At 40.9% G+C, this 57,671-nt stretch carries 54 protein-coding genes and 6 pseudogenes (1 of these 60 running past the window's edge); 25 read left to right on the forward strand and 35 right to left on the reverse strand.

Going from position 1 to position 57,671, the window contains the following annotated elements:
* Nucleotides 1-795 precede the first annotated feature (795 nt).
* Both L2D08_RS19990 and L2D08_RS19995 read right to left on the reverse strand, forming a co-directional pair.
* Entirely contained in the window at nucleotides 796-1,197 is a 402-nt protein-coding gene (locus tag L2D08_RS19990) for a hypothetical protein (RefSeq protein WP_242236527.1), read from the reverse strand.
* A gap of 256 nt (nucleotides 1,198-1,453) precedes the next feature.
* Nucleotides 1,454-1,969, reverse strand: a complete 516-nt coding sequence (locus L2D08_RS19995; protein WP_242236529.1) for a YdhK family protein — start codon at nucleotides 1,967-1,969, stop codon at nucleotides 1,454-1,456.
* 989 nt (nucleotides 1,970-2,958) lie between these two features.
* Between L2D08_RS19995 and L2D08_RS20000 the strand changes: the two genes are divergently transcribed.
* Nucleotides 2,959-3,540, forward strand: coding sequence for a DUF6434 domain-containing protein (locus L2D08_RS20000; protein WP_255822060.1), 582 nt, complete (start codon nucleotides 2,959-2,961; stop codon nucleotides 3,538-3,540).
* A 6-nt stretch (nucleotides 3,541-3,546) separates the two neighbouring features.
* The gene (locus tag L2D08_RS20005) at nucleotides 3,547-3,843 is read left to right on the forward strand and encodes a hypothetical protein (RefSeq protein ID WP_242236533.1); all 297 of its coding nucleotides are present in this window, start codon (nucleotides 3,547-3,549) and stop codon (nucleotides 3,841-3,843) included.
* A gap of 256 nt (nucleotides 3,844-4,099) precedes the next feature.
* On the opposite strand, the gene L2D08_RS24120 is transcribed toward L2D08_RS20005, so the two are convergent.
* A complete protein-coding gene (locus tag L2D08_RS24120) occupies nucleotides 4,100-4,228 on the reverse strand; it encodes a hypothetical protein (protein ID WP_255822058.1) in 129 nt (42 codons plus the stop codon).
* Nucleotides 4,229-4,541: 313 nt separating this feature from the next.
* Here L2D08_RS24120 and L2D08_RS20010 point away from each other — a divergent pair, with 313 nt between their 5' ends.
* Both L2D08_RS20010 and L2D08_RS20015 read left to right on the forward strand, forming a co-directional pair.
* A complete protein-coding gene (locus tag L2D08_RS20010; RefSeq protein WP_242236534.1) occupies nucleotides 4,542-4,874 on the forward strand; it encodes an antibiotic biosynthesis monooxygenase family protein in 333 nt (110 codons plus the stop codon).
* A 156-nt stretch (nucleotides 4,875-5,030) separates the two neighbouring features.
* Nucleotides 5,031-5,252, forward strand: coding sequence for a hypothetical protein (locus L2D08_RS20015; protein ID WP_242236537.1), 222 nt, complete (start codon nucleotides 5,031-5,033; stop codon nucleotides 5,250-5,252).
* A gap of 70 nt (nucleotides 5,253-5,322) precedes the next feature.
* Here L2D08_RS20015 and L2D08_RS20020 read toward each other — a convergent pair whose 3' ends face one another.
* Nucleotides 5,323-5,733: an Lrp/AsnC family transcriptional regulator gene (locus tag L2D08_RS20020; protein ID WP_242236539.1), complete on the reverse strand. Its 411-nt coding sequence runs from the start codon at nucleotides 5,731-5,733 to the stop codon at nucleotides 5,323-5,325.
* Between the two features lie 404 nt (nucleotides 5,734-6,137).
* Here L2D08_RS20020 and L2D08_RS20025 point away from each other — a divergent pair, with 404 nt between their 5' ends.
* Both L2D08_RS20025 and L2D08_RS20030 read left to right on the forward strand, forming a co-directional pair.
* Nucleotides 6,138-6,896: an MBL fold metallo-hydrolase gene (locus tag L2D08_RS20025; protein WP_242236540.1), complete on the forward strand. Its 759-nt coding sequence runs from the start codon at nucleotides 6,138-6,140 to the stop codon at nucleotides 6,894-6,896.
* 239 nt (nucleotides 6,897-7,135) lie between these two features.
* Nucleotides 7,136-8,446: an MFS transporter gene (locus tag L2D08_RS20030; protein WP_242236541.1), complete on the forward strand. Its 1,311-nt coding sequence runs from the start codon at nucleotides 7,136-7,138 to the stop codon at nucleotides 8,444-8,446.
* A 209-nt stretch (nucleotides 8,447-8,655) separates the two neighbouring features.
* Here L2D08_RS20030 and L2D08_RS20035 read toward each other — a convergent pair whose 3' ends face one another.
* The 4 genes from L2D08_RS20035 to L2D08_RS20050 all read right to left on the reverse strand — a co-directional run bounded on the left by L2D08_RS20035 (nucleotide 8,656) and on the right by L2D08_RS20050 (nucleotide 13,555).
* Nucleotides 8,656-9,360, reverse strand: a complete 705-nt coding sequence (locus L2D08_RS20035) for a DUF421 domain-containing protein (protein WP_242236543.1) — start codon at nucleotides 9,358-9,360, stop codon at nucleotides 8,656-8,658.
* Between the two features lie 407 nt (nucleotides 9,361-9,767).
* Nucleotides 9,768-10,922: a glycerate kinase gene (locus L2D08_RS20040; protein ID WP_242236545.1), complete on the reverse strand. Its 1,155-nt coding sequence runs from the start codon at nucleotides 10,920-10,922 to the stop codon at nucleotides 9,768-9,770.
* 120 nt (nucleotides 10,923-11,042) lie between these two features.
* The gene (locus tag L2D08_RS20045) at nucleotides 11,043-12,311 is read right to left on the reverse strand and encodes a GntP family permease (RefSeq protein ID WP_242236547.1); all 1,269 of its coding nucleotides are present in this window, start codon (nucleotides 12,309-12,311) and stop codon (nucleotides 11,043-11,045) included.
* Between the two features lie 125 nt (nucleotides 12,312-12,436).
* Entirely contained in the window at nucleotides 12,437-13,555 is a 1,119-nt protein-coding gene (locus L2D08_RS20050) for a CdaR family transcriptional regulator (protein ID WP_242236549.1), read from the reverse strand.
* A 548-nt stretch (nucleotides 13,556-14,103) separates the two neighbouring features.
* On the opposite strand from L2D08_RS20050, the pseudogene L2D08_RS20055 reads away from it, so the two are divergent.
* The 3 genes and pseudogenes from L2D08_RS20055 to ahpF form a co-directional block, all read left to right on the forward strand.
* Nucleotides 14,104-14,307, forward strand: a pseudogene (locus L2D08_RS20055) (KGG domain-containing protein); the annotation flags it as partial.
* A 481-nt stretch (nucleotides 14,308-14,788) separates the two neighbouring features.
* Entirely contained in the window at nucleotides 14,789-15,352 is a 564-nt protein-coding gene (ahpC, locus tag L2D08_RS20060) for an alkyl hydroperoxide reductase subunit C (RefSeq protein WP_242236552.1), read from the forward strand.
* A 12-nt stretch (nucleotides 15,353-15,364) separates the two neighbouring features.
* On the forward strand, nucleotides 15,365-16,894 hold the full coding sequence (gene ahpF, locus L2D08_RS20065) for an alkyl hydroperoxide reductase subunit F (protein WP_242236554.1): 1,530 nt from the start codon (nucleotides 15,365-15,367) through the stop codon (nucleotides 16,892-16,894).
* Nucleotides 16,895-17,033: 139 nt separating this feature from the next.
* On the opposite strand, the gene L2D08_RS20070 is transcribed toward ahpF, so the two are convergent.
* From L2D08_RS20070 to L2D08_RS20080, 3 genes are all read right to left on the reverse strand, one after another.
* On the reverse strand, nucleotides 17,034-17,879 hold the full coding sequence (locus tag L2D08_RS20070) for a sugar phosphate isomerase/epimerase family protein (RefSeq protein WP_242236555.1): 846 nt from the start codon (nucleotides 17,877-17,879) through the stop codon (nucleotides 17,034-17,036).
* Between the two features lie 140 nt (nucleotides 17,880-18,019).
* Complete coding sequence (locus L2D08_RS20075; RefSeq protein ID WP_242236557.1) at nucleotides 18,020-19,033, reverse strand: LacI family DNA-binding transcriptional regulator; 1,014 nt, start codon at nucleotides 19,031-19,033, stop codon at nucleotides 18,020-18,022.
* Between the two features lie 533 nt (nucleotides 19,034-19,566).
* Nucleotides 19,567-20,211 (reverse strand): DsbA family oxidoreductase, encoded by a 645-nt coding sequence (locus L2D08_RS20080; protein WP_242236559.1) that lies wholly within the window; start codon nucleotides 20,209-20,211, stop codon nucleotides 19,567-19,569.
* A 182-nt stretch (nucleotides 20,212-20,393) separates the two neighbouring features.
* Between L2D08_RS20080 and licT the strand changes: the two genes are divergently transcribed.
* Nucleotides 20,394-21,167: a BglG family transcription antiterminator LicT gene (gene licT / locus L2D08_RS20085; protein WP_242236561.1), complete on the forward strand. Its 774-nt coding sequence runs from the start codon at nucleotides 20,394-20,396 to the stop codon at nucleotides 21,165-21,167.
* A gap of 118 nt (nucleotides 21,168-21,285) precedes the next feature.
* On the opposite strand, the gene L2D08_RS20090 is transcribed toward licT, so the two are convergent.
* Nucleotides 21,286-21,876, reverse strand: a complete 591-nt coding sequence (locus tag L2D08_RS20090) for a DUF2238 domain-containing protein (protein ID WP_242236563.1) — start codon at nucleotides 21,874-21,876, stop codon at nucleotides 21,286-21,288.
* A 902-nt stretch (nucleotides 21,877-22,778) separates the two neighbouring features.
* The gene (locus L2D08_RS24125; RefSeq protein ID WP_255822059.1) at nucleotides 22,779-22,910 is read right to left on the reverse strand and encodes a hypothetical protein; all 132 of its coding nucleotides are present in this window, start codon (nucleotides 22,908-22,910) and stop codon (nucleotides 22,779-22,781) included.
* Nucleotides 22,911-23,254: 344 nt separating this feature from the next.
* On the opposite strand from L2D08_RS24125, the gene L2D08_RS20095 reads away from it, so the two are divergent.
* Nucleotides 23,255-23,527 carry a hypothetical protein gene (locus tag L2D08_RS20095; protein ID WP_242236565.1) on the forward strand — a complete coding sequence of 91 codons (273 nt, stop codon included), beginning with the start codon at nucleotides 23,255-23,257 and terminating at the stop codon, nucleotides 23,525-23,527.
* A gap of 180 nt (nucleotides 23,528-23,707) precedes the next feature.
* On the opposite strand, the gene L2D08_RS20100 is transcribed toward L2D08_RS20095, so the two are convergent.
* Nucleotides 23,708-24,082 (reverse strand): branched-chain amino acid transporter permease, encoded by a 375-nt coding sequence (locus L2D08_RS20100; RefSeq protein ID WP_375337622.1) that lies wholly within the window; start codon nucleotides 24,080-24,082, stop codon nucleotides 23,708-23,710.
* 52 nt (nucleotides 24,083-24,134) lie between these two features.
* Nucleotides 24,135-24,435 (reverse strand): annotated as a pseudogene (locus L2D08_RS20105) (ABC transporter permease family protein); the annotation flags it as partial.
* A gap of 246 nt (nucleotides 24,436-24,681) precedes the next feature.
* Here L2D08_RS20105 and L2D08_RS20110 point away from each other — a divergent pair.
* Entirely contained in the window at nucleotides 24,682-25,659 is a 978-nt protein-coding gene (locus tag L2D08_RS20110) for a metallophosphoesterase (RefSeq protein ID WP_242236567.1), read from the forward strand.
* A 181-nt stretch (nucleotides 25,660-25,840) separates the two neighbouring features.
* Here the strand turns inward: L2D08_RS20110 and L2D08_RS20115 are convergent, their stop codons facing one another.
* Nucleotides 25,841-26,710, reverse strand: coding sequence for a cation diffusion facilitator family transporter (locus tag L2D08_RS20115; RefSeq protein WP_242236569.1), 870 nt, complete (start codon nucleotides 26,708-26,710; stop codon nucleotides 25,841-25,843).
* A gap of 451 nt (nucleotides 26,711-27,161) precedes the next feature.
* On the opposite strand from L2D08_RS20115, the gene L2D08_RS20120 reads away from it, so the two are divergent.
* The gene (locus L2D08_RS20120) at nucleotides 27,162-27,650 is read left to right on the forward strand and encodes an immunoglobulin-like domain-containing protein (protein ID WP_242236570.1); all 489 of its coding nucleotides are present in this window, start codon (nucleotides 27,162-27,164) and stop codon (nucleotides 27,648-27,650) included.
* Between the two features lie 247 nt (nucleotides 27,651-27,897).
* Here L2D08_RS20120 and L2D08_RS20125 read toward each other — a convergent pair.
* The 4 genes and pseudogenes from L2D08_RS20125 to L2D08_RS20140 all read right to left on the reverse strand — a co-directional run.
* Nucleotides 27,898-29,580 (reverse strand): annotated as a pseudogene (locus L2D08_RS20125) (acid phosphatase); the annotation flags it as partial.
* Between the two features lie 258 nt (nucleotides 29,581-29,838).
* Complete coding sequence (locus tag L2D08_RS20130) at nucleotides 29,839-30,579, reverse strand: spore coat protein (protein WP_242236571.1); 741 nt, start codon at nucleotides 30,577-30,579, stop codon at nucleotides 29,839-29,841.
* 47 nt (nucleotides 30,580-30,626) lie between these two features.
* On the reverse strand, nucleotides 30,627-30,776 hold the full coding sequence (locus tag L2D08_RS20135; protein ID WP_156153524.1) for a hypothetical protein: 150 nt from the start codon (nucleotides 30,774-30,776) through the stop codon (nucleotides 30,627-30,629).
* 558 nt (nucleotides 30,777-31,334) lie between these two features.
* Nucleotides 31,335-32,024 (reverse strand): metal-dependent hydrolase, encoded by a 690-nt coding sequence (locus L2D08_RS20140; protein WP_242236574.1) that lies wholly within the window; start codon nucleotides 32,022-32,024, stop codon nucleotides 31,335-31,337.
* 392 nt (nucleotides 32,025-32,416) lie between these two features.
* Between L2D08_RS20140 and L2D08_RS20145 the strand changes: the two genes are divergently transcribed.
* Nucleotides 32,417-32,671 (forward strand): DUF1292 domain-containing protein, encoded by a 255-nt coding sequence (locus L2D08_RS20145; protein WP_242236576.1) that lies wholly within the window; start codon nucleotides 32,417-32,419, stop codon nucleotides 32,669-32,671.
* 328 nt (nucleotides 32,672-32,999) lie between these two features.
* Here the strand turns inward: L2D08_RS20145 and L2D08_RS20150 are convergent, their stop codons facing one another.
* From L2D08_RS20150 to L2D08_RS20165, 4 genes are all read right to left on the reverse strand, one after another.
* Nucleotides 33,000-33,632: a CPBP family intramembrane glutamic endopeptidase gene (locus L2D08_RS20150; protein ID WP_242236577.1), complete on the reverse strand. Its 633-nt coding sequence runs from the start codon at nucleotides 33,630-33,632 to the stop codon at nucleotides 33,000-33,002.
* A gap of 126 nt (nucleotides 33,633-33,758) precedes the next feature.
* Nucleotides 33,759-34,574, reverse strand: coding sequence for an alpha/beta fold hydrolase (locus tag L2D08_RS20155; RefSeq protein ID WP_242236578.1), 816 nt, complete (start codon nucleotides 34,572-34,574; stop codon nucleotides 33,759-33,761).
* Nucleotides 34,575-34,966: 392 nt separating this feature from the next.
* Complete coding sequence (locus L2D08_RS20160) at nucleotides 34,967-35,968, reverse strand: LacI family DNA-binding transcriptional regulator (protein WP_242236580.1); 1,002 nt, start codon at nucleotides 35,966-35,968, stop codon at nucleotides 34,967-34,969.
* A 193-nt stretch (nucleotides 35,969-36,161) separates the two neighbouring features.
* A complete protein-coding gene (locus L2D08_RS20165; RefSeq protein ID WP_242236582.1) occupies nucleotides 36,162-37,217 on the reverse strand; it encodes a Gfo/Idh/MocA family oxidoreductase in 1,056 nt (351 codons plus the stop codon).
* A 501-nt stretch (nucleotides 37,218-37,718) separates the two neighbouring features.
* Here L2D08_RS20165 and L2D08_RS20170 point away from each other — a divergent pair.
* On the forward strand, nucleotides 37,719-39,296 hold the full coding sequence (locus L2D08_RS20170) for an FAD-dependent oxidoreductase (protein ID WP_242236583.1): 1,578 nt from the start codon (nucleotides 37,719-37,721) through the stop codon (nucleotides 39,294-39,296).
* 272 nt (nucleotides 39,297-39,568) lie between these two features.
* On the forward strand, nucleotides 39,569-40,477 hold the full coding sequence (locus L2D08_RS20175) for an NAD-dependent epimerase/dehydratase family protein (RefSeq protein ID WP_242236585.1): 909 nt from the start codon (nucleotides 39,569-39,571) through the stop codon (nucleotides 40,475-40,477).
* 321 nt (nucleotides 40,478-40,798) lie between these two features.
* On the opposite strand, the gene L2D08_RS20180 is transcribed toward L2D08_RS20175, so the two are convergent.
* Complete coding sequence (locus L2D08_RS20180; protein ID WP_242236586.1) at nucleotides 40,799-41,653, reverse strand: dimethylarginine dimethylaminohydrolase family protein; 855 nt, start codon at nucleotides 41,651-41,653, stop codon at nucleotides 40,799-40,801.
* Nucleotides 41,654-41,934: 281 nt separating this feature from the next.
* Entirely contained in the window at nucleotides 41,935-43,062 is a 1,128-nt protein-coding gene (locus L2D08_RS20185; RefSeq protein ID WP_242236587.1) for an NAD(P)/FAD-dependent oxidoreductase, read from the reverse strand.
* A gap of 240 nt (nucleotides 43,063-43,302) precedes the next feature.
* On the opposite strand from L2D08_RS20185, the gene L2D08_RS20190 reads away from it, so the two are divergent.
* Nucleotides 43,303-44,142, forward strand: a complete 840-nt coding sequence (locus L2D08_RS20190; RefSeq protein ID WP_242236589.1) for an aldo/keto reductase — start codon at nucleotides 43,303-43,305, stop codon at nucleotides 44,140-44,142.
* A 70-nt stretch (nucleotides 44,143-44,212) separates the two neighbouring features.
* Here L2D08_RS20190 and L2D08_RS20195 read toward each other — a convergent pair whose 3' ends face one another.
* Together L2D08_RS20195 and L2D08_RS24585 are read right to left on the reverse strand one after the other, a co-directional pair.
* The gene (locus tag L2D08_RS20195) at nucleotides 44,213-44,527 is read right to left on the reverse strand and encodes an MTH1187 family thiamine-binding protein (RefSeq protein ID WP_242236590.1); all 315 of its coding nucleotides are present in this window, start codon (nucleotides 44,525-44,527) and stop codon (nucleotides 44,213-44,215) included.
* A 431-nt stretch (nucleotides 44,528-44,958) separates the two neighbouring features.
* Nucleotides 44,959-45,180: pseudogene (locus tag L2D08_RS24585) on the reverse strand (transposase); the annotation flags it as partial.
* 418 nt (nucleotides 45,181-45,598) lie between these two features.
* On the opposite strand from L2D08_RS24585, the gene L2D08_RS20200 reads away from it, so the two are divergent.
* Complete coding sequence (locus L2D08_RS20200; RefSeq protein ID WP_242236592.1) at nucleotides 45,599-46,873, forward strand: ATP-binding protein; 1,275 nt, start codon at nucleotides 45,599-45,601, stop codon at nucleotides 46,871-46,873.
* 153 nt (nucleotides 46,874-47,026) lie between these two features.
* On the opposite strand, the pseudogene L2D08_RS20205 reads toward L2D08_RS20200, so the two are convergent.
* The 3 genes and pseudogenes from L2D08_RS20205 to L2D08_RS24590 all read right to left on the reverse strand — a co-directional run.
* Nucleotides 47,027-47,866 (reverse strand): annotated as a pseudogene (locus tag L2D08_RS20205) (lysophospholipase); the annotation flags it as partial.
* A 554-nt stretch (nucleotides 47,867-48,420) separates the two neighbouring features.
* Nucleotides 48,421-48,792, reverse strand: coding sequence for a hypothetical protein (locus tag L2D08_RS20210; protein ID WP_242236596.1), 372 nt, complete (start codon nucleotides 48,790-48,792; stop codon nucleotides 48,421-48,423).
* A gap of 3 nt (nucleotides 48,793-48,795) precedes the next feature.
* Nucleotides 48,796-48,915, reverse strand: a pseudogene (locus tag L2D08_RS24590) (OmpL47-type beta-barrel domain-containing protein); the annotation flags it as partial.
* Nucleotides 48,916-49,182: 267 nt separating this feature from the next.
* Between L2D08_RS24590 and L2D08_RS24370 the strand changes: the two are divergent.
* The 4 genes from L2D08_RS24370 to L2D08_RS20220 all read left to right on the forward strand — a co-directional run bounded on the left by L2D08_RS24370 (nucleotide 49,183) and on the right by L2D08_RS20220 (nucleotide 51,393).
* Nucleotides 49,183-49,407: an Arm DNA-binding domain-containing protein gene (locus L2D08_RS24370; protein ID WP_309241432.1), complete on the forward strand. Its 225-nt coding sequence runs from the start codon at nucleotides 49,183-49,185 to the stop codon at nucleotides 49,405-49,407.
* Complete coding sequence (locus tag L2D08_RS24375; RefSeq protein WP_309241433.1) at nucleotides 49,389-49,718, forward strand: N-terminal phage integrase SAM-like domain-containing protein; 330 nt, start codon at nucleotides 49,389-49,391, stop codon at nucleotides 49,716-49,718. The genes L2D08_RS24370 and L2D08_RS24375 overlap by 19 nt, the downstream gene beginning before the upstream one ends.
* A gap of 37 nt (nucleotides 49,719-49,755) precedes the next feature.
* On the forward strand, nucleotides 49,756-50,190 hold the full coding sequence (locus L2D08_RS24380; protein ID WP_309241434.1) for a site-specific integrase: 435 nt from the start codon (nucleotides 49,756-49,758) through the stop codon (nucleotides 50,188-50,190).
* 852 nt (nucleotides 50,191-51,042) lie between these two features.
* The gene (locus L2D08_RS20220) at nucleotides 51,043-51,393 is read left to right on the forward strand and encodes a four-helix bundle copper-binding protein (RefSeq protein ID WP_242236598.1); all 351 of its coding nucleotides are present in this window, start codon (nucleotides 51,043-51,045) and stop codon (nucleotides 51,391-51,393) included.
* Nucleotides 51,394-51,802: 409 nt separating this feature from the next.
* Here the strand turns inward: L2D08_RS20220 and L2D08_RS20225 are convergent, their stop codons facing one another.
* Together L2D08_RS20225 and L2D08_RS20230 are read right to left on the reverse strand one after the other, a co-directional pair.
* Entirely contained in the window at nucleotides 51,803-52,000 is a 198-nt protein-coding gene (locus L2D08_RS20225; protein ID WP_242236600.1) for a hypothetical protein, read from the reverse strand.
* Between the two features lie 333 nt (nucleotides 52,001-52,333).
* Nucleotides 52,334-52,702, reverse strand: coding sequence for a hypothetical protein (locus L2D08_RS20230; RefSeq protein ID WP_242236602.1), 369 nt, complete (start codon nucleotides 52,700-52,702; stop codon nucleotides 52,334-52,336).
* A 487-nt stretch (nucleotides 52,703-53,189) separates the two neighbouring features.
* Here L2D08_RS20230 and L2D08_RS20235 point away from each other — a divergent pair, with 487 nt between their 5' ends.
* Nucleotides 53,190-54,557 carry an ATP-binding protein gene (locus L2D08_RS20235; RefSeq protein WP_242236603.1) on the forward strand — a complete coding sequence of 456 codons (1,368 nt, stop codon included), beginning with the start codon at nucleotides 53,190-53,192 and terminating at the stop codon, nucleotides 54,555-54,557.
* A gap of 115 nt (nucleotides 54,558-54,672) precedes the next feature.
* On the opposite strand, the gene L2D08_RS20240 is transcribed toward L2D08_RS20235, so the two are convergent.
* Complete coding sequence (locus L2D08_RS20240) at nucleotides 54,673-54,831, reverse strand: hypothetical protein (RefSeq protein ID WP_242236605.1); 159 nt, start codon at nucleotides 54,829-54,831, stop codon at nucleotides 54,673-54,675.
* A 408-nt stretch (nucleotides 54,832-55,239) separates the two neighbouring features.
* Between L2D08_RS20240 and L2D08_RS20245 the strand changes: the two genes are divergently transcribed.
* A complete protein-coding gene (locus L2D08_RS20245) occupies nucleotides 55,240-55,452 on the forward strand; it encodes a Fur-regulated basic protein FbpA (RefSeq protein ID WP_242236607.1) in 213 nt (70 codons plus the stop codon).
* A 290-nt stretch (nucleotides 55,453-55,742) separates the two neighbouring features.
* On the opposite strand, the gene L2D08_RS20250 is transcribed toward L2D08_RS20245, so the two are convergent.
* Nucleotides 55,743-56,606, reverse strand: coding sequence for a helix-turn-helix domain-containing protein (locus L2D08_RS20250; protein WP_242236609.1), 864 nt, complete (start codon nucleotides 56,604-56,606; stop codon nucleotides 55,743-55,745).
* A 321-nt stretch (nucleotides 56,607-56,927) separates the two neighbouring features.
* Between L2D08_RS20250 and L2D08_RS20255 the strand changes: the two genes are divergently transcribed.
* A protein-coding gene (locus L2D08_RS20255) for a sugar phosphate isomerase/epimerase family protein (protein WP_242236611.1) crosses the window boundary here: on the forward strand, nucleotides 56,928-57,671 show its 5' portion. It continues 117 nt past the right edge of the window; only the first 744 of its 861 coding nucleotides appear in the window; its start codon is at nucleotides 56,928-56,930; the stop codon falls past the right edge of the window.

A 57,671-nucleotide genomic window follows, 5' to 3' on the forward strand; every position in this document is an offset into this window, starting at 1 on the left:
GCCAGCGTTCGTCCTGAGCCAGGATCAAACTCTCCAAAAAAGTTTGACTTGCTCATTTGTTTCTATTAAAACACGGGGTGTTTTTAATAGAAGATAAAAATTTAAAACGTTGACGTTTATTTTGTTCAGTTTTCAAAGATCAATTTCCTTTTCGGTCGTTTCCGACAGCTGAATAATCATATCAGTCAGGATGTTTTAAGTCAAGAACTTTTTATCAAAAGTATTATTTTAATAAATGGTTATTAAAACTTATAATCACTTTACGTTTGCCACGTTTCATCGTGACAGGTAAATAATATAACAGATTTATAAGTAATGAGTCAACAATAATTTTTCGCAATCAATTATATAGAAATAATTAATATCAGTGAATGATTTTTGCCGTATACTCATGCTGTCTTAGAGACAGCATAAAATATAACGTATTGTTATCCCGTCGTCAATCCTTTTTTATTCATCTTTTATTACCACTGTTGGATTTTCAACCCTAACTTTTTCTTTTTTCAACCATAGTGCTAAATATACGGATAAAACAGATAATCATTAACATACTGAAAACACAGTGAAAAAGCTTGTGCTTTTAAAAGCACAAGCTTTTTCACCAGCAGTTTCCCTTTGCGAAGATGGGCAAAAAGTAATTTTCCGTCCGGATATGGTTTTGTGTATGCCCAAAGCGAAACATGAAAATAGGGTCATAAAGATAGCTGCAAATTAATTGTAGACTTTCCTAATATCACTTAACTTTTTATTACCTTTTCACCAATAACATCAAAGACAAGCAGTTGATTGGGTGTTTTAAAATCCTTCGTCAGATGGCTGTAAGCTGAATGTCTCCGTTTGTCCGCCCCATTTGATCATCACTTTCACATCCTGATCCTCTTGAGTTATCATACAGCCGTCACACCAACTTCCTGTTTTGATTAAAACCCCATCTTCATTTAGTTCGTCTGTTCCTTTTGAGCTTCCAGAATTCGTTTCAATAGAATAGCTGATTTCCGCTGGCGGTGCACCTTTTCCTGTATATTGGATTTTGTACTCCGTGGATTCACTTTTTTTACTCTGGGGAGTTACTTGGTAATTCACATACCAATTTGTACTTTCCCCTGCAAAATTATAGCGCGATTTCCATCCGCTTTGACAGCCGCTTAACAACAAACTTGCCATAAAAAGAAAATAACAAAGATGTTTTTTCTTCATATTGCTCGCTCCTTGTATTCTAACTGCTCTTTCTTTGTACAATATAGAGCACCTTATTAGACAGATGACCCGGCTAGTTCAGCTTTCGAGTTACTGTTAAGATTATTTTAGCACAACGTACTATAAAAGTAATTTTTTTCTATACGGTTAAGTCACTTAACGCTCCCTCTCCCCACTGTCCCCTTGTATACAAAAAAGTCCGGGGAATCTACTGATTCCTCGGACTCCCCATACATCGCGCATTTGGTATTAAAGGTTATTTAGCAGAAAGTTCACTTTCTGTTACCCATTTATGATTGGTTACTTTTTCTCCGCCGTTAGTCGGCGTGTAATCAACCATATACACTGTGGTCTGCTCATCTGATTCAATTGCAGCTTTAGCACCTTTCATGCCTTCTAGGTGATCCGTATCTAAAGTAACTTCTGTGCCAGGCTCTATTGGTTGTTCACCAGCACCCTTGACCTCTTCGTGAATAATCCACTTGTGATTCGCAACCCGTTCACTACCGGTCGTCGGAGTGTAGGACATTGCATACACTGTTGTGTCGTAAGCACCAGAAATGGTTGCCTCAGCACCTTTCATACCCTCCATATGACCATCTTGAATAATAGCCTGGCTTCCTATTTTAAAAGCCGGATTTTCTGCTTCTTTTAACCCTTCAGGAACTTCGGCTGAGCCAGAATGATTCGTTTCTTCTTCTACCGCGTCGCTCCCGCATCCACTTAAACCGATGATTGCTGCAATACCAAGCATATAGATTATCTTTTTCATTTTTCCGCCTCTTGGTTGTTAATATGAACAGGCTTATCCGCAACTGTTTATGTATTAAAGCATTTTATCATTGCAGCGGCCAAGGTTTCTCCTTTCCTTATTCATCCTGCCTGTCTGAGAACCGTTTAAAAACAAGAAAAAAGGGCTATCTTGCATTTGTTCTTTTTTAAAATTGAATGGCGCCTGCAGAAAGCTAACAATTAAACCTTTTTGTATAAGCTGTTCATCAATGATCCATAATGGTACTGTTCGTCCCAAACCTAACTCCTATAGCTTGAAACCCTTTCTGCAGCCGGGTTCCCACCTGGCTTTTTTTGTATATGCTCCTTTCGGCGGCTTTCATTTCAAGCTCACTTTATTATTGACAGGTACCTTGGACAAAGGAAGGTGTTTAAGGCTTCCTTAGTGGGGTGCCTATACAACTAAACCCTCTAAAAACCAAAACAGCTGTTTTGGTTTTTTTATTGTAAGGAACAGGTTTGCCTTCCTGTTATCAGGGTATGATTAGTAAAGTACCACCCCCACCTAAAGCTTACTCATCTTTTTTCCGGAGAGCGTTTGGTTCTTCGGTTCTTTTTTGTTTGTTTTTCTTTAAAGGGGACATTTTCCTTCTCAACATTTTCTCTACTCTTTTTCATGTCCATTGTTCGCTTTGTTAACCACCTTGGGCAAATCCTGACAAAAAAAGCTGATTTAGAAGTCCATCGTTCGGTAGCGTTGAATTTCACAGCTATTACAATAATGGAGCAACGGGTAAAACTTTTAGATCCTTCCACAATTACTGTAACAAGAGTTTCTTTAAACGGAAATGCAGGTGCTGATTCAATCGAAGAGAAGATGTGCTAAACGCGAATTTGGCAATACATCGATGGGAAACTCAAAATTATCTCGGGCCATTGCAGTTCCGTTAAATAATTTTGAAAAGGTGAGCAAATTTAAGACCCATATTAACAAAAGAACTCCCTGTAAAAGAGTTCCGCTATTATCGGCTGAAGGAAGAGCTGCAAACCTTTTGCAGAGAAAATGGAATGAATACTTCTGGATCGAAACAGGAAATCACCAGTAAAATTGCTGTTTTTCTTGAAACAGGAGATATCAAAAGGCCATTAAGAAAAACAAAACCGCCTGCTCCTGAAGCTCTGCAAAAAGAGTTGAGCCTGGAAACGGTGATTACTGAACATCACCGCTACAGTCAAGCAGTGAGAGCTTTTTATAAAGCTGTTTTCCCAAACTTTCATTTTTCTACATACATACAAAACTGCTTTAAAAAGAATAGCGGTAAAACGTATAGGGGTGTTGCCAACGCCTGGCATGAGGAGCATCAGCGTTTCAAGAATCCTGCATATAAAACCGACATTGCTCCCCAATTTGAATATAATCAATTTATTCGGGACTCTTTGCGGGCCCATATATATTTCTGTATGAATTCTCCTCAACGTGTACATAATAGGTGTAGTGAGGAAATCCCCATTTTCTCATGCAATATCCCAGTCAACATGCGCAGTCAGAGCCCCCTCTGGCTGTTTTTTATTACGTCTTGTTGTTCGGCAAGCATAGTAAAGTGGTGGTGATAAAAAATGGATTTCCCAACCATACACACGAATTTCTGGGACGCAGTCACTGCCGTTCCTTTAGTTATGATCTTAACTCAGATCATTAAATTGAAATTTAAACCGCCTAAGGCGTTCGTTCCTACTGTAGCACTAGTGATTGGGCTTCTTATTGCTGTCTTCATCAGTCATCCATACCATTTATCTTCTGGTTTATTTATGGGCTGGTTTTATGGATATGCGGCGGCTGGCTTATATGCCTCCTTAAAAGCAAACGTCATTTCTTTTTTTAAAAATTTCATGGTAAGAAACACGAGTGAATAGCTCATATAATCCGCACAAAGAACTCACCCTAACTACCCATCTCTTGCTTTGATGTTTTTAAAACACGCTTGTCCCTTTACGCAGCCATGCATTCGGACAGGCTGCTTTTTTATCCTCTGGCTTTTGGACTTTTAAACGGAATTGCTTCTTTAAATAAACACTCCCTCGCGTCTCTTTGGAGTTATCACCTCTCTGATATTGCCTATCTTCTTTGCGGAGCACTGTGAATATGCGTCGTTCTCGTGAGTACGTTATACTACAAACCAAATAACAGACCCACATACCGAATAATGGATGGCAGCAGCACGACCCACCAGCTCCAGTCGATTACGCCCAACAATTTCAAAACAACGAAAATCATCGTTAGTATATTTAAAATCCCCATCACGCCCTCCTTGTTTTTAAAAAGGAAACTATTTTCCCTATTAAGCATGCCACGAGCTGTACCTGCCCTTTCGTATTCATTCAACGGTTATATTCTGTATAAGCAGGAGAAATCTTACTCCTGCTTTTCCAAAAAGACGGCGCCAATCATTAGTCTGTAATAATGTGTTTTAAAGAAATCATCCTTTTTCTTAACTGTATATTCGTATATTTGTAGACAGCAAGGTCACATCATACTGCCTACCTTGATCTATGACTGCTTTAATCACCACGTATTATGATGTTTCATATCAATTTACAGGAGGTCATTAGAAATGTTTTTCGCCAACACTCAACCTCCCCCTTATTATGCGGTGAACTTCACTTCCCAAAGAATGGATAAGGAATCGGACAGCTACTATAAGGCGCCTGATCTAATGGTCGAACTTGCTTCTAAACAGCCGGGCTTTTTAGGCGTGAAAAGTGCGAGAGAACAAAACGGATTAGGGATCACCGTCTCCTACCGGGGTTCATTAGACACTATTGCACAATGGAAAGAAAATTTATCGCAGCAGAGAGCACAAGAAAAAGGCAAAAAAGACTGGTACTCATCCTGCATAACCCATATTTGCAAACTGGAAAGAGACTATGCAAATGAAGGCGCCTGATCAACTTTGTGTTTGGCAAGAAAGAAAAAAGCTTCTCCTATGAGGGAGAAGTTTTTTTGATCGGCATCATTTTATTTTTCGCTTCTTTTAAACTAACGGCGGATACCGGAATGTTTTCCGGCACATACACTGAAGATAAAAAGGAATTTTATGCTTATGACAAATGGAGCTCAGCTATCCAGTGAACAGTTAAATACGATTCGATTTGCGCATAAGAATTTCTTAAAGCATGCCGCTCTTGAACTGCACTACGAGCGATTAAAACTGGCCAACGCGAGTGATCACCAAAAGTATTATCAATACGCTGAATTGCAATATTTTCATAAGTCTAGGGCTCTTCATTCTAAAAGCCAATTTTCAGCTGCTTCTTTTATGTAGAAAGTTACATAAAAGCACAAAAAAGCCAGGATATCCTCTTATCCTGGCTTCTTTCCTTTTGATTCGTCTATTATTTATTAATCACAATCGATAATTTATAATTCGCATGCTTGTTTAAATCTACTAAAAATTGATCTAATGTTTCATTGGATGAAAATCTGCACTCAAGAAGATAACAGCCATCGCCACTAATTTTATAATTGTTTATTACATAGTTATCTTGTGTATTTACAAATGAAAGATAAGGACCGTGATTCGGACTGTTTGTGTAAATCGTAATCAAAGCATGTATAAAACAACCTATTTTAACTTGATTGACTTTAATGGTATACCCTTCGATTACTCCGTTATCCTCTAATTTTGCCACTCTAGAAGCGGCTGCTTGTCCTGTCAAATGGACCTTTTCACCCAATTCTTTCATGGTAATGCGGCTGTTTCGAGATAACTCTTCTAATATTCGCATATCTGTATGGTCCAGCATTCAATCAATCCTTTTCATAGGGTATGAAGTATTTTATGTAAATGAATTCTTCTCAATGAATGGGTAATAAATATTAAAATGGATCTTATCCACTGAGGCGATTAAGCAATTCCTTCTTTTCTATTTTTGTCGGGAGAACATAAACCGATAATGGCTGAATGAAAACCCGGCACAATTACTTTTTTAATAGTAAAAATCAGACCGGCTTTCGATTCTTAAACACCACTTTTTAAATGACCCTCTATATTCTCCCCGGCGAGGATATAGTTTCGCTCATTTTAAAACATAATACGTTTTGCTTTCAAAATTCAAGTCAAACGGCTAAAAGACTTGATTTTATCCATGTAAATGTGAATTGGTCACAGTATAAACTATACGTAGATCAAAGAAAAGGAGTAATACACATGAATATACAACAAATTCGAAACGCAACAATCGTTGTCCAATATGCAGGAAAGAAGTTTTTAATTGACCCATTTTTGGCGGAGAAAGGTACGTACCCGCCCTTCCCAAATTCGGTAAGACAAGATCAAAACAATCCTTTAGTCAGCCTGCCCACATCCATTGAAGAAATCATTAACGTAGATGCAGTTATTGTTACTCACCTGCACCTAGACCACTTTGATGATGCTGCCAAAGAAGCACTGCCAAAAGAGATCAAAATGTTTGTACAGAATGAAGAAGATGCTGGAGAGGTGAAAAAAGCCGGCTTCCAAAATGTCGAGGTACTGCAGGAAGATACCGCCTTTGAAGGAATCCGGTTAATCAAAACAAAAGGCGAACACGGAAGAGGAGAAATCTTGAAGCTCGCTGGCCTTGTGTGCGGTATTGTTTTCAAGCACCAAGACGAAAAAACATTGTATGTAGCTGGGGATACGGTATGGTATGAAGCAATCCAAGATGTGATTGATACCCATAAGCCAGAAATCATCGTAGTAAATGGTGGAGACAACCAGTTCCTAGAAGGCGGTTCTCTTGTAATGGGGAGAGACGATATCTATGAAGTGCATAAAGCTGCCCCTCACGCTAAAATTATTTCTGTCCATATGGAAGCTGTTAACCATTGGACATTATCCAGAGAAAAATTAAAAAGCTTCGCCGAGGAAAAAGGATTCTCTACGAGCCTTTCAGTGCCAGAAGACGGCGAGTCTTACACATTTTAAACTGAAAGACGTTCAGACATTGTTGTCTTCATTTTATTTCGTCTAATTTTTAAGCATTCATTTGCTCTTCCGAAATATAAGAAGCTCATGATTATCAATGATATAATCACGAGCTTCTTATTTATTTAATTATTGGTCAACAGCTGACCAAACTGCTGATAAAACGGTGACCTTCTAAAGGAGCATGCACAAAAGACAGTTTAAAAAGCTGAAATTTATTTTGTTAGGAAGTGCAGTTTATGATAAGGGAAACAGAAGACACCAGAGGGGCAAAACAGCAGCCTTCCTGGCTGCAAGGTTATATTGATTCACCTGAAAAACAAAAACAACTTTATAAAAAAACATTAAGAGTGGTAATCCTTGCACAAATCTTTGGAGGCGCAGGACTTGCTGCCGGTATAACAGTAGGCGCCCTTCTCGCACAAGATATGCTGGGGACGGAAAGTGGTGCAGGGATTCCCGTTGCCTTACTTACTTTAGGATCTGCAGGGGCTGCCCTGCTTGTAGGCAGGCTTTCACAGCGTTTTGGGCGCGGAACAGGACTTGCAGCCGGTTTTCTTGCTGGCGGACTGGGTGCGATAGGTGTTATCATCGCTGCCTTAATCAGCAGTATTGTACTTTTATTCGCTTCCTTGCTTATTTATGGGGCTGGTACCGCCGCAAATCTGCAGGCACGATATGCCGGCACAGATCTGGCGACACCTAAACAGCGGGCAACGGCTGTGAGCGTGGCTATGGTTTCGACTACTTTTGGTGCAGTAGCGGGCCCTAACCTGGTCGGTGTAATGGGGGAATTTGCAGGTTCTATCGGTATTCCAGCTTTGGCTGGTCCCTTCATCTTGGCGGCTGCTGCTTTCATCCTTGCCGGACTGGTTCTCTTACTTTTTCTTCGGCCAGATCCTCTAGTTGTATCTACAGCCATAGCAAATGCCCAGGGGAAAGACGGGACAGTGCAGGAATCACGTAAGGAAAGTTCTGTAATAAACAAAAGAGGAATTGTCGTAGGCGCTGCTGTTATGGTTTTGACTCAATTTGTTATGACGGCCATTATGACCATGACACCCGTTCATATGGAACACCACGGCCACAGTTTGAGTGAAGTGGGGCTGGTCATAGGTTTTCATATAGGCGCTATGTACTTTCCCTCGCCTTTGACAGGCTTGCTGGTAGATAAAGTGGGTCGTACGGCAATGGCTGTTGCTTCAGGTGCTACACTTCTAGCCTCCGGTATACTGGCAGCTTTTGCACCGGGAGACTCAACGGCACTGCTTATCTGCGCGCTGATACTGCTTGGTGTTGGCTGGAACTTTGGCTTAATAAGCGGCACAGCTCTTATTATAGATGCAGCACACCCATCTGTTCGGGCAAAAACACAGGGATCGGTTGATGTCCTGCTTGCATTATCGGGTGCATCAGGCGGTGTGTTATCGGGCGTGGTAGCCGCTCATTATAGTTATGCGGCACTATCTCTTTCTGGAGCAATTCTGTCACTATTGCTTATTCCTGTAGTTGTTTGGTCTCGAAAGACTCAAAGCAAAGATTTGATATAAATCTCTCTATTTGATCTCTTTTAATGAGTTAGTCCGGCATCAATGCAGCGTTTTATCTGACAAGGGGCGGTTAGGTTCCAGTGAATAAAGGCAATTTTCAGCAAGTAACTAAATGCTACTTTTTCCTGTTTCCCCGTCTCTTGTTTAATCACAGGAAACAATGTTTAATTCATTTCAACGAGCTAGATTCTCACACGTCCCTGGTTGTCCTAACGCTGGGCAGCATCGTCATCTCTTCTTTGATCAATATACAAAGAACCATCCTGCTGCACCTCTGCATAGAAAACGCCTGAAAGAGATTGAATATTCATTTTCTGTAATTGCTGGTCCAGCCATTGCTGATCCAATTTTAACTTTTCGAGGTTCCGGCTATTCACTACTCCATCTGTTATGATGGCTGCAGGCATTGGAAAAGCATACTGAGCTTCCGGTATATTGAGATCTTTTTTAGTGGCTGGCTGTTTTGTTTCTTTCTTCATTACAGAAAGGCTCCCATCTGTTTCAAAAATCGCATAGTCCACATCCGATACGGCAAAAACATCCTTTTTCCGTAATAAAGAACTTAATGTTTCCATATCTACCCGGACTTTGCGCAGGGCACTTTCCATGATTTTTCCGTTCTTGATCAAAATAACCGGCTGCCCCGTCATGATCTTGCGAATCTTTTTAGACTTGATATCCAAATATCCAAGCAAAACCGTAAACGCACTCCAGCTCGCCAAAGCGATCAGTCCATCAACCACCCTAATTGCAGGATCTGTTGCCAGAGAAGCACCGAGCGTTCCAAGAACAATGGCTGAAATAAAGTTCACGAAGGTCATTTGGGCAATCTCTTTTCTTCCCATAATTCTTGTTAATACTAGTAAAACGATAAAGGATAACGTAAGCCTCAGCAGTAATTCTGGAATTGGCATAGTTAAGGATACTCCTTTCTCTAAAAAAGCTTCTTATTGGATCGTATCTGTTTGGATTCATAAGTATAATACGGGAGCTTAAGATGTACTTTTTGGATTGGCCAGCTTGATACAAGCTAGAGATTCTTTTCTTGAGGCTGGCTTCTTTTCTCTTTTGCCAATTTCTGTTTCTTGTTATCATCGCCATACTTTTTGATATATAAACGAAAGCCGAAGTGTATACAGTCAGCTATCGCAAGCAGTATCATCTTCTTTATCACGAAGAAGCGATGATAAAAAAAGCCGGGCTGAAGATTTTACTCTTCAGCCCGGCTTCTGTTGCCTGTTCTTCTTGTATGCCTGTCTACATTAAATTACACATATACATGCAGCTAACTACGTTCGCAATTTATGGAATAAACTGTTGATCAGCAACTTTTCATGGAAAATGACTGTACTGCCTTCATAGATGCCGCAATGTTCCTAGATGTTTTTTCCATATAGTGTGCTGCATGTTCAAATGCATCAGGAAGCGTGATTACCCCTGGGACAATGCTGAACAGGGCGTCAATTCCGTGCTCAAACACCACGTCGCTGTCTGGAGACACAGATCCCGCAATGCCAATGACAGGCACACCATATTTTTTCGCCGCTCTGGCCACACCGATCGGCGTTTTCCCGTAAATCGTCTGGCTGTCGATCCGTCCTTCACCAGTAATTACAAGATCAGCATCTTTAACTGCTTCTTCAAAATTCATCGCTTCTAGCACAATGTCAATTCCTCTTTTCAAGTCCGCGTTTAAGAAAGCGAGCAGGCCTGCTCCGAGACCGCCTGCTGCACCGGCGCCTTTTATATCACGGAATGACGTGCCAAGCGCTTCTTCTGCCACATCCGCAAAATGGGACAAGTTTTGATCAAGCAAGTGGACCATCTCTGCTGTCGCTCCTTTTTGCGGGCCAAAAATGGCAGAAGCCCCTCTTGGTCCTGTTAATGGGTTATCCACGTCGCAGGCCACTTCAATGTGAACCTCTTTTAATCTGGCATCCAGTTTGCTCAAGTCAATTGTTACAATCTGCGAAAGCGAACCGCCTCCAGGGCCGATATCCTTTCCTTCTTCATTCAGAAATTTTCCGCCGAGGGCCTGCACCATTCCCGCTCCCCCATCGTTTGTGGCGCTTCCGCCAATCCCTATGATGATATGCTTTACGCCTAAATCAAGGGCAGCTAATATTAATTCACCTGTTCCTCTTGTAGAAGTAACGAGCGGATTTCTGTCTTCAACAGGGACAAGATGCAAACCCGAGGCAGCAGCCATTTCGATAACAGCTGTTTCCCCGTCTCCCATTAATCCAAAAAATGCATTTACTGGCTTTCCAAGCGGTCCTGTTACCAGCCGCTCCTCAATCGTGCCATTTGTGGCATCGACTAGTGACTGAACAGTGCCCTCGCCGCCATCTGCCATTGGCTTTTTCTCATACACGGCATTTGGAAAAACAGATTTGAAGCCCTTCTCAATTGCATTGGCAGCTTCCAAAGCTGATACACTTTCTTTAAAAGAATCGGGGGCGATTACAATTTTCATTTTTCTCCATCTCCCTTTTTAAGTGAGAATCTTGTAAAAGGCTGGGTAAAATGACTGCAAAGCCAGCCTGCCTTAAGCTTCTTTCCCGCTTATTTAGTCTTATTTTATGAACAAGCACGTTTATCCAAAAAGCTTAAAGACTCCAAATACAAGAGTAGAAATAACAGCAAGCGTTAGTCCAACCAATGACTCATACGGCATTAATTTCAAGCGCTCTTTAATGTCCATATTCACACTGCCGGCTGTAGCATGGAAAAAGCTTCCGTGCGGCAGGTGGTCAAGGACTGTAGCTCCCGCATGAATCATCGCCGCGCCCGCCAATGCTGAAACACCTAACCCTAAAATCGTGCTGCTGAAAACAGTGCTTGCTACTGCTGTTCCCGCTGTGGTAGAAGCTGTGGCAGCTGACATAAAAATACCGGAGACTGGTGCTAATAAATAAGCGGGCAGACCGGATGAGCCCAGTGCATTGATGACTACATCTTTCAGTGCAGAATTGGCAATGATGCCGGCTAATGTGCCCGTGCCGAGCAGCATAATGGCTACGCCGGACATTTTGTTCAAGCCGGAAATGGCATAATCATTGATTTTCTTCGTCTTTTTCATCGCGATGGCACCAATGATTCCTCCCACTGGAAGAGCCACCATAGGATCGATGTTAATATTAAATAACGGCCGCAAAGCAAGCAAAACAATCGTAACGAGCGGCGCAATCAAGGCGGTCAGGAATAAAGGATGCTGCGTTTGATCGGTTGCTTCAATATCCTGTCCTACTACGGCTGAGCCTTTCTGAATCAGTTTTTTCGCAAAGAAATACGTAACAGCGAGCCCGAAGACGGCCGGGATGATTCCAGCAGCCATAATAGAGGTAAGCGGTACGCCGAATGCATCAGAAGCTGCGATCGCGTTAGGGTTCGGCGACATAATATTTCCGGCTTTACCGCCGCCGATCATCGCCAGCAAAATAGCTGACTTTGAAAATTTGGCACGTTTGGCAATGGCCAGCGCAATAGGAGATACGGTAATAACAGCTACATCAATAAAAACTCCAACCGCTGTTAGAATCATTGTGGCAATGGATAGTGCCAGCAGCGCCCGTGCTTCCCCAAGTTTTTTCACAATGGTTTCTGCAATGGATGAAGCAGCCCCAGATTCAATCAGGACACCGGCCAGAATACCGGCAGCCATAATTCTCAGTACTGCTGGAATGATGTCTTTCGCACCCTGCATCATTAAAGCAACAGTATTGGTAATGTCTACACCGCCAATCAACCCGCCGATTAAAGCTCCGGCCACCATCCCATACGCAGGCGGCACTTTTTTTAAGATTAAGATAATGGCAATAGCCAGGGCACTCAGGGCACCTAAAGCGCTTACAGTAACATCCATGTTGTTTCCTCCCATGATGATTGTTTTGTTATGTCCTGATTGTAAGCGTTTGCTAACGTAATTACATTGTGAAAGACAATAAAATGTTTTTCAAAAAAACGCTTACTTATTGTGCGTATGCACAATTAGCGGATGTCGTGCAGCAGCTTTGCCATGTATAATTCCATTAAGTCTTTTACATTCCGCGGATCTTTGTTTGTTAAATCCGTAATTTTATCCAGACGGTACCTTAGCGTGTTTCGATGGATAAACAGGCTCTCGGCAATTTTGTTTAATTCTCCGCCCTCTTTTATGTAAGCTTCTAATGTATGAACCAGTTCCCCCTTCTGCCCTTGATCCAACAGTACATCGTAGAAGGAAAAGGAGTTGTGGCCCTGTTCTTCCTGAGCCAGTTTTGCCAGCATGATTTCTAACCGGTAATCTTCGTAACAGTGGAAGTTTGCTTCGGGCTGAAGCTTACTTCCTGCCAGAATGGCTCCTTTAGCCTGCTGAAATGAGGTTTTTAATGCTTTTATCGTTTTGGCAGTACTGCCGCTTCCAATCCAAACTTTTGGGCCTGAGGCTTTCTGGAACCTTTTTAACAACGGCGTTAACTCTCTATTGGTTTCTTGTCCATCGTCTTTTTTAAGCACAACGATCTCGTTATTAAAGGTCACGCCTATTAAGTCCGCTTTACCGATTTCATATTGGATTGACCTCACAAATGCTTGGATGGAGGCTTCTGTATAGCCCGGCTGCTGCAAAACGATAGCTCTTCTTGGCTGATCTAAATCAATCCCGAGAATGCCGGCACGTTCTTTTATCCATTCTTCATTCAAACCTTCTTCTGCTATAATCTGATTCACAATTTCACTCTGCAGCCTTTGCTTCCACTGCACTCTCTCAAGTAAAAAAGACTGTTCCAATACAAGTTCGGCTGCCATTTTTACAAGCTGTGCATAATTTCGAATTTGATCGGGCTCTCCGGTAATGCCTATAACTCCAACAATCTGGTTGTTAAAGCGGATAGGCAAATTGATGCCAGGTTTTGATCCTTTCATTCCCGCTGCCTTGGTTTTGTCTATTTCCACACTTTCTCCGTGTTGAAGGACGAGAAGAGCACCATCGTGGAGCTGGTTAATTCTTTCACTGTCTCCTGACCCTAAAATAACTCCTTCATGATTCATCACATTAATATTTTTATTTAAAATTTTCATCGTCCGCTCAACGATTTCCTGAGCAAGTTCAGATGTTAAAAATGGCATGCTGTTTTTCCGCCTCTCTTACGCCGTTTCTTCTTAATTTATCATAGTAAAAATGCACAATAAATAAAGAGGCTGGATTACAACAGAGCCGTTTTTCGTTTTTACATCATTTTAGCGCCTGCTTTTGTAATTTCTCGCAGCCAAGTCAACATAAAAAATCATCAAACCTTGGTGGTTTAAGGTTTAACGCTTTTTTCGAAAAGAAGATTGTATCTTGCCACTTACGAAATCGAAAAAAATGTATGTACGAAACAGCTTTAAAGACAAGCAGTCTTATTATTTTTCACAAACAATAACAAACGTGTTTTCGTTACTTTTTAACTGGTGCCGTTTCCACTTTGCTTCAGTAATTCTTGCGTTTTTGTTTAATTTCCCCTCCATACCCTAAAGAATAATCAAACAACCTTTTTTAATTCTTTTTACTTTCAAAATATAATAACTGATTCTTTTGAATCAATCTTTTGCAAAACAGTTTTATAGAGAAACAGGCGGGTAACATACATACTGTACACCACAAAAAATTTGCATTTACCGAGGAGGAATTTTTAATGGCTAACAACAATGATAAAATGAGTCGTGAAGAAGCAGGACGCAAAGGCGGAGAAGCTACTGCAAAAAACCATGATAAAGAATTCTACCAGGAAATCGGCAAAAAAGGTGGAGAAGCCACTGCTGAAAATCATGATAAAGAATTTTATCAGGAGATCGGTGAAAAAGGCGGAGAAGCTCGCGGTAAGCAGCGCAGTGATGATTAATTAATTGGATTAGCATGAACATATGAAGGCGGAATAAGAACCGTCGCTGATCATTTAAAAAGGGAGTGCTTTGGCATTCCCTTTTCACTTTTTCATTTAGCATATTTACAAAAACTTATTTAGGTATAAGCAGCCCTTCTATTCTCCATAATAATTGAGAAAGATAAGTCATTATTGAAAATCTGTGTTTTTATTTTCAAAACCATATTTATCAGCCGTCGCAGCAACCTTCAGCTGTATTTCCTTTGATAACATTTGTCTCATCATTTTGTGTCTGCGCTCACGGCCCCACTTTTCTTAAACATGTTGACTAAAAGGAAAAGGAATTTAATTCATGCATTTCCCTTGACAAGAAAACAAGTCCTATATAATAATTAATGTCGAATTAGAATTATTATAGTTACTTGCAGCAGTCACGGTTTTGATTGCGCAGGCTGGCTATAATACCTACAACCAACTACATAGGAGGAATTTTATTATGTCCCTAATCGGAAAAGAAGTACTGCCATTCTCAGCAAAAGCATTCCACAACGGTGAGTTCATCGATGTTTCAGAACAAAACTTTAAAGGTCAATGGAGTGTTGTTTGCTTCTACCCTGCAGATTTCACATTCGTATGCCCTACTGAGTTAGAAGATCTTCAAAACGAATATGCAACACTTAAAGATCTTGGCGTGGAAGTATACTCTGTTTCGACTGATACACACTTCACACACAAAGCATGGCACGACCATTCAGAAGCGATTGGCAAAATCGAATACATTATGATCGGTGACCCTTCACAAAAAATCTCTCGTAACTTCGACGTACTAAACGAAGAAGAAGGTCTTGCTGACCGCGGTACGTTCATCATCGATCCAGATGGCGTTATCCAAACTGTTGAAATCAACGCAGGCGGTATCGGCCGTGATGCAAGCACAATCGTAAACAAAATCAAAGCAGCACAATACGTTCGCAACAATCCAGGTGAAGTTTGCCCGGCTAAATGGCAGGAAGGTGCTGCAACACTTAAGCCAAGCCTTGACCTTGTAGGCAAAATTTAAGGAGTTTAACTAATGATACTAGATGCAGATATCAAAGCACAATTAGCCCAATATCTTGAAATGATGGAGGGCGATGTGCTTCTAAAAGTGAGCGCAGGATCCGATGAAGTATCAAAGGATATGCTGGCACTCGTGGATGAATTGGCCACTATGTCTTCTCGCATTAAAGTAGAGAAAACAGAATTGCCAAAAACGCCAAGCTTTAGTGTCAACCGTATCGGCGAAGATACTGGTGTCACTTTTGCTGGTATCCCGCTGGGCCACGAATTTACGTCGCTGGTACTGGCTCTCCTTCAAGTGAGCGGAAGAGCGCCAAAAGTCGACCAAAGTGTCATTGACCAAGTGAAAAACATTACAGGTGAATATCATTTTGAATCATACATCAGTTTAACTTGCCACAACTGCCCTGATGTTGTACAAGCCCTGAACCTGATGAGTATTCTAAACCCTGGTATTTCACATACGATGATCGATGGAGCAGCGTTCAAGGATGAAGTGGAAAGCAGGGGCATCATGGCAGTACCGACTGTGTTCCTAAATGGGGAATCTTTCGGCAGCGGCCGTATGACTCTTGAAGAAATCCTTGCCAAAATGGGGAGCGCTCCGGATGCATCAGAATTTGCGGACAAAGAGCCATTCGATGTGCTTGTTGTCGGCGGCGGACCGGCTGGTGCAAGTGCAGCTGTTTACGCAGCACGTAAAGGCATTCGTACCGGTCTTGTTGCTGAACGCTTTGGCGGCCAGATTATGGACACAATGGGTATCGAAAACTTTATCAGTGTAAAATACACAGAAGGTCCCAAGCTTGCTGCAAGCCTGGAAGAACATGTGAAAGAATATGACATTGATGTTATGAACTTACAGCGTGCCAAGCGGCTAGAAAAGAAAGACCTAGTCGAGCTTGAACTCGAAAATGGTGCGGTTCTAAAAAGTAAAACGGTTATCCTTTCAACGGGTGCCCGCTGGCGCAATGTTGGCGTACCAGGCGAAGCGGAGTTCAAGAACAAAGGTGTCGCATACTGCCCTCACTGTGACGGCCCGCTGTTTGTTGGAAAACACGTAGCTGTCATAGGCGGCGGTAACTCAGGTATTGAGGCAGCCATTGACCTGGCAGGTATCGTGAAGCATGTAACGGTTCTTGAATTTATGCCAGAGCTGAAGGCTGATACTGTACTTCAAGATCGTCTGTACAGCCTGCCTAACGTCACTGTTCTCAAGAACGTGCAAACAAAAGAAATTACTGGTACTGACAAAGTGAACGGTATTTCTTACATCGACCGTGAAACGGAAGAAGTTCACCACATTGACCTAGAAGGTGTATTCGTTCAGATCGGACTTGTACCGAACACTGACTGGTTAGGTGAAACGATTGAACGTACCCGCATGGGTGAAATCGTAGTCGATAAGCACGGCGCAACAAACATCCCTGGTGTATTTGCTGCAGGCGACTGCACAGACAGCGCATATAAGCAAATCATCATTTCAATGGGATCAGGTGCAACTGCTGCCCTGGGCGCATTCGATTACCTTATTCGAAATTAAGAAAAGAAAGAATATGTATCTTTCTTTTCTAACACTAAAGCCGCTGTGCTGCCATAAAGCAGTACAGCGGCTTTTTTTTTTAATGCCCAAGTTTTTTCCTTGTCTGTCTCCAGTCCCTCGTTCAGCAGCTTACCGCTTATTAAACGCGCTGATCAACTGCGAAATATTTGCTTACCGCTTTTTCAGTTGTTTCCTTGCCGACTCGGATCGTTCTGTCTGCATCCCATTCCCAGTATTCCGGTCTGAATAACTCAATGGATACCATTTCGCTGTACCCAATTTCCTTTAAGGTTGACAGAATGACATCAAGGTCGATTGCACCTTCTCCCGGCCACACACGATGATGGTCACGCAGCGCCCCTGGCGGCAGGTCTTCACAATCATCAATATGGAAAATAAAGATTTTGTTTGGATCTGCTTTCTTTAAGTCTTTAATGCTGGATTTCATTGCATGAAAGTGGAAGCAGTCCAGCACGACCCCTATATTTTCACGGTTTGTTTCAGTTACAATTTCATAAGCATCGCCAAAGGAATGGACCGAGCATGTTGGATATCCAACAAATTCGAAGGCCAGCTTCACGCCATACGGCTCTGCCAGATCAGCTAGTTCACGCAGCACGCTTACGGTCTCTTCCTTGATTTGCGATCTTGTGTAGTCACCAATGTCAAAGGTGGGCACCACCACAACTTTTTTACAATTTACTACGTCCCCTACTTCGCATAGAAACTGCAGGTCATCTTTAATCTGCTGATATCCTGCTTCGTCCCTGAACGTAATAAACTCTAATGCATTGAAAGCATACGGTTTCAAATGACTGTTGTCAAAAAAGGCTTTTAAATCGTCAGTAGTGTGCTCCGTTAAATATTCCTTTAATTTATCAAGGCGCACTTCAATATAATCATAGCCATGCTTCTCGCAAAGCTCTAAGTCTTGCTTAAGTGTTGAATTATGTAGTGTAGTAGCTTCATTAAATGCGATTTTCATGATTAATCCCTGCCTTTTTATATTGGTTATTATCCCGTTAAATAGCGTGTATAGATCACTAAGCAGCCGTGTACACCTGCTTTTTCTTTTATGATAAGCCGTTTTTTTATGGGATGTACTTTTTTAGGTAAAACAGTTCTTTACCTGTTTGTTTTAAACGGGTTATAATCCGTAGATTTTCGAACAATTAATGTTGGCAACGCTAGAATTTTTTGTTTTTCCTTTTTTACTCCCTCTACCTCTTCTATAAGCATATCAACAGCCTGTGTACACATACTTTTAATCGGATGGGCAATGGTTGTGAGCGGCGGATCACAGGACTTGGATAGGAGCGTATTATCAAAACCTGTAACAGAAAGATCCTTTGGAATGTTTAACCCTTTTTCCCGCGCTCCCATCAGTACTCCCATGGCTAACAGGTCATTCGAAGAAATGATCGCAGTGGGCCGGTTAGGAGAATCAAGCAGCTGGACAGCAAGACGTTTGGCATCCTCTAAGCTTGAGTCACTGATTACAATTAAGTCTTCATGATATGGCAGGCTATGCTCCTGTAAGGCCTGCTTGTATCCACGGATACGCTCCTGGCTGCTTCCAGCTGTTTCTGCGATAAAGGCTATTCTTTCATGGCCAAAACCAATTAAATGGGAGGTGATTTCATAACCTCCTATAAAATTATCGACTGTCACTGTGTTCACAGACAAAGATGGATGAGACTCCGCTGCAAGAAGGATTACTGGGACATCCTTATGTGTCAGTTTCACAAGAACATCCTTGTTTTTAAAATCCCCTACCAGAATAAAACCATCTACACTTTTTTGTCTTAGAAGTTCTATATACCGTTCTTCCTTTTCCTGCTTAAAGTCCGTACTGCATATGACAAGGTTATATCCTACTTCATGCGCCCGATCTTCTACCTGGCGGGTAATTTCCGCAAGAAAAGGGTTGGCAATATCCGATAGAATAAAACCAATCGTAGAGGTCCGCTTCCCGGTTAAAGCGGATGCCAGAACACTCGGCTTGTAGTCGAGTTCCTCCATCGCTTTTAATACTTTCTGCTTCGACTTTTGTCCAACCTGTTGGTTATTCATTACTTTTGAAACCGTTGATATAGAGACCCCTGCTTTTTCTGCAACATCATAGATAGTAACTTTCATGCTGATATACCTTCCTTTTTTGTAAAGCGCTTTACTTTTGTCGTTTGGTATTTGCTTTTATATTCCCCTGTATCTCATTACGACTTAAAAAGAGCTAAACGAAAGCACTTCTATTCCTTTTGTTATTTGAATAAGGCGCTCTTTTATTCCTCCTCCTTAAATATCCGTCTTTTAAAATGAAGACACTTTAGAAAAGCGCTTTCTCTCTATAATTATCAATGCTTAGTTCGATCTAAACTTTATTTCAGTTCCCTAAAACAGAAAGCGCTTTACATTCTTCATTGTAAAGCGCTTTCCTCTTTCTTTCAACCATTTTTTGAAATTTCAAATAAGTGAATCCAGGCTAACATTTCTTTATTTTTATAATCTAAAAAAGAAAGAGCCAAATTCCCGGCTCATTCGTTTCTTTAAAGGTTCATACAATTTAACAGGTAAATCTTTAGCTTCCTCTATTGACTCAAACAGCTTTATCGTTACTATTTGTACCTGTTTTAGGATCAAAATGTGAAGTCAATGGGTAGGACAGCACGTATTTAACAGCCATCGACGCCGCACGCCATTCCTTCAGGAAAATCCGGTTTCTGTCTGCCGATCTCCTCCTTGATCAACTGTTCTAATGTGTCTTTTGACCGAACGCCGGCAACTTTCGTATCACCAATCACAAAAGTCGGCACCGCTGTGATATCCACTTCGTTATAAGCGTGCTTAAGTGCTTTTCGATGGACTTCTTTATATTTTCTTGTTTCCAATGCTTCGCGGTATTCGGTTTGATCTAAACCAATTTCACCCGCTAATTTCGTTAATACATCAATGCTGCCAATGTCCTGCTCTTCCTGGAAAAAAGCCCGCAGCATACGGTCATTGTATTCATTGCCTTTCCCTTTTTCCTTAGCGTATTGGCAGCCCTCAAATGCCAAGTGTGTATATGGCTGAGGAGACACTTTTGGCAGAACAATCTGAATGCCCATCTGTTCAGCCATCGGATACACGGACTGTTTCCACGTGTTTTGCAAATAATTTCCTTCCGGCTTTAAGGTTTCATTTGGATACGGACGAAGCTCATATGGCATCCATTCTACCTCAACATCTTTTCCTTTTATCGCTTCTTCCAGCGGTTTTTCTGCCAGGAAACAGAAAGGACAGACGTAATCTGAGTACACTTTTATCTTTAAAGTCATGTTTATCGCCTCCTATTTTCTTTATAGTGGTGTAGAGATATTATGGGCCTTTACCCTCTCTTTCATAAATCATTCTTCAAATGAAGATAAAAACATATTAACAAAAATTTCCGTATAGTAAGACAAACGAAAAACACCTTTAAGTGAATAATTAAAGGTGTCTTTCTATATATCGCTTAGTCATGGGACGCGGCCTGGCTTTTCAAAAAAAAGCAGGCGACACGATCGAAGAGGATAAGATAGAAAAAACCTTTGTTCTGGACAATCACGGAGTTTCTGACAAAATTGGCGAGCTGCTGCGTGAGGTGCCGGAGGAATACTTAACCATTGCAGACAGGATTATCTCTCTCGCCAAGGCGCGGCTCGGTGCCGGTCTTGATGATTATGCTTATGTGGCGCTCATGGATCATACCAGCTTTGCTGTCACCCGCCACAAGCAAGGCATGGTTCTTCGTAATGCGCTTATTTGGGAAATTAAAAAGTATTATAAGGAAGAGTTTTCTATTGGCTTGCAGGGATTTGACGTTATCGAGGAACAAACAGGCATTCGCATGGAAGAAGATGAAGCTGCCTCTATTGCCCTCCACCTCGTGAACAGCCGTGTATCAGGGGAAGGCCTGGATGCCGCTGTGCAAATTGTTAAAGTTGTTAACGATACGCTCAATATCGTCAAATATCATTACAAAATGGAAATTGATGAAAGCTCTATTAATTACGAGCGCTTTTTAACACATCTCCGCTTTTTTGCCATCCGGCTTGTCCGGCAGGAAAAAGCCGACACGCCTCCCGGGGACGATTTTATGTTTACGCAGGTGCAGAGACGCTACCCTGAAGCATTTGCGTGCAGTGAAAAGGTCGCCTCTTATGTGGAAAAAACGTTTAACTGGTTTATCTCAAACGACGAAAAAGTATATTTGACGATTCATATTCACCGTGTTACGTCACGGCAGGGATAGTTCCTATTTTATTAATTTAAAAAGGCAGAGCGGCTTCACACTAGGAAGGTGAAAGCCGCCCTGTTCTTATCTCTTTATTTAAAGAATAAATTTAACCGCAGGCCAATAACAATAGTTGTTATTGCTGCTTTCTAATGTTGTTAGATTTATCGAAACGCTTCCTTAGACCCGCTTGCAGTGCAATAACCACTCCTCCAAGAGTATCGGCAATCAAATCTTCCATCGTGTCTTTATTTCCGCCGCCCTGTAAAGTCATTCCGAAAAATTGATCCATACTAAATTCATAAAACTCCCATATGACGCCGCCCAGTACAGCAAACGAGAGGACAAACAGAGCAACGAACCAAGATGAGATCTCTTTACCTGCTTCTCTATGAACAAATCGCTCGTACAAAGCAACGCCTGTGAATGCAAGTAAAACACCGCTCACAGCGTGCATAAAGAAATCCCACCAGCCAAGCCCGTACCAGCCTAAAATTGATCCGAAATATTGTGAACCCAAAAGGAAAATAAAATAAAAAACGATAAGGGGCAAATTAAATTGGAGCCTGGTGAAAAAAGCCAAAATAAGAGGAATTAATCCGCATGCAACACCGCCTGCTGCAACAAGCGCCTTTTTGTCATCACCTTCCGTGTAGTGAACAAAAGCCAGCACAGCCATGAAAAGAACATATGCAATACTAAGGAAACTAACTATTCGTTTTTTCATCTTTTCGTCTTCCCCTCTTGCTTCTCATGTCTTTGTTTTATTCTGCTTGTGTAAATCCCTTCCGGAAAGCCCGGCTATCCCAAAAAGCAGGTTATACATAGTATGCGTATTACGGCCTTTTTGTATAGTTTGAATAGCCCCTGAATCTTATGAACTCATCTATTTTTCAAAAAGCGCCCGCAAATGTTTCAACCATAAGAACAAAAAGAAAAAGGACTTAGTATAGCGCATCATCGGTACCTTTTATAGATAAAAAGTTTATAAAACGCAACCTAATCATTCCCGCAAAGATTCTTCAAAAGTCTCTGTCCCCTATAACAACACAACGGTCAGAATCAATATCAAATACGAGGGGAATGATCAACGTGACGGTCATGAATTAAAACAACCACGATACTTAAAAGATGATTCGCTTACTCTTCGCCTGATCGTTTGAAAATTCCCTACTTATTATGTCCCTTGTAAAGAAGACGCAATCATAAGAAAAGATATCAGGAGATGACGAAACAGCAAACAGGCTCTTAAGAAATAGCAGAATACAAATGAAGGATTCTAAACTCTATAAACGTTAACCTTCCGGAGAAACAGCTTCTTCATTAAAGTGATGTACGCTTTTACTGTTACAACGGACAACCATTTCGTTTATTTTCAATTACTCAGCATGTATGGTGGAGACATGCTTTTCTTTATCGTTCTATTTGGAGGCGGTTTATTACTTTCCCTTTGTTCCTTCTTTCGCCCGGACAAATGGAACTTTTAGTAATGCTGTCAGTCAAAAAAATGGGTAAAAAAAAGCCAGGGCAAAGTTTCTTCCCTGGCTCTTCCGCTTATTTTAAAACTTTTCTCCTCTACAATACTTTCTTTTTGCTGTACCTGAAGACGGCAGGATGAATTGAGCCGATTCAGTCTGACTCCGCACTGGCGAGCGCTTTCCCATCCAGATGAATAAAGGCTATATCCTTTCCAACCACTTCTTTTACCGCCTCTACAATCATTTGAGCTAAAGAAGGATTAAGCTGAAAATATTCTTTCATTCTTATTTATTCCTTCTATAATGAATTTGGTTTCTTTTTTTCATTTTATCATTCGGAGAAGGAGAATAGCTCAAGTATATTTATTTCGTATTATACCCTTTTCTTGCTTCGCTTTTTAAACCTGCCCACCGCTTTACCAAACTGCTTTAAAACTTGTTCAGAGACAGATTCTCATTATGCAGGAAAATACGGCTTTAAAGACAGGCCGTACACTTTCTTCAGCTCGACAGATACCTATATCATTACATCATTTTCGGCTTCTTGATTAGCCTATGCATAAAAAAGAAATGGTTTTTCCATGCTACAGGAGTACGATTATTTAATATGTCAAAGGAGGACTTGCTATGGCAGAACACACAGGAATGAGCTGGAAAAATAAAAATGTGATCACGCAACTGAACAATTCTGTAGATAACGTAACGCTGGCTTTACAACAAGCTCAATCGCATCCTACTCAGCAAACAATTCAACAAGTCCAAAATGCGCTTGAACATGCAAACAATGCACTTAACGATGCGCTTCAAAACAGTGAGCATCAGGAGCCTATTGACCGGCTTCAAGAACAGCTCAACCAAAACAAAGAGCAGCTGCAGCAGCTTCGCCCTTCAGAAGATTGATAAAAGACCCGGATTTATTGGGCACGGTACAACGTTTAAATACACGAAACAAGTAAAAGAGCGCTTTTTTCTATTTCGCTGCTTCATTCTGCTTCATGAAAAGAATCCACATTCGTTTTTGCTGTAAAAGAAAGAGGCAAACCTTGAAATCAAGGTTTGCCTCTTTACAAAGCCGTTAGCTCAAGCTGCATGAGAATGAAGGCAGTTTGTCTTCCAGAATACACTAAATACATACCCGCATAAACCGCCTATAACAGCCAGAAGAATCGATATTAAACCTTTTTTATTAAAAAACCAATTGCACCAAAACATATAAACAATTGTTCCTCCCGCCATGGATAAGAGTATCTTTTCCTTCCAAAAATGAAGCAAGGCCACTACCGCCACCCCAAACAGTTCAGGGAAGCCGTGACTGCCGGATAGAAAACGAACATCCTTAAAACAATAAATCACCAAAACCCCTAAAACAGCTGACGGCAGCACCTTGCCGAGGTATTGAACATACGCTGGGTGTACTGCTGGAAAAAGAATGAACGGAAGGGATCTTGTCAGCATGGTCCCTAATACAACCTCGCGATCATTATATTCTGCCGTGCTAAGCTCATCGTCATGCTGCTACCTCCACTTTTTCTAAAGGTTTTCTAAAACGGTAAGCACACCCAAAATCGCAATCATAGCCGGGATAATAAAGTCGCTTCCGCCAAAAATCATTAAACTGAGAGCTGAAATTCCAAGTCCTACAAGGGCACTATGGTGCTTTTTCTCTTTCATCCACTGTTCAATAAAGATCACAACAAAGAAAGCCGTCATGACAAATTCAAGACCTTCTGTATTGAACTGCACAAGAGAGCCAAACATGCTGCCCCTACAACACAATACAAATGGTTCAGCATTGTGACGAAGAACAAGACGTTCCTTTTTTGACACTCGTTTGATGCAGCTGGGTAAGTCGCCATTTGATAATCATTTTTTATATCAATCTGGATTTATAAGCCTCGCTTGCTAAAGGATCCTCCCCCTATCATCTTAAAGTCAATTTGTAAATCACATATTAACGTTTTAATAATTTCTAAAGATTGGGTAAATTTATCAATTTCCTCTCTTTCATACATTATGATAGACATGTCAGTTGAAAAATGAGAGGAGAATTACAAATGTCAATCGAATCCAAAAAAACAGGCATGGCACAAAAATTCATGTTTATGGGTGCCTCTGCCGCATTAGGATTATCTTTATTTGCTTCAACATCTGTATCTGCCGAAAGAAACGAACAGAAAGACAAAAAGCCTTCTTTTGAATTCGGGCTGATTGCAGACGTCCAGTATTGTGACTGTGATACAGCGGGCGTGCGCTATTACCGGAATTCAATTGGCAAGCTGCAGGAAGCAACGGCTGAACTCAATCAGCATAATCTTGCGTTCACTGTCCAGACAGGTGATATCATCGACCGGAACGCGGAGAGCTTTGATACGATTCTTCCTTATTTCAACAAAATTGAAGGTTCTAAATACAGTGTGCTCGGCAACCATGACTTCGCAGTACCAACAGATGAAGTGGTTGACATTTTAGGTATGGAAAATCAATATTATGACTTTGCCGAAAAAGGCTGGCGTTTTATCGTGTTAGACACCAATGACCTGAGCTTTTATGCAAATGAAGCAGGTTCCGAGAAATATCAGCAAGCCGAGCAAATGTATAATGGGCTAAAAGCGACGGGCGCGGCAAATGCCCAGACCTGGAATGGCGGCGTAGGCTCCGAACAAATGACATGGTTACATAACGTTCTTCAAAAATCCGCTCAAAAGCATGAAAAAGTCGTGGTGATTGGTCACCATCCGGTGTACCCTGCCAACGAGCATAACGCATGGAATGACGCTGAAATCATACAGGAGCTGGAGTCTGCAGGCAATGTAGTGGCTTACTTTAACGGTCACAATCATGCGGGCAACTACAGCGAGAAAAACGGAATTTCCTATGTGAACTTCCAGGGCATGCTTGACACCCCTGATACTAATGCGTACTCTGTCATCCAAGTATTCAAGGACCGGTTGGAGATTGATGGCTTTGGCCGGGAACAGGACCGTACAATTGAAGTAAATACGGAGCGCAAACAAGTTCAAGAAACAAAATAGAAACAAACCCTTTTACTAAACATCATTATTTCCTACAACAAAAAAACCCAAAGAGGCGGATGGAAAACCATTTGCCTCTTTGGGTTCTGTACTTTAGCAGCATCAAAGTATTTTTTTCTGCTTCTTTTTTGTAAAATATTGAAACGATTTTACCTCTTAAATCAATGTATAAGAAGCCGCATCAGTAATTAGGTTCTACATGCACATGTACTTCAATCACATCGTGTGCCTTCGTCAGTGCATCTTCTACATCCACTGAAATATCATGAGCTGCCCCGATCCCCAAAGTAGAGTTAACCAAAATCACAACATCAACTACAGAGCTGCTGCCGTATTTTCTTGCTCTTATCTTTTTAATTCCTTTTACCCCGGGAATTTCAACAATCGATTTCTTGTAAACCTCGAGCTGATTTTCGTCATAGCCATCCGTTAAATCATGAGAAGCTTCTCGAAAGATTTCCCATCCTGTTTTAGAAATAAGCAGGCCGACAACAACAGCTGCGACAGGGTCCAGCCAGGGAAGACCAAATTGAGAACCCAAAATACCAACTGCTGTTCCGATGCTGACCCAGGCATCGGATAAATTGTCTTTCGCTGCAGCCATGACAGACTGGCTTCTGATTTTTTGTGCCAATCTCCGGTTATAACGGTATACTCCATACATGACAGCCGCACAAAAAAGGCCTATCCAGGCCGCAATAGGGTCAGGTGCTTCAGTTGTACGGCCAAAAACAGATAAAGCGGCTGTATACAAAACCTGAAGGCCTACGGCAACCATAATAAATGCAGCCACCAGTGAAGCGACAGGTTCCGCTTTCCAGTGACCGTAAGGATGGTCTTGATCTGCCGGCCTTCGAGAAATTTTCAATCCAATTAACACAGCAATAGAAGCAATAATATCAGTTGTATTGTTTAAACCATCTGCCTGTAATGCTTCGGAGTTCGCTATGTAACCAACTGTTAATTTAAAAGCAGATAAGCATATATATACAAAGATGCTGAGGATGGCTCCCCGTTCCCCCATCTTTAAATCAAGATATTTCTGATCCATACTCTTTCCTCCGGCCTTTTCTTCTTTAACATCGTACCAGAGCCGATTTGAGTGGGTCTACAGCAATCTTTTTGCCCCTTTTAACAAAAATAAGCCTGTATAAATAATGTTTCACTCAGCAAACAATCTGAAAAATGTGGCAAAAAGAACCCATTTACATCTCTTTTTTTGTTTCTGTTCATTGTCTCTTGATTAAAATACTGACTCATCACTGCTTTTTCTTCTTAACATTAAGAAAGCAAGCCGTTTTAGCATCTCCGAAAAACCCCTTCTCACTCAAGCAAAGCAGGTAACGGTATATTCGGTTTATAATTAGCCACGCTGATGGATAGGATGTTTCAGCCGTTATAAATATTTTCCCTGCTGGCAGGCTGAATAATTCAGGCCGAAAAAACCCAATACTTTGTCGTGAGATGAATACTTCTTTATAAGCAACCGAAGGAGAGATCTTGTGAAAAAGCAGCTTATCCTCGCTCTTTGCGTAATGACTGTTTTCCTTTTGCCGTTTTCCTTTCACGGACAAGAAAAACCAGATGAAGAATTGACTAAAAGGTCGAGATTACAAAAACTTTTAAGTTCAAAAGACGGGATTACTCTCACGATGAAAGAAGAACAGTATACAACGTTCAGCAACAGTATTGTTCTTCAGATTCAAAACAGCACCAATAAGGAATTCAGCTACCGCGAACACTTTCTTCTTGAAAAAAATATTGATGGGACGTGGTATGAAGTGCCCTGTAAATCGTATTACCTGACTAAACGGAGTAAAGTGCTTCATCCACACGCATCATCGAGGATCATCCTGTTCACCGATGAATTGGAGTATGATCTTACTCCTGGAAAATATCGAGCCACTGACAGCTTTAGTCCTAACGGACATGAAAAAGAGGGTTTCACCCTTGCTGTCCCCTTTAAAGTCATAAAGCAGGAAAACTCCTAATAGTTACAGGTTTTAATTCCAGTTGGCCGTAGAAGCCTGCCTTGAGGTGATGAGGTCTGCGTTTTTTATTAGAATAATCCTCGCCTAACCTCCTTTAAGCTAAAAATAAAACAGCGTCAAGCCTTGATAAATCAAGGTTTTACGCTGTTTCCATAAGCGGATTCTTGTTTGCCAGCAACGGGCGCTCCCAGTATTGGAAAAGAAGTTCTAAGAAGTTGCTTCCCCTCCCTTAAAAGCAGGAGAGCTTTCAAGGTGTATATTGTTTATTTTTTATCACCTTTAAATGAGCACTGTTTGACTTATAGATAACCTTACCTTGTACTGGCTAGGCAGTACAAGGTCTCAATGGAAGAAAATACTTCGTTACGATGGCGCTTATCATAAGTGATGATCGTGGTGCCGTCGGCAGGTAGATAATTCTCGGAAAAATGAAGACGCAGTTTCCCTTTAAGGATGGCTGCTCCGTCGATGTTAAGCACATCATTTTCGTTGCGAAGGTCAAGCTCAAGTGAGCCATTGGAAGACTGCGTGTAATCTCCGCCGATAGTCAGCTCTCCAGAAATATGTTCCTTGAGGGTACCCCCGTTGTTCGTGACATCACCTGTTCCGAAAGCCGTCCCCGATTGACCTTCAAGTGTGCCTTTGTCGATCTGTGTACCGCCGGAATACGTATTGTTTCCTTGCAGCACTAAAGTACCTGTTCCCTTTTTGGTCAGCTTTCCGGTACCAGAGATATCGTTGCGCCATTGATCCAATGCATGGAACCCACCTTTAGAAGCATCCATAGCTACTGTCACGTTATGAATAAAAGCCCCATAACCATCCGCAGCCGCAAAGAGGTTTAGAAGCCCCCATCCTTCAATATCATCCAGCACTGGGTAGCCGGAAGGAAGACCTGTAGTGGCTAAAACCCAGCGGCGCTGTTCGCTGTCAAGGTAAGGCAGGCGTGTTTCCAGCAGGACTTCAGCTCCCTTAGGAACGACCATTGGCTTAGCAGTTGAATGAATCTGATCGAATCCATATGTTAATCGCCCGGTATATTCTGCTTTGTTTTTGGCATAATTGCTGAACCGGTCTTCCGCTGTACCGGTTTGGGTTAATAGTTTAGTGTGCGCTTCCTCATAAGCAGCTTTTTTCAAACTCACGTTGTCTGAATCGGACAGAATCGCGGCCGCCAGCGCCGTTGCCATTGTACGCCCTCCTATTACATCAAGCGGTGAGTGCATACCAGCGACAATACGATTGTTGCCCAGTTCTGAAGCGCGCGTAAGCAATTCCTGGTAACGTTCAGATACGGCATAAGCCATCGCGTATGCAGTCAAATAAGCGGCGTTAGTATGACCGCTAGGAAAACCGCCATCCTTGCTTGGATCCGGACTTAAAGCGGGAACAAGGGCTGACACAACAACAGACGTGCTGCTCCAGCGAAACGGGCAGGGATAATTAAAGTATTCCTTAGCCGGGTTCGTTGAAGAATAGCTGCCGCGTAATCTATTGACCAAACTCACTATGTTGCCCAGATTAGAACTCGTGCTCCCTGCATTCGTTCCTTCATCATTATATCTTTTTGTTACAGCATCTGCTGGGATACTGTTGATAGTAGTCGTTGCCCCTGCATTTGTCCGATAGATATCGGTAAGTGGGCCAAGACCATCGATGACGCTGTAGCTCTGCTTCCGGCGATCATCCAAATAAGCCGCATCTGACTCACCAGGAGTACGCTGCGCAGCCGTATCCACTACCTTTTGAATGTTGGCGTCAAGTATACTGCTGTTCAGTTTGGTGCCTGTATCCTCCCAGGTAGCACCGGGTTTCCAAAGCTGGTTATATCCAGATAATACCCCAATAGCCGTATTTGTGCTTTCCGTTTTATTGGTGGAATTATTGTTTTGTAGTGATCAATAAAATATCCTGCAGACGGCGGTGCTGGCTTGAACAATTAATTGTTTGCATAAAAATACTATCTGAATTTTGTTAAGTTAACAGCTCTGTTTTATTAAAGTTTTATGGATGTTTTATGAAGGTTTACTGCCCTGTAAGCCACATAAAGAAGCCACCCGCTAGTCACAATAGTGACTAGCGGGTGGCTTTTTCCTTACATAATGCTATCTATAAACAAGCCTGTTTTGAAAATAAAAAACGTTGCTCTTCTCGGCTTGGAGGATGATTGAACACATTTTTGCTGTCGTTATTTACTATAGCCTTGCATGCCTTGATTCGGAAGGTTTCCGTTCATGCCATACTGCGCGTTTCTGTTACCTTGTAATGCCCCGTAAACACCGCTTTGCTGGGAAGCCGGGTTGAAATTCTGGTTCATTCCCCCGCCCGCACCCGGCGTATGGCCGCTAAAGCCTGTCTGCCCGGAATATTGGTTTTGAAAAGCCTGCCCGGCAGGCTGATACGTATGAAGGTATGTTTTCGCCGTATGACTGCTCATTTTAGGAACTTGGTAAGTCCCCTGCTTGTTCATAAACAAAAATACTTCATACGCCTGGTTTGCACAGTTTGTCGCACTGTTAAGGAGCATACGGCGCAGATTAGGATCTGCTGTTTCAAGGGCGGCCCACATTCCATTTTTCGCAGCATTTTTATGCGCGCAAAGCACAGCAGAAGCAATTTCTGTGTCGCCTAGTGCAGCTCCGGTACGGGGCCCAACCTGCGGAGGATTATTCAACCCATATTGAATATTTTGCGGAGATATACCCTTCACATGTGTCATCGAAGGCACAGGCGCTGCCGCATTGTAATCATGTGTATAAGCTACGATTTCATCATAAGACCGGATTTCCTCCTGCCGGTGGCGCATAATAAGATCCCTTAATTCAGGATCCTGTGCTTCCTGCAGGTACAGGTTAAAATGGGTAATCACATTAACTTTTTCCAATAGGATTTCATGTACTTCTAATGTTTCGTGGGCACCGAATGGCATATTTACATCCCCTTTATTGTGTAATGTCAAAGCTCTCGATACCACCATTATTTCTTTTGTTTTTTTTCTTCTTTCACGATATTTTCGGCAGAAAACTCCGTGTCCGATTTGCCCATTTTACCAGTATGGCCGCCGCCAATGCCGCCTGTATTGCCTCCAGTCGGCACGCCGCCTTTTCCGCTTCTGTTTTTTAGCATTCAACTCACCTCCGCTTATTAGACTGCATCAATCAATAAAATCCATCCATGAAAGGATTTCAAAATATGGATTGACCGTACTCATGTGGAAAGCATGCCGGTCGTGATGAGATATATCAATAAATGGAGCAAACCCATAGGAATACTTTAAGGATCACCAAGAAATGAACGCTTACTGCTCAGTGCAAGAATGAGAAAAACGACAATGAAAGCTGTTTCCTTCACATCGATAAGATCAGACGCTGGATAAAACATACGTTGGCACAAGCTATGTACAGGTTATCCATTTTTGATAGAAGATGAATGTATTAAACAGCGCACTTAGGGGAAAGAGTATGATGCAGGAGTACCCAGATGCCACCGGGAAAATGAACAAAGAATGCCTCTGAAAAAGCGGGAAATTCTTTTTGGGGCATTCTAGGACTTGAAGAGGTTACGAAAGAATATACGCGAAATTAAAAAAGCGTTTAAATTAAAATTTCGGATATTCAACGGTTAAATGCTGATACTTTCCAAAAGAAAAAGCTGCCTTCAATGAAAGCAGCTTTTCACGTTTTATTATAATTCCATACTTTCCCCAAGCTGAAGCACTTTTCCTTTTAGGCCGCGCTCTTCCAAAGCTTTAACGAATGCCTCCCCGTCCTGTTCAATAACAGGGAAAGTATTGTAGTGTATCGGAATAATCAATTTAGCTTTATACCATTCAGCAGCCTGCACTGCATCCTCCGGTCCCATTGTATAATGATCGCCGATTGGGAGGAAGGCAATATCGATATCATGTCTGGCCCCGATCATCTTCATGTCGCCAAAGAGCCCAGTATCTCCAGCGTGAAGGATTGTTTTTCCCTCGGCTTCAATAATGAATCCGCTCGGCATGCCGCCATAAAGAATGTTTTTGTTCTCTTCATCAATAATGCCTGAGCTATGGAAAGCATGGGTCATTTTTGCTTTTGCAAAATCAAGATCCAAGGTACCGCCAATATTCATTCCAATTGTTTCAACACCCTGCCAGGACATATATGCAGCCAATTCAGGATTGGAAACAACCGGTGCATTATTGGCCTTGGAAATAGGTGCTGCATCCAAAATATGATCGGCGTGTGCATGTGTCAAAAGGACAGCCTCTACCTTAATATCTTCGACCTTCACCTTTGCTCCAGCATTTCCGCTAATAAACGGATCAATAATCAGAGATTTTCCGTTTGTTTCAATTAAGATAGTTGACTGGCCATGGTATGTAATTTTCATTCTGCTGCCTCCTTTACTTTAACTTCCCCAGCTTGAAGCTGGATACCTCTTCTTACAGAGTAGATTGTTTAGATAAATCTGCCAAGCAATATGCTTGTTCCAAGGTTTAGCCATAGCACGGTTCAAATCAAGCTGCGATTTATCCTATTCACGTACATCCGGATATCACTCTTAGTTCAGATAACAGCCACAGTCATACAGCACAAGAATTTATTCACCTTACAGAAGAATACTTGAAGAACCATTGGGCATAGGGAACTTCCCCCTGTCAGATAAAGCAGAAAAAAGAAACGGTACCTAAAGATCTATTGGTGAACCAGGAGATTTTTTTGATAACCATTGGGTAAAATAACAGAAACAATAAGGATAAAAGGATATTAAGGGGGACAAAAATGGAAAAAATTGTAGCCGGCGATATCATTACATTTGTAGATGAAAATGATCAGGAGCGGGAAATTGAAGTATTCGAAACGTTAAGCCTTGAGGGAACAGACTACGCAGCAGCCGGGTTTGTCGAAGACATTCAAGAAAACACAACAGAAAAAATCAACGTCTTTTTTCTTAAAATAGAGGACGAAGAACAATTTTCCGTCATTGAAGATGAAGAAGAATTCCGCAAAATATCCGCCGCCTTTGAAGAATCCTGAGCACATAACCCAAAAGTCGAACGATTCCACCCATCACAAAGCTTGACCCGGGTCTTCTTGAACAATCAGGAGGTATCTTTCTAAGCCGTGACCGTCTGCCATTCGATCAGCAGGCGGTTTTTCACTTCTAATGCCGATAAACCCTTTGTCCCAAGCTTGTGAAAGTTTTTAAAGCAAATATCGATCGCAGACTAAAACTGATCTTATATCCTCTTTTTTGGCTCAGGATTTAATAATTAAAAGACATCTGCCGTAAGCAAATGAAGGCACCTTCCCAGTCTGCCGCTGCATGGCTGGGACGGATTTCAAACCGGCCATATATCCTCCTTTACCTTAGAATAAACCAGTAAGACGCGACGATTCCGAGGTCTCCCAATACGTGGCTGATCACGGCTGCAATAATAGATCCTGTTTTTTCTCTTGTATATCCCCAGAAAATCCCGGCAATTAAAACAGGCAGAATTGCTGCAACGCTGGATATTCCCTGAAACATCGGGATCACCGAAAGGAGATGATAAAGCGTATAGAAAGAGGCGGTCATCAAAATTGTGTATACTGCTTTCCCATTTGCTCTCAGCTTTTCATATATATACCCTCTCCAATACCATTCTTCCAAGATCGGATTTGCAAGAAGAAGCACCAAGACCAGTCCGATCTCTCCGGGGCCAGAGAACCCCCATTTCAAAAGCAGTGTACGGAGCTCACCGATATCCAGAAGATAGGTATGCAGCCATTTCAGGCCTCCGAAAACGAACAGGAAAAACAGAAGCCCGCTTCCAAATCCTAAAATAACCGCTTGTTTTGTTACCTGTACTATTTCTTTCGGGAAAGCTTTATCGATAAGCGGCACAGCCAGCAGCCAGCTGTAAAACAGCACAAATGTGACAGCGACACTTTCCAGCAGCTGCAGCCCAATCAAAATCATTAAAGATGGTCCTATTAAGCGCACGAAATTCTTCATCGCAACCCCCGAGGCTGTTTTGTATTTGCTTTAATGGCATTCTTATTTCACCAAAAGTCCAGCTTCTGATGGATAAAAAAACAGATTTTTTAAATGCTTTTGATGCTGCTTTTATTTTCCTTCCTTTTAGGAGAACTCCGTCTCTTTCTTTTTCTGCTCCTGCATGTATCTTTCTCTGATTGGCTGCAAAAAGCGGTCCACAACTGCATTGAACTCCGAAAAAGACCTTGGTGGAATCTGATGAGTTCCGTTTTGTATATATACCACTTCTGTTTGAGGCGCCGCCTGCTGAAAAGGAATCCGGTAATGATGCATGGGCTTTTCCAGCGATCCGTATACGAGCAGGATTGGCATGTTCAATCGGTGAAGGGCGTTAGTGGATTTGTAGTGCAGTCCTGTTTTACAAAATTCATACGAACGCGCAGCATCTGATTTTCGGGCGTACTCATAAATCTCTTTCTCATCTTCTGGAAAGCGTTTATTCAGCTTTGCCTGGAGTTTTGCAGCAAGGCCGATTTGCCGGATTTTTGCCAGGGCCATCACTGATTTAATGAAAACTTTCGGTGTGAGATTATTTATTTCGGAAAAACCACCGGACAAGATTATTGCCAGTGTCCGCTCGGGATATGTTAAGGCGAACTCCTGGGCAACCAGGCCGCCGTGTGAATATCCACAGATCACCGCTTTTTCAATGCCAATTTGATCGAGCAGTTTCTTCAAGTCCTCCGCAAGAAGCTGGATGGATAAAGGACTTGTTCCTCTTGAGCTCTGGCCATGGCCTGCGAGGTCATAAAAGATGGTTTTATATGTGTCAGCGAGGGGTTCCTGATGTTTAAAAACATTGTGGCCCATCACAAACGGATGGATAAAGACAATTGGCATTCCTTTCCCTTTTACATGATAGTACAGTGAAAGATTTTCACGGATAGCAGCATATGGCATAAGCGGATTTCCCTCCTAAAACAGAAAAATGAAGAAACAGATAACGGAAAAAACACATGTTGCATTCTATTTCATTTCATAGTCTTTTTCGAATACCCTAATTTTCAGCGTGTCAAAACGCAGTGTCGAAAAAAGCATGTCATAGTAATGCTCCTAAATATTACTGCTCTTATACTGTGATCAAGCGTGTTTTTCATTCCTTAGCCAGCATTTCTGTGCGTTACATGCTAAGTGAAAATGTATCGTTTTAGGTTCTTCCCCCAAAACTGTTTCAAAAACAAAGAAAGATCCCCTAAGCAAGTGCTGCCATAGGGAATCATTTCACTGTTTTTAATTAAATGGTTGGCTTTTGTTTAAGACTTCCCGTCTACACTCCCCAAGAACAATCTTCTTTAAGGCAAAGAAGCTGTTGATTGCCTGACAATTAACTTTGGAGAAAGAAGCAGTCGCTCCTTATAAGGCCGGGATGCCTCCATTTCCTGCATTAATAGCTCAACGACTTTTGCTCCCATCTCTTTTATCGGCTGGGAAACGGTTGTCAGCATCGGGGAAGTTGTAGTGGACAATACCGTATTATCAAATCCCACAACCGATAAATCATACGGGATACTCAGATCTCTTTCTTTAGCAGCTTGTATGACTCCGGCAGCCAATAAATCATTGCAGGCAAAAATAGCCGTAGGCCTTTCCTTCAATGAAAGAAGCTGTTTGGCACTTTCGTATCCTTTTTGGATTAAAGCTTCCGTTTTTACTATGTAATCATCCGGCACAGGCAGCCCGGCTTCCTGCATCGCATGTTTAAATGCGGCCAGCCGCGGCTCATTGCTCCGAACATTTTCAGCAATAATAGCGATTCTTTTATGACCTAAAGACAACAAATGGGAAGCAGCCAAGTAGCCCCCTTTATAGTCATCAACTGTTATAGTATTGATAGACAGCTTCGGGATTTCAGAAGCGATTAACACAATCGGAACCCCTTGTTTCTCCATTAGCTCTTCAAGCAAGTCCGTGCTTCGGAAAGCGGAAGCGACCACTAAACCATCAATTCTTTGGCTGGTTAAGAGTGATAAATAGGTTTTTTCCTTGTCGGTATCATTATCTGTGTTACACATCATCACGCTAAATCCTAGCTCATGGCTGCGGTCTTCAATACTTCTCGCAATATCCGCATAAAAAGGGTTAGAGATATCCGGAACAAGCAGCCCAATGGCGTTTGTTCGCTTGCCTCTTAAAGAAGCCGCCGCTATATCGCGATGATAATTAAGTTTATCCATTGCTGCCAGCACTTTTTTTCTTGTCTGCTCACTAATACTTCCAGTGTGATTGATCACTTTTGAAACAGTGGCAATCGAAACACCTGCCTCTCGAGCGACGCTATGTATATTTACTTTCATCATGTCCCTCCTTTCCTTACTGCTTTTAACCTATATATTATTTATTAACGTAAATTCTTATGGTATTATACCATGCAAACGGCCACCCATTATATTCAAGCTATTGTCAGGCAACTACCTCGTATAGCTTCATAAAAGGGAAATAAAAAACGGGCATGCTGGCTATCGGATAACAAGCAGCATGCCCTTTCAATTAAGAGGATGAAGAAAGCGCTTTATAAGGAGACTGGACTGTGACCAATTCGCCTGTTTCAAATGATTCTTTGCACGCATACCCAAGAGCTGTCGATAGGACACCGTCTTCGACCATAACGCTTGGCTGTCTGTTTTCCCGAATGCAGGAAATAAATTCTTCTGCTTCACTTAAATAGGCCTGTTCAAAACGCTCTAAAAATCCTTCTGCGCATTCATTTACAGCGCCCGCATCATCAAACACAGTGACCATGTTTTTTTCAGGCGTTGTTCCAATCCGCAACGTACCTTTTGTACCGATAATTTCGGTTTCAATATGGTAGCCATGGGCGCAATTGCGGCCGGCGACAAAAATGCCCATTTTATTGTTTTCAAATTTCACCAGTGCGGTACCCGTTTCTGCATCGTTTAACTGCTCAAATTCGGGGTATTCATATGCGCCGCCAATGGCCCATACTTGTTTGGCTTCCGAGCTTAAATACCATCTGGCCAGGTCTAAATCATGGATGGCCATGTCCAAAAATAAACCGCCGCTGTAATTATTTTTTGCAAACTGCATAAAACTATTGATCGCTTTTGATGGATCAAGCCCATAGCAGCGAACTAAAACTGGTTCTCCAATTTTTCCTTCTTCAATTTTCTTTTTTGCGTACGCATATGACTTATCATATCTGCGCATGAAACCGATCATGAAAATCTGTTCTTTATGGTTATTTACGACCTCTTGGACACGCAATGCTTCCTCCAGGTATAATCCAAGCGGCTTTTCGCTGAATACATGGAAGCCAGCATTCAAGGCTTTCTCAATCTGTTCACAATGAAATCCAGATGGCGACGCAATAAAGATCGCATCTAGCTCTTTATTTTTCAGCATTTCGTCATAGTCCGTGTAGGCATACGGAATACCCCAGTCTTTTCTTGCTTGTTCGGCTTCTTCTTGAATCACACTGCAAACAGCCAGCAATTCACAATGGGGAATCCGAAATGCTAAGTTCTCCGCATGCTGTCTGCCTAATCTGCCTAATCCGACAATACCTACTTTTATTTTCGCTATCATATCTCCCGACCTTCCTATCCCTCATAAATTTTATGAACGCTTTGTCATGATAAACTTTTAGGCATACCTTACATCTCCACAATAAGAAAACGCTTACTTTTGAAGCCAAATACTTAAGGTTTTCTCAATCACTCATTCGCGGAACTTGTGTTGATAGCAAATGGATCATATACATTGATTTTAAACAATATTCAAATAAAGATTTAACTAAGGTAAACGTTTTCCTTATGGAGTTATTATAATAACTCATTTTTATAAAAGTCAATCTTTTATTTGTAAAAAAAATGAAAGAAAAAATAGGTTTTTCTGAATGACTCACTAATTAAAGTATACACGCCAGTAAATTCCCACTTAAACAGGATGAATAAAATAAATTTTAATTCATCCTCTTCAAGGAAAACGTTTACTCAACAACCTACATTTCGCTGATTGTAGACCTTGTATACTTCTTTCATAAAAGGAAACCCTAATATAATCGAAATACCGTATGGAGGATTTTCTATGACTGACAACGATCAGGAGAGCGGAGCATTACCGCAGGTTCCTGAGCCAAACTGGAGAGGTTTTATTGATTTGCCGGATTTTCCTTCTTTAGATAAGAATATTCATGTAGACGTGGTTATTGTAGGTGGCGGTATTACCGGAATCACATCTGCTTACCTTTTAGCAAAGGAAGGCCTGAAGGTTGCCGTTTTAGAGGCAGGGAAATTGCTGAACGGCCCAAGGGGAACCATTACCGCTAAAATTACTGCCCAGCATGAGCTAATATACGATGAACTCATTCGCCATTTCGGAAAGGGTAAGGCGCGGTTATACTACGAAGCCAATATAGAAGCCCTAAACTTCATCAAAAAAACCGTAGAACAACATCAAATCCATTGTGATTTCAGCCTGCAGGACGCTTGTATATACGCTGCTACGGATCAATACGCACGCAGAATTGAAAGGGAAGCAAAAGCTTATGAAAATATCCGTATAGACGGTGCGCTGATTGACACGATTCCTTTCGAGATAGATATACAAAATGGGCTGATTATGAAAAACCAGGCTCAATTTCATCCCATTAAATACCTGGCCCACCTTATCCGAATTATCACGGAAAAAGGCGGACTTTTCTTTGAAAACACTACGGCCGTTAATATTGAAACTGGTAAGCAGCCAACCGTTCTTACCCGTGAGGGGCGACGTGCCACGGGCAGCTACGTTCTGGCCTGTTCTCATTTTCCATTTTATGAAGGACTGGGGTTTTATTCTACAAGAATGTATGCGGTTCGCTCCTATGTTCTGGCGGCCAAGACAAAGAAAGCATATCCTGGCGGAATGTATATTAGTGCCGACCAGCCGACACGTTCACTCTGTTCTGCAACGATTAATGGAGAAGAAATCGTGCTTATTGGCGGTCAGAGTCATAAGGTTGGCCAAGGAAGGAACACGCTGGAACATTATAAGGCCTTAGAGACCTTTGGCCAGCAGGTTTTTGGTTTTGATAAAATGGTATACCGCTGGTCGGCCCAGGACTTGACCACCCTTGATAAAATGCCTTATATCGGCGAGATAACTCCAGGCCAGCCAAATATCTTGATTGCTACCGGTTACCGGAACTGGGGAATGTCTAATGGGACTGCCGCCGCTCTGCTCTTTCGGGATATCATTTTGGACAAAAAGAATGTTTACCAAGATTTATATACACCTTCGCGATTCTATGCACATCCAAGCCTGAAAAATTTTCTAGTAGAGAATGCTAATGTAGCTGCCCATTTAATTAAAGGAAAACTTGATTTACCTGCTAAGAGTGCTCAAGACTTATCCAACGGTGAAGGTGCCGTAATTACTGTCAAAGGACATAGAAAAGGTGCTTATAAAGATAAGGAAGGAAAACTGTATATTGTAGATACAACCTGTACCCATATAGGATGTGAAGTCGAATGGAACAACGGCGACCGTACCTGGGATTGCCCATGTCACGGCTCCAGGTTTTCGTATACAGGAGAAGTAATTGAAGGTCCAGCTGAAAAACCATTGCAGCAATACGATCATCGTATGCTGGACAATCTTACCTCAGAAGATTCCGGCTATTAACGGTTGATGTTACCGCAGCAGAAGCAATTCGCTGCGGTTTGCTTTTTTTCAGATACCGGTGGCAGACAAGTGCCTGCCCACCATTATTTTCTATATGGAACTCCTGCTAATAAAACAGTGGCAACAGGGAACTCTAACAAAGATATTGGGTGTAACTTACTGAGAAGACAGCCGCTTTTCGGTATTTTTTACTATATTCTGATCACATTTCTAAAACAAAAATTTCACTGTATTACACTGATATCGAAATGTAAAAACAGGAGCGTGAAATAATGAAAGTAGTGGTAACAGGTGCAGCAGGAAAAGTTGGCCGATGGACTGTAAGAACTCTATTAGAAGCTGGTCATGACGTTATTGCTACAGATAGAAAATTAAGGGAAGAATCTGAATCAAAAAAATTTATCCAGGCCGAATTACGTGATTATGGCCAGGTCTGCCAGCTTTTAGCAGGGTGTGATGCAGTCGTGCACCTAGGGAATATTCCTACCGATGTGCGGAATACATCCCAGGCCATATTTGAAAATAATATGCTTGTTAATTTTAATATCCTTGAAGCTTGTAAAGACCTTAAAATCCCTAAGGTTGTGTGGGCATCCAGTGAGACTGTTCTGGGATATCCTTTTGTTGCAGAAGATCTAAGTTACCTGCCTGTGGACGAAGAACACCCTTCCATCGTGAAGTCTTCATACGCAATGGCAAAACGGCTGACTGAAATCCTTTCCGAAATGTTCCACAAGCTTGCGAACACACAAATTGTGGCGCTTCGCTTTGCCAATATGTATGAGCCGGATGAATACGAGAAAATCCCTATCATGCACTGGAGTGAAGAAGGACAAAGGGATGTCCAAAAGAAAAATGCGTGGGCCTATTGTGATGTCAGGGACGCTGCAAGAGCCTGCCTGCTTGCAATCGAAAAGGATAATTTAGGATTTGACATATTTCATATAACGGCACCAGATACCATTTTCCCAGAAACTAGTCAGGAATTAGTGGATAAATTTTTCCCGGATGTCTCTTTAAAGAGGCCTGTAGAAGGACATGAGACTCTCATGGCCATCGATAAAGCCCGGAAGGTCCTTGGCTATGAACCGCGTTACACATGGCGCAATGTTCTCAATAGTGATGGTAAAACCAAGGCACTGCCGGAGGACCAGCTTGCTTTACTAAATACGGATATATAAAAGGATCTTAATAACAAACCGGTTCCAGTTTTGCACTGGATGAAACAAACTGAATATGAAAACTTGGATAAAAGAAAGCTCCCTCTCCTAAATAAGGAAAGAGTGTTTTTGAAATGGCAAAAAGCAATGGGGGATTCACTATCCCCATTGCTTTTTTAAATATCATAATAATTTATATTTATGCTTAAATCCATTTCGAGTATCGTCTTTGCCAGCTGGTTCCCGGGATATGGCCCCAACCTTAAACCGGACGCCCCGATCCCATCTGCCAAGGCAAATGACTTCACAGCACCTGCTTGTTATCCGTTGAAGCTTTTTGTCTTATCCACGCAGAATCGGCAATGTACAGCAGCGAAAAGAGCCTCCGGATTTAATAATCTCTGTGATATCAACCTCAATTACATGATACCCCCGCTCCCTGAGGCGATTGTTTACATCATGATTTCCCATCAGACTAAATACCTTTTTTCGTCCAATTGAAAGTACATTTGTTCCAAGTGTAAATTGCTCTTTTTCAGTTACTTCAATTAAATCGAATCTTGATGAAAGCATATTTACTGTAATTTTGTCAATGGCTTCCGGGAAAATTAATGCTTCTTCTGGTGAAATAATATTAAAAACACAGTCTAAATGCAAATATCTTTGATTTAAAGAAATAGGGAGGATCTCGTATCCCGGTAATAAACGCGTAAGTTCTTGAATAGATGCTTTATTTGTTCGACTGCTGATCCCGACATAGAGATTTTGTCCATCAACGATGACATCCCCGCCTTCAATCGAATCTTCGCTTAGGGCGTGATAAGAAATTTGCTCTGACTCAAGCCATTTTTTCAGCTCATGTTCCTCTCCCTGCCGGATGTCCGCGGCCATTTCAGCAGTAAAAATATTTTGGCCGATTGTAAACCCGATGTCTCTAGTAAAGACTTGCTCCGGATACTGTTTAGAAGGCGTAAGCTTAATCACCTCTATTCCGTGTTCATTAAGAAGCTGACAAAACTGATTATGCTGCTGTATTGCACGGTCAATATTAATATTTTCATGTTTATAATATTTTTGCGTTTCATTAATCACATCCCGTATAGTCATAAATTGAGGCTCGCATAAAATCACTCGGCGCAGTTCTTCATATTCACTGTTGCATTGTATATTCCCAAATTTTTTTGACAATATTTCCATGATTAACTCCTCTTAAAACGTACTGTTTTATGTAGTCTTCCCTTTTGTTAAGTATTCATAAATAAATGAAATAAAATTAGAAAACCATCCACTTTGAGAAGAAGTAGATGGTTTTTACTAAAACACCGTATAAATTTCCATGTTGTATTAAACCCTCCAACCGCTGTCCTGCAAATCCCAACACAAAAAAGCTTATTCTCGCTGAATATATGGCAGTGCCGACCAGCTTACACGTTCACTCTGTGAGGTATCTCTCTTGAAAGACAAAAAGCAATGGAAGATCAATTGTCCCCCATTGCTTTTTGAACATCATAATAACTAATATCGATATTTATATCCATTTCGAGCGCCATCTTTGCCAGTTGATTCCCGAGATATGGCCCCGTCGTTAAACCAGAAGCCCCAAGCCCATTCGCTACGATAAGACCCTCCCAGCCAGGGATAGGACCTATCACCGGAAGGAAATCGGCAGTGTAGGGACGAAAACCAACCCTTATCTCCTGAAACGTACTATTCGATAAACCAGGCGCTGCTTCTAAGCCTTTGTCCAGAAGTTCCTGCATCCCGCCTGCCGTGATGCGTGTGTCATAACCGTCTACAGGATCTTCATGAGTCGCCCCTATGACAACCCTCTGGTGATCAAAAGCTAAAAGATATTTATTAGAAGGCGGCATTACGACAGGCCATGTGCTTGTGTCCGACGCTTCCGGAACCTCCACATGCAAAATTTGTGCTTTTTGAAAGCTTACTTTGAAATCAATGCCTAAAGGTGCTAACAGCTGATTTGCCCAGGCACCTGCACAAACAATCACCTCGTCAGCCGAATAGCTTTCATTGCCAACCGTGACTCCTGTTACCCGGTTCGCCTCGTATTGAAGTACAGCATTCCCCGTTACAAGGATGGCACCGTTTCTTTGAGAGGAACGCAATAGCGCATCGCGCAGCGCACGGCCGTCCACACGGGCACCTCCGCTCACATAAACAGACTGGTATTGTTCAGAAATATATGGAAATCGATCCCGGGTTTCTTTTTCATCAAGCAACACAGTCTCACCGATTTCCGGTGCATCTGCTTTTCGTGTTTCGGCACGCTCTTCCATTTTTCTGATTTTTTCTATGTCGTGATGGACATTGAGAGCGCCGACCCGGGCATAGCCCGTTTCTGTCTCGCCTTCCCTTTTCAGTTCTTCGATCAACCCAGGGTAAAAACGTGCCCCTTCCTTTGCGAGCTGGTACCAGGCCTTGTTGCGCCGCTGCGACAGCCAAGGGCAGATAATGCCTGCAGCTGCATCGGTCGCCTGTCCTTTATCTTTGCGGTCTATAATCAGAACCTCAGCACCCAGTTTCGCTAATTGATAAGCTGCTGATGCCCCGAGAATTCCTGCTCCCACTACTATAACCTTTTTCATACACACAAACCTTTCCATCATCATGAACGTTTCATTCCTGTTATGTATTATAACTTATCGCAAAGGATTGTATAAAGAAAGCGGCATGTGTCTGGCTGCGAAACGAAATGATCCTGCTGGTGTTCTGTTTACTATTTGCTTTATGGTTTGTAATCTGCTTTAAAGATCCCAGCTGCGCTAACCCTGACACTCATTCCTAATTATGGTAACATGGAAATATACTTAAAGGAGGGATGGATCATGCATAAAGTTCCAGAGATTACACTCAATGACGGGCTAACATTGCCGGTTATAGGCTTGGGTACATATGCGCTTAACGGGAATGCAGGTGCCAGCGCGATCCAAAATGCCATTCATGCAGGTTACCGGCTTATTGATTCTGCGTATAATTATGAAAACGAAGGAACTGTGGGCGAAGCGGTTAAGCGCAGCTCTGTTCCAAGAGAGGAATTGCGAATTACCTCTAAACTGCCGGGCCGTTATCAACACTATGACAAAGCTGTCACAACCATTCAAGAATCTTTATATCGCGCCAGCCTCGATTATTACGATTTATATTTGATTCATTGGCCTAACCCGAAGCAGGATTTGTATGTAGAAGCGTGGCAGGCCTTAATTGACGCTCAAAAATGGGGGCTTATTCGTTCCATTGGTGTCTGCAATTTCCTGCCTGAGCACATTGAGCGCTTAGAAAAAGAAACGGGCGTTAAGCCAAGCGTCAACCAAATTGAGCTGCATCCATTTTTCAATCAGGAGCAGCAAAGAAAATGGCATCAAGAGCATAACATTGTGACAGAATCCTGGAGTCCATTAGCCCGGGCAAATCATCTGTTAGAAAATGAGACCATTCAGCAAATGGCCCAGCACCATAACAAGTCCCTTTCACAGATTGTCCTACGCTGGCATTATCAGCTGGGAGCCGTTTCTATCCCGAAATCCGCTTCTTCTGTGCGGCAAATTGAAAACATCTCTATTTTTGATTTCTCTCTCGATGAAACAGAAATGAGCCTGATTTCAGAATTAACCCGCCCTGACGGCAGAATTAACAATCAGGATCCCGCTGTATATGAAGAATTTTAAAGAAAATGAAAAACAGGAGAACTGATTGGTTCTCCTGTTTCTCTATAGATTCCATTACGCTCAAGAGTTCTTATTCTTCAAGCAGGCCCTTTATCCGCTCGACTTTATCTTCCATTTTACGCTTCTTATCACGACGGTCATCGATTCGAATATTTGTACACACTCGGGCAAGTCCTTTTTCAAAAGGGACTTCGTGCATCGCTTGAATCACCTCAAACAATTTAGGCAGATCGCCTTCGATGATCGTATTCATGGGTGTCAATTGAAAACGTATCTCCCCTTTTTCCTCATATTCCTTTAATACTCTTTGGATATCTGCCACATAGCTGCTGACACTTGGTGTTTGTGTGCCAACAGGAATAACCGTTACATCAACGATTGCCATTTTGTTCACCAATCCTTTTATGTATTTCAATCAAGAAGCTAACTGACATCTATCCAATATAGACAGACGCTTTTACCATTATAACTTATAGTCATATTAGCTTGTAAAATTTCTAATAAAAGGCCCACAATCCGTGATGCATCAAGGTTGAATGGACTTTGGCTTAATTTGCACTTTGTAGTTTCCTGTATTCTCCCCCATTATTCTGGGGGAATATGTGTGGGGACATTAATTCCTGGACAGACGCTCTAAAAAAGAGTCCTTACATGGACTCTTTTTCTTTTACTATACATAACGTCTTCAGCTTCCTTTCTTCTCAAGCCAAATATCCTTTTTCCAAGTATGTGCTTACTTATCGTGTTTTTACAAATAGAAAATCCTTTTGTTATCTTTGAACAAGGGAATCGATAATATGAAGAAAGAGAAAATGATTACGGCGTGTCCGCGTTGCCGAGAGGAAATACAGGAGACTGATCATATAGGTGTTCAGGAGAACGATTGTCTTTCTCTTTAAAAGAACCGGAAGTTTCATCCTGGTTGATCCACCGATCAAGAGATGACGGAGTCAGACCACATTTATCAATAATGGCTCGTTTCGTTTTTCCATTCTGGTATAGCTGCACCATTTGCTTTTTGAACTCGGGCGTGAATGTGCGGCGTTCTCGCTTTGTCCTAGTTGGAGCTCCTCATCTGTTTTAGGACAAGTGTACGTGACCTTAATTTTTCTGTCCAGATAAGTGTGGAGGCTCCAGCATGCTCTCACGGAGGAACGTATTGCCTTCTGGGAGATCCAAATGATGGGCATTATGTACGGAAAATCTCCTTCTCTTTTATGATATATAATTTTTTAACAATTCGGCGCTAGAGCTCTTTTTTCTAAAAACTGCCCAATCAGAAGAAGGAATATTAGAGCAGCTGTATGACACCCTGGAAGCAATTAGATACAACATAAAAAAATAAGGTATAAACATGTATTATTTTATAGTATTTTTTGTCCTTTTTTATTATTGTATTAGTAGTCCTTTTAAACAGACTTATTATAGGAATTACTGAAAAATTGAGGTTATTACGTTGAACATTCTTTTCGAAAACTCTGATACCTACTTGCTAAATGTTTTTTTAGCTTATTTTTGTTTCTCTATTTATTTTAAGTTTCTTGAAAGAGAAACCAGCAAGTTTACAAGCACGCTTGTCATTACGTTTGTTTGCGGGGTTTTTACTATTTTTTGTATGAGCTTTCCTATTACCATTTTCAAAGGAAATCTTATAGATTTTAGGCAAGTTCCTTTAGTTGTAGGAGCATTATACGGAGGACGTAAAGTTGCCTTAATTTTGACAGGGATTTTGTTAGGTTACCGCTTGTACTTAGGGGTGCCTAATTTTCATATAGCCTTCCTCCTTTATTCTTCTATATGTGTTTTATTGTTTCTCGTCATTCCTTTTTTTAGAAAGGTTGATTGCCTAAAAAGAAAGCTGTTAATTGCTGCGGGCACTTCCGTAGTTAGTGCATTAATTACATCAATAGCGGTTCCGCTTTTATCCCCAGCAGTTTTTACCTTAGATTATCTTTTATTCATCGTGATTGTTGTCATACTTCAAACTACCGGGGTCTTATTCTTCGTATTGGCTAATGAAAAAGCAAAGAAGAATAAAATCCTTTCTAATGAGATAAAAAAACTTGAAAAGCTAAAAACCGTTAGCACAATTGCTGCTAGCATTTCTCATGAGGTCCGTAACCCTTTAACTATTACTAAAGGATTTCTTCAACTGTTACGTGAACCCAACCTCTCAGATAAAGACAAGACATTTTATATAAATACAGCCTTGGAGGCATTAGAAAAAGCTGAGGCTACGATCACGGATTATCTTACGTTTGCAAAACCTTCATTAGAAAATATAGAGATATTAGACCTTCACGAACAATTAATAAGCCTTAAAAATTTTATTGAGCCTTATGCTGCTATGAATAATGTAGTAATAGAAATGAAGTTAGAAGAAGATGTTTATATTTCTGGTGAAAAAGAAAAGGTTCATCAGTGCCTGATAAATATCTTAAAAAACGGAATTGAAGCAATGCCCCAGGGCGGAAAACTAAAAATTAGTTTAAACCGCCTTGGTAATGAGGCTACGGTCACTATATCAGATACAGGAGTCGGAATGAATAAGGAGCAACTTGAGCGTTTGGGAACCCCCTTTTTTACAACTAAAGATATAGGCACTGGACTGGGAACAATGGTTGTATATAGCGTTGTAAAATCTATGGGCGGTAATATAACTATTGATAGCAAACCAGGTAAGGGCACACGCTTCTCCGTTGTTCTTCCAGTGGCTCCAAAGTCGATTTAGCCGACCTGCCCATGATCTAAAGCATAATTATGACAAAGATGGCTGGGCTTGCAAAAGATAAGTCACAAATAAAAAGTAATTAATAAAGAAAAGCCGTATCAGTCATTACACATTACACTGATATGGCTTTTACTTATAACTGTGGCGATTAAATTAGAAATGGTTATTAATCCAATTTATAATATCCCTCTGTACTTCATCCTTATTAATTTCATTCAATAATTCATGACGTGAATCTTCATATAACTTATAACTTACATCTTTAATGCCAACCTGCTTAAATGACTCAAAAGCTTCTAGTACTCCTTTTCCATTTTTCCCTCCTACAGGATCCTTAGTTCCGGATATCAGGAAAATCGGAAGATCTAAAGGAACGGAACGCATATTTTTTTTATTATGTACTGTCTCAAGACCACTAAGGAAGTCAAAGAAGAAACCCGTGGAAAAGATCCCTCCGCACATAGGATCCTCAATATATTTGTCCACTTGCCTCTCATCCCTGCTCAACCAATCAAATTCTGTTCTATTTGGCCGGAACGCTTTATTGAAACTCCCAAATGTAAGCTTGTTTAGCAACGGGCTAGGTGTCTTGCTTCCATTCTTCTTCTTTTCCCTAGAGGCAATCATGATTCCGATTTTCCCCATTATTCCCGGGTTTCCTCCCGTTCCGCACAAAACTACGCCTGAAAGCTTGTTTCCGAACAACTGAATATATCGCCTCGATAAAAAAGACCCCATACTATGGCCAAACAAAAAGATAGGGACACCCGGATGCTCGTTTTCCATAATAGTGGTCAAGGTACGCATATCCTGAAAGACTTTTTCAAACCCACGCTCATCAGAAAAATATCCATAACTATTTGCCATTTTTGCCGTTTCACCATGACCACGATGATCATTCCCATACACAAAGATATTTTGAGCAGCCAGCTCCTTTGCAAAGGAATCGTACCGCATAATATGTTCCGCCATACCATGAGCTATCTGAACAAGGGCTTTCGGCTTTTATTGTTCTTCTTTTATCCATTTACTTGCGAACAAATCCATCCCATCGTTGGATAGAAACGTAAACGCTGATTGCTTTACCAATGTGAACTCCCCCCTTACTTTTACCTTTTACGGTTTTATAAATCGCTTCTAACTGTAGGTGACCTTTATTTTTGTACGATAAAGAAGAATGCGCAAAAAAAAGATTCGATTAAAACAATCCAACATTATAGGTTTATTCTATGTAAATCTCCTAGTTTCCTACACAATCCTAAACTTGTGTTTTAAATACTATCCCTTTTTGGGCAATTTTTTCATTTACGACGATTCTGCTTAATGAAAATTTATCTACAACATAATAGTGGTAAGGATTTGCTTATGAGGTTTGTCATCTCCTAAGACGTTCGGGTGATCAAACTGAGTTGCCCTTCCCTCTTGTCCAGCCGCAGGAATGGCAGGCTAAGACATTCACCCTTCACTTCTGTATATAACACCACGACAAGGCTCTCTGAAAAATAAAAAAGCAGCAATACTACTAAAGTATCACTGCCCTCTAATCATTATTTTTTAGAATTATTGTGCTTCACCACGATATTTTGAGAAGTAGTGACTGAGTTTCCTGCACTGTCTACAGCTTTGTAAGTAACGGAGTCAACACGCTGACCATTACCGCTTTTTTCAGCCCTTACTAAGAAGTCTGTATCAGGTTTACCAAATTCTGCGCCTTGTACATCTTGGGTAGTATTCCCGTCACCTTTCCCATTATCCGATTGGTTACTTACTATTGATATTAATTCGTATGAAGCAACGCCAGATAAGTGATCGTCTGCTTTTACAATAGCACTTATAAGAACCAACTGATGATTTCTATCTGTGACAACTGATTGATCAAGAGAAACATTTAAAGTCGGTGCTGTTTTATCAATTTTCACTTCAATTGATTTAGGATTTTCAGCGTTGCCTGCATTATCTATACTTCTGTATTGAACTTTATTAATTCCTTCTTCACTGATAGCAATGGCGTTAGGATATGTCGACCATTCACCTTCGTTTATTTTGTATTATATGGTTGCAAGACCAGATAGATCATCTGTAGATCCAGGTGTTAGTTTTATATCAGTGTTATACCATCCATCTTTTACCGGGCCAATCGTTGTTATAGGAGCTGTTTTGTCTAAGTTAACCTCAAAATTTTATACGACTCTACGTTACCTGCGCTATCAATACTTCTATACTTGTCCAATGCTATAGTATTTGAAAGGCTGTGATGCCATTCTTCTTATATAGCTAGCGTCTGTCCACACGAAAAGGAGAATATGACAATGAAATCAACAAAATCGAAAAAAGAGCCGGAAGTTTCGTTCTACACAGATAAAAAGGGTAAAAAGAAATGGCGGTTCTGTTATCGGGATTATGATTCGCTTGGAAATCGAAAAGAAAAGTCTGGCCAGGGCTTCACTTCCGAGAATGCGGCTATCCGAGCATTACTGCAGGTTAAGACGGAGATTGTTAATGGTAACGTCAAAAAGTGGAAGTTGATCAATTAACTGTAGCCGAGTGGATGGATCAGTGGTATGAAACCCGCAAAAACGAGTGGAAAATTTCATCTCAGATTCAGCGAGAGTATATTATCAGGCTTCACATAAAGCCGCTTCTCGGCAAATATCGTCTGCAAAAGTTCGATAAAGCCACATACAAACGTGACTTTATTAACAAGCTGTCAAAATCACATGAGCCTAAAACAGTCCAGTTGTTTCACGGAATCTTTAAGATAGCAGTAAATGCAGCAGTAGATAATGAGATCATCCCGCGCACCCGCTTTTCTAACATCACGATTCCGGATATAAAAAAAGCCTAGGTATAACTTTTTAACAGCTGATGAATTAAAAATATTTATTGCTGAAGCCAAACAGTTAGATAGCCAGACAAATTATACAATGATTCTTTTACTCGCTTATACCGGACTTCGACTAGGTGAATCGCTAGGGTTAACGTGGTATGATATTGACTTTGAGAAAAAGACGTTAACTGTCAATAAGACACGGGATAGATACGGAACAAGAACACCCAAAACAAAGCGGAGTTATCGAACAATCCTGGTGGATGATTTTTTATTGCAGCATTTAGCTGCGTATCGGACCTGGTGTATGAAAACAAAATTCCGATACGGATTACATTTAAAAAACGATGATTTTATTTTTATCTCACCCATTAGTAGAAAGCCTGTTTCAGACCATACGTTGCAGTACTGCTTTCGCTCTCTTTGCAAGAAAACGGGGTTAAAACAGGTTTCACCGCACGGTTTACGCCTCACACTGCGACTATTTTAATTAGTCAGCGAATTCCTGTTAAGACTATCCGCCGATCGTCTAGGCAACACGCACAAATGGTTTTGAACATTTGCGGGCATTCAGTCAAAGAACTGGAAGAAGAATCCGTACAAGCTTTTGGAAGTCTGATGAATATGTAAATAGGGGAATTTTTGGGGGAGCTTTTAAAAAAGGCTCCCTCTATCCCTTTATTTAAAGGCATTTAAATGCTTACGCCTTGTTATAACTTACAGCGCAGGAATGGATAAATAAAGGGAAGTACGCTTCACTGCAATCTATTTTTGCGCCAAACCGTATACTCCTGTCATGCTGGAAAACTAGCCTTGCAACACATTTTTGGCTGCCAGGGTAAATGGACAAAATACCGGGAATAGTAATAGAGAATACAACAAAGAAACGTACTAATTGCAGTGTAAAAAGTTAATGCTTACTGAAAACAGCTAAGAGTGTTGTTTCAAGGTCTCCCTGACTCAAAGCAGAGGGTTTATTTATTTCACATTGAGATGCAGCAGAAGTTCCTGTTAGTCAGTACGAAAGGAGTACGATACATGGATCTCACCAGCTTCTATGATTTTCTATCTTTTTCAGTCCCTTTTTACGTTCTTCTGTTTTATGCGATTTACAACCGTTCTGAAAAAAAGTGACTTGATAACCAATAACCATTTTTAAGCAGGCAGCTTCTATATGATTGTTCTTACATGAGGTAAAGGAATAAGAGGATGATCCATATTAGTCGAACCAATATGGACCATCCTTTATTAATTATAGGACTTTGTGTAAGAATGTCATAAAAGAAAATGACCAACATAGAATCAATATTGTTCAAAATTCACTTTCTAAGGAGCGGGTAGAATGAGCGTATTATCCACATCCTCAATAAGAGCAGCAGTAGACCAGTGCATTGAAGCATGTTTAAAATGTGCTAGAGCTTGCGAAGAGTGTACAACTAACTGCTTAAAAGAATTGGATATTCAAACAAGAACCAAATGTATCCAAACCTTACAAGATTGCGCTCAAGTTTGTTTACAGGCGGCATCTGTTGCAGGCCGCAACAGCCCATTTTCTCAACAATACTGCCAGCTTTGCGCTGATATTTGTGAAGCATGCGCAGAAGAATGCGCAGCGTTCAAAGATACCTACTGCCAGGAATGCGCTCAAATTTGCCGTGAATGCGCAAAAGCTTGCAAAAATATAGCTTCCTAACGACTAAAAATCTTTTTTTGAGGGAATGTTTCATAATGACGGGAAAAAGTGTGCCTTAACTATCAATAAGCTTACTTGTATGTCAAATAAATAGGCAGAAGCTGTAATGGCCAGTTTAGTTTCTCTATAAAATAATCATGAAGTGATCTTTCATTTAGTGAAAGATCACTTTTTCTATTTCTATGTCTTTATACATGAATCAGCCCCTGACAACGTATGTAAATTCAAACAGCAAGGACTGTCCTGAAAATCAATAAAAATTGGCTTTTTGGACAGCCCTTCTTTCATAAAACACATTAACCTTTATGCTGCGCTCAATTTATAGATTTAGACTCACATGTATGTGTGCATATTAAAGCCTATATATCTTTCCAAAATTTCTGGGCGATTCATGTTTTGGCTGTGTGTTTTAATCGTTACCCTTGCGTTTGATTTCATTCAACGATGGTTTAACGGGTTCCAGCTCTTTTATATCAGCCGATATGAACCGGTCACTTGGCTCGTCTTTTTTCGGCTCTAAATAGTTCTCCTGCGGATCTGCATTAGGGTTACGTACTTCTTCATTCGTCTCAATCGATTCAGTTAAAGACTTATCTTTGTTTGCCATTATCTTTTAGCTCCTTCCACACATCAAACTAGCTCCATACCATTGCATTTTTATCCTAAACTGTCGAAGATGTAATACTTCATCAACACAACTGCTGCTAAATTGAACACACATGTAGCTTTACCAACGTGGGCTGTATTCATGCTCACTGGATAAATCACGAAGAATGCTGCTGTACTTCTTTTTCGTTTTTTAAATTTCTATTGAAAACACGAGCCTCTTTTACCACCTGAGCCCTTCTGTACTTCCTGAAATGAACAAACTGCATTATCTCGGTTTTGGCTTGGCATAGCGAGCCGGCTTTTCACTTAAAGAAACAGCCGGCTCCGCACTTTATTTTTGATAAATCATTTGCAAAACGTTGAAATAACGGTCGTAATGACGCTCTCTTAAAAGCGCTAAATACGTCAGTGCCTCGTCAAACGTAACGTGCCAATTTAATTTGTAACGATCATAAAACGTCAGCGGATCAAGATGCACAGCATCTATAAATAATTCCAACGGTTCTTTTCCGGATAGTCTTACTACTGCCGATTCCGTCCAGTTTTTTAATGATTCACTCCGTCTCTCATCCACGAGTGTATTCAGAACGAGCCATTCAAGTCCATTAATACCCGCCTTCAACTTGTCCTCTATAATTTCATTTTCAGCCTTGTAAGCTGCTTCAGACCGATTTACGTACTCTCGAAAGCTTTCAATCATTTTATCTCCTCCTACACTCGAATTTCATTTGTTACATTGCAGCCGCATAACATTAGACCCGTCACGTAACCAGCGATAAGGCGATTCGTTGATCAACCACTCTCATGTACTCAAAACACTGGACAATGTCTGGGTTCACACGGACTTATCCGCTATAAAAGAGATACGGTACCCGCTTTTCCTTCATGAGCGGACCAATTATTTCTCTTTACCTTTACCAACGTAACCTGCATTTGTAAACACCCGCATACTATTCAAAAAGAGAGCAATTAATCCGTTTTGCTATTTTTCCTTCAGAGAGGCTTCACTAACCGATGCCGCTTTTGTCGTAATTTGACGCACAAAAAATGTAGGGATATCACTTACTTTGTAGGATAATAAAAAAAGAAAGGTTCATAGATTATTGCATGTCCTAACGGTCTGATTAAGCAGTTATTTTCCATTGTATACATAAATTGATGAGCAACAGTAGGAAGGAGTAAAAGAAGTGATTAACGTATTCTCTGATCTTCAAATCTTATTGTTAAATCTATTTTTTATTTTCCTTTTTTTCTTTGTATATCTTAAGTTTATTGAAAAGAAGATTCATCAATTAACAAACAAGCTGTTAATTTTTCTGGCCTCTGGAAGTGCTATTGTCTTATGTATGACGTTCTCGATCCCAATTGGCCCTGACCTGTTGATCGATATGCGTTACGTCCCCTTTATAGTCGGTGCTTTTTATGGCGGCCGCAGAATTGCCTTTCTTTTGTTTTTCATTTTAATTACTTATCGTTTAGGCTTTGGCAGTTCCGGCTTCTATATCAATTTAGCTGGCAGCACAATCTTGTTTATTTCTCTTTGGTTTACAGTTCCTTTTTTTGAAAGAGCCGTTAACTTAACAAAAAAAATGCGCTGCGTTACAGAAGTTGCTTTTCTTTCAGCGCTCTTTACAGGGACAACACTTAGTTTATTCGTTTCAAACATCATGAATATAAAAGATCTTTTGTCTTTTATCGTATTCCTATACCTTCAAATAGCTGGCGTTCTGTTATTTGTTAAATTTATCGAGAAAGCAAAAAATGACATAGCCCTCGCTGAAGAAATCAGAAAATTTGAAAAGTTAAAATCAGTGAGTGAAGTTGCTGCAAGCATTTCCCATGAAGTAAGAAACCCGCTTACCGCTACTAGAGGGTTTATTCAATTACTGAGTGATCAGAATCTTACCGCTGAAGAAAAAAATCTTTATATCTCCATCTCTCTTGAAGAATTAGACAAAGCAGCGTCCGTTATTACCGATTACCTTACATTTGCTACACCTTCATTAGAAAAAATAGAGATGTTGGAATTGAATAAAGAATTGGACATGATCCTAAAAACCGTAACGCCTCTTGCTTTGGCAAACACCGTAGAGATTGATATCCAAAAAACAGAAGCGATCTATGTTGCCGGTGAACGTGAAAAATTCCATCAATGTCTGATTAACCTTGCAAAAAACAGCATTGAGGCCATGCCTCATGGAGGAAAATTAATCATTAAGCTGCAGCAGCTGAATGGAAAAATAGTTATGACAGTTGAAGATACAGGGGTTGGCATGACAAATGAACAGATCGAACGGCTTGGAACCCCTTACTTTTCAACAAAAGTAGACGGTACCGGACTTGGCACAATGGTGGTTTTCAGTATTGTAAAAGCAATGATGGGTGAAATTAAAGTGGACAGTAAAATAGGCAAAGGCACTTGTTTTACGATCCTTTTTCCGGCAGTTGACCCCTCCCATTCTTCTACTGAGCAGCCTCCAGAGCAAGTCATCAGCCTGCCTGTCAGTATAAAAGAAAATACTTCTCCTCTACCTGCTTTTAAAGCAGGTAAGTAAAGGAGCGAACAATTATTGCTCTGTAAGAACGTAAAAAGCTCATGATTATCAACCGGATAATCATGAGCTTTTTTCATACTTATTTAGCAGTTTGGCCAAACTTTTGAATCGCAATTTAAGTTGAGTTGTTCTTACCGCTTAGATTCTGCTGACTAATGGGGACGGAATGTACACCACCTGTTTGATGCACCTGGATAAATGAAAACGAGAAAGGAGAATCAATCCCCGCTTCCTTCGGTGTACTGATCGGATCAATGTTCTTTCCAGCTGCCACTCCCTTATTCTTCCGTTAAGCAGCCTGTCTCTTTTAAAAAGGAAATGACGCTTGTCTTCCTGCCGTCAAAGAGAGTGTATAACCTTTTCCATCGACAAAACGAACTTAAAAAGTGCACATACGTAACCATACATTTTTGCAAAAATAAATGGGATACATTATTTTTCATTATTTTCGTTATGTTATAGGATCATCCACTTTGCTACAGGAATATATTCTTCTTTTATTAACCATCCTGGCTATCCGGTATACAAAAAAATTCCCAAAAACCAACTTGACTAGTAGGGATAGTATGAATTAAAATGTTTATATCATTTAGAAAAACCGACTGGATCACCAGAGGCTCTTGTTTATAACAAGAGCCTTTTTATTTTCTGTAAAACGAATAAAAGGCAAGGAGGAATTGAGATGATTCTCCGGGAAGCAGTAGAAAATAGACGTACGGAATTAATTAACAAACTCATTGCTTTTGGTGTGTTTAAGATTAATGAAAAGCATCTTTTTGAAAACTCTTTAGGTGAATTAGAAGGTGAATATAATAAATTTGAGGGAACTCAGCATCCGCATAGCCAACTCGGATCTATCCGCTGGTTCAATAAAAAAGCGAACAAAATGAATTGAATGTTTTGTTCAGTGAATGGCTAAGCTTTCAGGATGGTAAAGAGTCTCGGCCTTTACAATGGAGTCTTTTCGTTTATTTCTGTGCCCGGCGATTGCTATATCAATCAAAATAGGATGGCTATGCGCCATCCTACTTCTTTTTTAAACAAACATATATGAATGATAACCATACATCTTGTTACATTTTTACTGTTAAGCCCCTCATTCAACGTTCTTTTCTGCTTAACTGTTGTTATTTTTAACCTGTCACGATGGTGCCTGCAGGCAGAACATGCCCAAACATCTCCTTATCAAAAACAAAGCTTTCTGAACTTCCCAGGGGTGATGCCTCCTGTTGATTGCGAGAATGCTTTAATAAAATGACCTATCCCATTAAACCCACATTCAATGCTGATCTGCTCGACGGTCAGGCTGGTTTCCACCAATAAATTTTTAGCCTGAATCAGCCTGTAATTTAAGAGATATTGATGAGGACTGGTTCCTATATATTTTTTAAACGTGCGACAAAAATGATACGTGCTTAAATTAGATATTTCACTCAACTGCTCGACCGTAATTTTAGAGGAGAAATGTTCACCAATATACGCCAGTACAGCTTGAATTTCCGCTGGTATGTTTACAGCTTTTACGTCTCTTTTTTCAAACGTACTGCGGGTGCTTTCTAATAAATGGCCGAGCAGCTCATAGATTTGAAGAGAGATTTCAAAGTCTATTTCCTGTTTTGATGCGATAAGAGATAAAATATGAGGGATATTATTTTTTTCAGCAGGCAGTTTGAACACACATCCCTTTCTTTTATATAACTCGTTATACATATCCTGCGTATGCTTTCCGGCAAAGTGAATAAATTGGAAGATTGTTTCTTCCGCTGCGTGATAGTGATTTTTTTCTTTACAGTCCAAAAGAACAATCTCACCTTTGGAAGCTGTAAAGGATTGGCCTAAATAGTGAAAATGCATGGATCCCTTTTTGATATAAAAAAGGATAAAAGACTTCATGTAGTCACGTGTAATACTGTATGGAACATCTACTATATATTCACCGCCCCATAGAACATAATGATAGAGTTCTTTCGTTAAAGCGGAAGGTTCATAAAAATATAATCCCTTTTTTGTCTTGATGCCTGGTTCTACTTTTGGAATATAAAAATTCATTTTTTCACCTCTTACACATTGTCACCCTGATTGGACATCATTGTTTTTTCAGACGGGCTTAAAAGATAATGATACGGGACCAGGTGAATAGTTTTATTTTAACACGGTACATTCACCTTAGGCACTTTTTAAAACGTTCTCATCCTTAGCTAAAAGGGATTCAGTAAATAAAAAACAGCACCAAACCGCAATTTTTAAGCAAGATTTTGCAGAGTCGAAAAGGAACAGATGTATTAAACTAAAAGCGCATACAAAAATCAAAACACGTGAAGTGTTAATAAAAGAATAGATGAAATCTATTTCTTATCAGGAGGAATACCCATGAAATTAGCATTCAACGAAGGAACAACGTTTGAAAGCGCTTCTCTACAACAAAACCTAGATTACTGTGAAAAACACGGTTACGATTTTATTGAAATTCGCTCAATCGACCAGCTGAAAGATTATTTAAAAGAGCATACATTGGACGATTTAAAAGCATATTTTGACACCCATCATATTAAACCGCTTTCTTTAAATGCACTGTGCTTTTTCAATAACCGCACCAAAGAAGATGAAGAAGCCGTTATCGAAGAATTCAAAGAGTACTTAGAGATCTGCAAAAAAATTGATTGCTCATATATTTGTGTCGTGCCTTCTAATATTGATGTAACAGAAAAAGGAAAAACATTAACGGAAGAAGTAAACGAAAGCTGTATCCGTGTTTTAAGCCTTCTATCTGATTTAGCAGAGCCTTATGGAGTAAAGATTGCTCTTGAATTTATCGGAATTCCGGAAAATACAGTGAATACGTTCGCGCAAGCATACCAGATTGTAAAAGCGGTTGATAGAAACAATGTGGGTCTTGTATACGATACTTTCCAATTCACTGGAATGGGGTCAAGACTAGAAGATGTAATAGATGAAACAGCAGAAAAATTATTTATTTTCCATATTAACGATGTAGACGGTTTTCCAGTTGGCCAAATGCGCGATACAGACAGAGTATGGCCTGGACACGGTGTCATTAATTTAGAAGCACATTTGAAAAGATTAAAAGAATTGAATTATGATTTCGCCGTATCC

Origin of the sequence: Domibacillus sp. PGB-M46 (assembly GCF_022668875.1) — a bacterium.
Lineage (GTDB): Bacteria > Bacillota > Bacilli > Bacillales > Domibacillaceae > Domibacillus.

Coding starts and splice junctions, on each gene's coding strand:
- licT (WP_242236561.1), top strand. CDS start 20,394: ATGGGACGCGGCCTGGCTTTTCAAAAAAAAGCAGGCGACACGATCGAA.
- L2D08_RS20250 (WP_242236609.1), bottom strand. CDS start 56,606: ATGAATTTTTATATTCCAAAAGTAGAACCAGGCATCAAGACAAAAAAG.
- L2D08_RS24120 (WP_255822058.1), bottom strand. CDS start 4,228: ATGGGGATTTTAAATATACTAACGATGATTTTCGTTGTTTTGAAATTG.
- L2D08_RS20150 (WP_242236577.1), bottom strand. CDS start 33,632: ATGAAGAATTTCGTGCGCTTAATAGGACCATCTTTAATGATTTTGATT.
- L2D08_RS20095 (WP_242236565.1), top strand. CDS start 23,255: ATGGCAGAACACACAGGAATGAGCTGGAAAAATAAAAATGTGATCACG.
- L2D08_RS20195 (WP_242236590.1), bottom strand. CDS start 44,527: ATGGCAATCGTTGATGTAACGGTTATTCCTGTTGGCACACAAACACCA.
- L2D08_RS20090 (WP_242236563.1), bottom strand. CDS start 21,876: ATGAAAAAACGAATAGTTAGTTTCCTTAGTATTGCATATGTTCTTTTC.
- L2D08_RS20225 (WP_242236600.1), bottom strand. CDS start 52,000: ATGGCAAACAAAGATAAGTCTTTAACTGAATCGATTGAGACGAATGAA.
- L2D08_RS20135 (WP_156153524.1), bottom strand. CDS start 30,776: ATGCTAAAAAACAGAAGCGGAAAAGGCGGCGTGCCGACTGGAGGCAAT.
- L2D08_RS20040 (WP_242236545.1), bottom strand. CDS start 10,922: ATGAAAATTGTAATCGCCCCCGATTCTTTTAAAGAAAGTGTATCAGCT.
- L2D08_RS20115 (WP_242236569.1), bottom strand. CDS start 26,710: ATGGATCAGAAATATCTTGATTTAAAGATGGGGGAACGGGGAGCCATC.
- L2D08_RS20130 (WP_242236571.1), bottom strand. CDS start 30,579: ATGCCATTCGGTGCCCACGAAACATTAGAAGTACATGAAATCCTATTG.
- L2D08_RS24370 (WP_309241432.1), top strand. CDS start 49,183: ATGAAATCAACAAAATCGAAAAAAGAGCCGGAAGTTTCGTTCTACACA.
- L2D08_RS20020 (WP_242236539.1), bottom strand. CDS start 5,733: ATGCTGGACCATACAGATATGCGAATATTAGAAGAGTTATCTCGAAAC.
- L2D08_RS19990 (WP_242236527.1), bottom strand. CDS start 1,197: ATGAAGAAAAAACATCTTTGTTATTTTCTTTTTATGGCAAGTTTGTTG.
- L2D08_RS20190 (WP_242236589.1), top strand. CDS start 43,303: ATGCATAAAGTTCCAGAGATTACACTCAATGACGGGCTAACATTGCCG.
- L2D08_RS20010 (WP_242236534.1), top strand. CDS start 4,542: ATGTTTTTCGCCAACACTCAACCTCCCCCTTATTATGCGGTGAACTTC.
- L2D08_RS20035 (WP_242236543.1), bottom strand. CDS start 9,360: ATGCCAATTCCAGAATTACTGCTGAGGCTTACGTTATCCTTTATCGTT.
- L2D08_RS20245 (WP_242236607.1), top strand. CDS start 55,240: ATGATTCTCCGGGAAGCAGTAGAAAATAGACGTACGGAATTAATTAAC.
- L2D08_RS20100 (WP_375337622.1), bottom strand. CDS start 24,082: ATGCTGACAAGATCCCTTCCGTTCATTCTTTTTCCAGCAGTACACCCA.
- L2D08_RS20070 (WP_242236555.1), bottom strand. CDS start 17,879: ATGAAAATCGCATTTAATGAAGCTACTACACTACATAATTCAACACTT.
- L2D08_RS20175 (WP_242236585.1), top strand. CDS start 39,569: ATGAAAGTAGTGGTAACAGGTGCAGCAGGAAAAGTTGGCCGATGGACT.
- L2D08_RS20185 (WP_242236587.1), bottom strand. CDS start 43,062: ATGAAAAAGGTTATAGTAGTGGGAGCAGGAATTCTCGGGGCATCAGCA.
- L2D08_RS20230 (WP_242236602.1), bottom strand. CDS start 52,702: ATGATTGAAAGCTTTCGAGAGTACGTAAATCGGTCTGAAGCAGCTTAC.
- L2D08_RS20180 (WP_242236586.1), bottom strand. CDS start 41,653: ATGGAAATATTGTCAAAAAAATTTGGGAATATACAATGCAACAGTGAA.
- L2D08_RS20080 (WP_242236559.1), bottom strand. CDS start 20,211: ATGACTTTAAAGATAAAAGTGTACTCAGATTACGTCTGTCCTTTCTGT.
- L2D08_RS20140 (WP_242236574.1), bottom strand. CDS start 32,024: ATGAAAATTACATACCATGGCCAGTCAACTATCTTAATTGAAACAAAC.
- L2D08_RS20050 (WP_242236549.1), bottom strand. CDS start 13,555: ATGCCATTTTTAACATCTGAACTTGCTCAGGAAATCGTTGAGCGGACG.
- L2D08_RS20025 (WP_242236540.1), top strand. CDS start 6,138: ATGAATATACAACAAATTCGAAACGCAACAATCGTTGTCCAATATGCA.
- L2D08_RS20030 (WP_242236541.1), top strand. CDS start 7,136: ATGATAAGGGAAACAGAAGACACCAGAGGGGCAAAACAGCAGCCTTCC.
- L2D08_RS20110 (WP_242236567.1), top strand. CDS start 24,682: ATGTCAATCGAATCCAAAAAAACAGGCATGGCACAAAAATTCATGTTT.
- L2D08_RS20170 (WP_242236583.1), top strand. CDS start 37,719: ATGACTGACAACGATCAGGAGAGCGGAGCATTACCGCAGGTTCCTGAG.
- ahpC (WP_242236552.1), top strand. CDS start 14,789: ATGTCCCTAATCGGAAAAGAAGTACTGCCATTCTCAGCAAAAGCATTC.
- L2D08_RS20220 (WP_242236598.1), top strand. CDS start 51,043: ATGAGCGTATTATCCACATCCTCAATAAGAGCAGCAGTAGACCAGTGC.
- L2D08_RS24125 (WP_255822059.1), bottom strand. CDS start 22,910: ATGAAAGAATATTTTCAGCTTAATCCTTCTTTAGCTCAAATGATTGTA.
- L2D08_RS20145 (WP_242236576.1), top strand. CDS start 32,417: ATGGAAAAAATTGTAGCCGGCGATATCATTACATTTGTAGATGAAAAT.
- L2D08_RS20075 (WP_242236557.1), bottom strand. CDS start 19,033: ATGAAAGTTACTATCTATGATGTTGCAGAAAAAGCAGGGGTCTCTATA.
- L2D08_RS20045 (WP_242236547.1), bottom strand. CDS start 12,311: ATGGATGTTACTGTAAGCGCTTTAGGTGCCCTGAGTGCCCTGGCTATT.
- ahpF (WP_242236554.1), top strand. CDS start 15,365: ATGATACTAGATGCAGATATCAAAGCACAATTAGCCCAATATCTTGAA.
- L2D08_RS19995 (WP_242236529.1), bottom strand. CDS start 1,969: ATGAAAAAGATAATCTATATGCTTGGTATTGCAGCAATCATCGGTTTA.
- L2D08_RS20005 (WP_242236533.1), top strand. CDS start 3,547: ATGGATTTCCCAACCATACACACGAATTTCTGGGACGCAGTCACTGCC.
- L2D08_RS20015 (WP_242236537.1), top strand. CDS start 5,031: ATGACAAATGGAGCTCAGCTATCCAGTGAACAGTTAAATACGATTCGA.
- L2D08_RS20155 (WP_242236578.1), bottom strand. CDS start 34,574: ATGCCATATGCTGCTATCCGTGAAAATCTTTCACTGTACTATCATGTA.
- L2D08_RS20165 (WP_242236582.1), bottom strand. CDS start 37,217: ATGATAGCGAAAATAAAAGTAGGTATTGTCGGATTAGGCAGATTAGGC.
- L2D08_RS20160 (WP_242236580.1), bottom strand. CDS start 35,968: ATGAAAGTAAATATACATAGCGTCGCTCGAGAGGCAGGTGTTTCGATT.